The 57,671-nt window shown below is 44.2% G+C and carries 32 protein-coding genes and 1 riboswitch (2 of these 33 only partly in view); of the genes, 9 read left to right on the top strand and 23 right to left on the bottom strand.

Annotation, left to right across the window (positions count from 1 at the left end):
• The 10 genes from MHH65_RS01995 to MHH65_RS01950 form a co-directional block, all read right to left on the bottom strand.
• Positions 1-2,512: the beginning of an amino acid adenylation domain-containing protein gene (locus tag MHH65_RS01995; protein WP_342497888.1), read on the bottom strand. It extends 7,622 nt beyond the left edge of the window; the window shows 2,512 of its 10,134 coding nt (coding positions 1-2,512); the start codon lies at positions 2,510-2,512; the stop codon falls past the left edge of the window.
• 63 nt (positions 2,513-2,575) lie between these two features.
• Complete coding sequence (locus tag MHH65_RS01990) at positions 2,576-6,412, bottom strand: non-ribosomal peptide synthetase (protein WP_098677308.1); 3,837 nt, start codon at positions 6,410-6,412, stop codon at positions 2,576-2,578.
• A gap of 43 nt (positions 6,413-6,455) precedes the next feature.
• A complete protein-coding gene (locus tag MHH65_RS01985; protein WP_342497887.1) occupies positions 6,456-17,156 on the bottom strand; it encodes an amino acid adenylation domain-containing protein in 10,701 nt (3,566 codons plus the stop codon).
• A 22-nt stretch (positions 17,157-17,178) separates the two neighbouring features.
• Positions 17,179-27,885: a non-ribosomal peptide synthetase gene (locus MHH65_RS01980; protein WP_268414327.1), complete on the bottom strand. Its 10,707-nt coding sequence runs from the start codon at positions 27,883-27,885 to the stop codon at positions 17,179-17,181.
• A 145-nt stretch (positions 27,886-28,030) separates the two neighbouring features.
• Positions 28,031-28,124, bottom strand: a riboswitch (cyclic di-GMP riboswitch).
• Positions 28,125-28,492: 368 nt separating this feature from the next.
• Positions 28,493-29,296 (bottom strand): ABC transporter permease, encoded by an 804-nt coding sequence (locus MHH65_RS01975; RefSeq protein ID WP_335351045.1) that lies wholly within the window; start codon positions 29,294-29,296, stop codon positions 28,493-28,495.
• The gene (locus tag MHH65_RS01970) at positions 29,289-30,158 is read right to left on the bottom strand and encodes an ABC transporter permease (RefSeq protein WP_034283317.1); all 870 of its coding nucleotides are present in this window, start codon (positions 30,156-30,158) and stop codon (positions 29,289-29,291) included. The genes MHH65_RS01975 and MHH65_RS01970 overlap by 8 nt, the downstream gene beginning before the upstream one ends.
• Entirely contained in the window at positions 30,158-31,249 is a 1,092-nt protein-coding gene (locus MHH65_RS01965; RefSeq protein WP_098677311.1) for an ABC transporter ATP-binding protein, read from the bottom strand. The genes MHH65_RS01970 and MHH65_RS01965 overlap by 1 nt, the downstream gene beginning before the upstream one ends.
• A gap of 8 nt (positions 31,250-31,257) precedes the next feature.
• Positions 31,258-32,343 (bottom strand): ABC transporter substrate-binding protein, encoded by a 1,086-nt coding sequence (locus tag MHH65_RS01960; protein WP_070326677.1) that lies wholly within the window; start codon positions 32,341-32,343, stop codon positions 31,258-31,260.
• Positions 32,340-34,328 carry a hydantoinase B/oxoprolinase family protein gene (locus MHH65_RS01955; protein WP_098677312.1) on the bottom strand — a complete coding sequence of 663 codons (1,989 nt, stop codon included), beginning with the start codon at positions 34,326-34,328 and terminating at the stop codon, positions 32,340-32,342. Before MHH65_RS01955 ends, MHH65_RS01960 begins: the two co-directional genes overlap by 4 nt.
• The gene (locus MHH65_RS01950) at positions 34,318-36,387 is read right to left on the bottom strand and encodes a hydantoinase/oxoprolinase family protein (protein ID WP_342497886.1); all 2,070 of its coding nucleotides are present in this window, start codon (positions 36,385-36,387) and stop codon (positions 34,318-34,320) included. Before MHH65_RS01950 ends, MHH65_RS01955 begins: the two co-directional genes overlap by 11 nt.
• A gap of 367 nt (positions 36,388-36,754) precedes the next feature.
• Between MHH65_RS01950 and MHH65_RS01945 the strand changes: the two genes are divergently transcribed.
• The 3 genes from MHH65_RS01945 (at position 36,755) to MHH65_RS01935 (ending at position 39,514) form a co-directional block, all read left to right on the top strand.
• Complete coding sequence (locus MHH65_RS01945) at positions 36,755-37,183, top strand: NucA/NucB deoxyribonuclease domain-containing protein (protein ID WP_024424305.1); 429 nt, start codon at positions 36,755-36,757, stop codon at positions 37,181-37,183.
• 127 nt (positions 37,184-37,310) lie between these two features.
• Positions 37,311-39,008, top strand: a complete 1,698-nt coding sequence (locus tag MHH65_RS01940; protein ID WP_268414325.1) for a methyl-accepting chemotaxis protein — start codon at positions 37,311-37,313, stop codon at positions 39,006-39,008.
• A gap of 119 nt (positions 39,009-39,127) precedes the next feature.
• On the top strand, positions 39,128-39,514 hold the full coding sequence (locus MHH65_RS01935) for a competence protein ComJ (protein WP_056765076.1): 387 nt from the start codon (positions 39,128-39,130) through the stop codon (positions 39,512-39,514).
• A gap of 1 nt (position 39,515) precedes the next feature.
• Here MHH65_RS01935 and MHH65_RS01930 read toward each other — a convergent pair whose 3' ends face one another.
• Together MHH65_RS01930 and MHH65_RS01925 are read right to left on the bottom strand one after the other, a co-directional pair.
• Positions 39,516-40,322, bottom strand: a complete 807-nt coding sequence (locus MHH65_RS01930) for an AAC(3) family N-acetyltransferase (RefSeq protein WP_025092812.1) — start codon at positions 40,320-40,322, stop codon at positions 39,516-39,518.
• Positions 40,323-40,350: 28 nt separating this feature from the next.
• Entirely contained in the window at positions 40,351-40,767 is a 417-nt protein-coding gene (locus tag MHH65_RS01925; protein WP_176544459.1) for an Lrp/AsnC family transcriptional regulator, read from the bottom strand.
• A gap of 115 nt (positions 40,768-40,882) precedes the next feature.
• Here MHH65_RS01925 and MHH65_RS01920 point away from each other — a divergent pair, with 115 nt between their 5' ends.
• Positions 40,883-41,647 carry an MBL fold metallo-hydrolase gene (locus tag MHH65_RS01920; protein ID WP_098677316.1) on the top strand — a complete coding sequence of 255 codons (765 nt, stop codon included), beginning with the start codon at positions 40,883-40,885 and terminating at the stop codon, positions 41,645-41,647.
• 43 nt (positions 41,648-41,690) lie between these two features.
• Here MHH65_RS01920 and MHH65_RS01915 read toward each other — a convergent pair whose 3' ends face one another.
• A complete protein-coding gene (locus MHH65_RS01915; protein ID WP_087978414.1) occupies positions 41,691-42,020 on the bottom strand; it encodes a YckD family protein in 330 nt (109 codons plus the stop codon).
• Positions 42,021-42,202: 182 nt separating this feature from the next.
• On the opposite strand from MHH65_RS01915, the gene MHH65_RS01910 reads away from it, so the two are divergent.
• Positions 42,203-43,075 carry a transporter substrate-binding domain-containing protein gene (locus tag MHH65_RS01910; RefSeq protein WP_024424312.1) on the top strand — a complete coding sequence of 291 codons (873 nt, stop codon included), beginning with the start codon at positions 42,203-42,205 and terminating at the stop codon, positions 43,073-43,075.
• 12 nt (positions 43,076-43,087) lie between these two features.
• Positions 43,088-43,765 carry an amino acid ABC transporter permease gene (locus MHH65_RS01905; protein WP_034283291.1) on the top strand — a complete coding sequence of 226 codons (678 nt, stop codon included), beginning with the start codon at positions 43,088-43,090 and terminating at the stop codon, positions 43,763-43,765.
• Positions 43,766-43,806: 41 nt separating this feature from the next.
• On the opposite strand, the gene MHH65_RS01900 is transcribed toward MHH65_RS01905, so the two are convergent.
• The 5 genes from MHH65_RS01900 to MHH65_RS01880 all read right to left on the bottom strand — a co-directional run bounded on the left by MHH65_RS01900 (position 43,807) and on the right by MHH65_RS01880 (position 50,017).
• Positions 43,807-45,105 carry an arsenic transporter gene (locus tag MHH65_RS01900; protein WP_098677317.1) on the bottom strand — a complete coding sequence of 433 codons (1,299 nt, stop codon included), beginning with the start codon at positions 45,103-45,105 and terminating at the stop codon, positions 43,807-43,809.
• Positions 45,106-45,237: 132 nt separating this feature from the next.
• Positions 45,238-46,470, bottom strand: coding sequence for a helix-turn-helix domain-containing protein (locus MHH65_RS01895; protein ID WP_034283288.1), 1,233 nt, complete (start codon positions 46,468-46,470; stop codon positions 45,238-45,240).
• A 126-nt stretch (positions 46,471-46,596) separates the two neighbouring features.
• Complete coding sequence (pruA, locus tag MHH65_RS01890; RefSeq protein WP_135032814.1) at positions 46,597-48,144, bottom strand: L-glutamate gamma-semialdehyde dehydrogenase; 1,548 nt, start codon at positions 48,142-48,144, stop codon at positions 46,597-46,599.
• Positions 48,145-48,167: 23 nt separating this feature from the next.
• Positions 48,168-49,085, bottom strand: coding sequence for a proline dehydrogenase (locus tag MHH65_RS01885; protein WP_268414320.1), 918 nt, complete (start codon positions 49,083-49,085; stop codon positions 48,168-48,170).
• Positions 49,086-49,246: 161 nt separating this feature from the next.
• The gene (locus MHH65_RS01880; protein ID WP_268414318.1) at positions 49,247-50,017 is read right to left on the bottom strand and encodes a nucleotidyltransferase domain-containing protein; all 771 of its coding nucleotides are present in this window, start codon (positions 50,015-50,017) and stop codon (positions 49,247-49,249) included.
• 92 nt (positions 50,018-50,109) lie between these two features.
• On the opposite strand from MHH65_RS01880, the gene MHH65_RS01875 reads away from it, so the two are divergent.
• Positions 50,110-50,424 (top strand): hypothetical protein, encoded by a 315-nt coding sequence (locus tag MHH65_RS01875; protein ID WP_024424319.1) that lies wholly within the window; start codon positions 50,110-50,112, stop codon positions 50,422-50,424.
• 35 nt (positions 50,425-50,459) lie between these two features.
• Here the strand turns inward: MHH65_RS01875 and MHH65_RS01870 are convergent, their stop codons facing one another.
• Positions 50,460-51,416, bottom strand: coding sequence for an acetylxylan esterase (locus MHH65_RS01870; protein ID WP_025092805.1), 957 nt, complete (start codon positions 51,414-51,416; stop codon positions 50,460-50,462).
• 211 nt (positions 51,417-51,627) lie between these two features.
• Between MHH65_RS01870 and MHH65_RS01865 the strand changes: the two genes are divergently transcribed.
• Positions 51,628-52,413 (top strand): carbon-nitrogen family hydrolase, encoded by a 786-nt coding sequence (locus MHH65_RS01865; protein ID WP_056765066.1) that lies wholly within the window; start codon positions 51,628-51,630, stop codon positions 52,411-52,413.
• Positions 52,414-52,668: 255 nt separating this feature from the next.
• Here MHH65_RS01865 and MHH65_RS01860 read toward each other — a convergent pair whose 3' ends face one another.
• Positions 52,669-53,574 (bottom strand): LysR substrate-binding domain-containing protein, encoded by a 906-nt coding sequence (locus tag MHH65_RS01860; protein ID WP_326355681.1) that lies wholly within the window; start codon positions 53,572-53,574, stop codon positions 52,669-52,671.
• A gap of 116 nt (positions 53,575-53,690) precedes the next feature.
• Between MHH65_RS01860 and MHH65_RS01855 the strand changes: the two genes are divergently transcribed.
• Positions 53,691-54,464 (top strand): class I SAM-dependent methyltransferase, encoded by a 774-nt coding sequence (locus MHH65_RS01855; protein WP_024427260.1) that lies wholly within the window; start codon positions 53,691-53,693, stop codon positions 54,462-54,464.
• A gap of 211 nt (positions 54,465-54,675) precedes the next feature.
• Here the strand turns inward: MHH65_RS01855 and MHH65_RS01850 are convergent, their stop codons facing one another.
• The 3 genes from MHH65_RS01850 to MHH65_RS01840 all read right to left on the bottom strand — a co-directional run.
• Positions 54,676-56,052 carry an MFS transporter gene (locus tag MHH65_RS01850; protein WP_268414312.1) on the bottom strand — a complete coding sequence of 459 codons (1,377 nt, stop codon included), beginning with the start codon at positions 56,050-56,052 and terminating at the stop codon, positions 54,676-54,678.
• Positions 56,053-56,173: 121 nt separating this feature from the next.
• Positions 56,174-57,181, bottom strand: coding sequence for a LacI family DNA-binding transcriptional regulator (locus MHH65_RS01845; protein ID WP_041116583.1), 1,008 nt, complete (start codon positions 57,179-57,181; stop codon positions 56,174-56,176).
• 77 nt (positions 57,182-57,258) lie between these two features.
• Positions 57,259-57,671, bottom strand: partial view of a dihydrodipicolinate synthase family protein gene (locus MHH65_RS01840; protein ID WP_176967347.1) — the 3' portion only. Its footprint extends 535 nt past the window's final position; 413 of the gene's 948 nt are visible here — the last part of the coding sequence; its start codon lies off the right edge, out of view; it ends in the stop codon at positions 57,259-57,261.

The raw sequence follows: 57,671 nt of genomic DNA, 5'->3' as shown, positions 1-57,671 counted from the left end.
CATGCTGAACAGCTGTCATCAGTCCTGCTGTCGTTGCTTTCTCCACATCATGTGTTTGATCTTCCGGCAAGTTCATCGCATGAGCAGAGACAAAGGTGATCTCTACCGGCTCCTCATAGGCAGCGATCGCTTTTGTTACATATAAGGCACTCATGCTGCCAGTTTTCTGTGCTTCTTTTGCCAGCGCTGCATGAAGTGTGTCTTCTTGAGTTGTGTAGTTCCAAAGGTGAATGATTTGTTTCACCGAAACGCCATACGAACGGAGTGTCTCAAAGAGTTGTTCGTAGTCAGACGGCCGATTCGGGTGGATGATGAAGTGTGTATGTGTGAGTTGTGTGAATGCTTGACCCGGTTCAACCGTAATATACGTTTGTTCATTGCTTGAAAGGGATTTTAATTGATCTGCCAGCCCTAATGTGTCTGCAAAGATCACCATGTTCCCAGCTGTTTGTTTTTCAGCTTCATGAAGCGGAGCAGGTGTCCACTCCTTTTGTAAACTCCAATCAGGCAAGGTGTGTTCATTTTCAAGTCTAATGTCCAGCTCCTTGATGATTTCATCAAATTCGCCTTCCTGCCATCGCTTCTTAAGCTGTGCCCTTTCTATTTTTCCAGAGCTTGTTTTCGGAAAGGCATGCTTCTGGACAGGAATCACGCGCGATGCAGACAGCCCCATTTTTGTCGCAATATGGGATTTAATATCCTGACTTGCCCTCATGATATAAGAAGGTTCATACAGCTTCGGTGTAAAAAAGAGAATCAACTCGTCGGATGCAGATGCTTCCATCCGGGCGGAACAGGCCGCTACAAAGCTCGTTTCGACGCCGGGTATTTCCTCTGCAATGACTTCTATTTCATAGTTGTGATAATTTTTCCCGTTGATGATGATCATGTCTTTTTCTCTTCCGGTTAATGTCAGCCTTCCTTCGTGCAGAAAACCTAAATCCCCCGTGTGAAACCAGCCGTCTGTTTGAAAGACTTCTTGATTCGCTTCGTCATTCTTGTAATAGCCCTTCATTGTCGTCGGCCCTTTAATTTGCACACTGCCAATATGATCTTCGGGAAGAAGCTCATGCTGATGATTCACGATACGAATCGTGATACCCGGAATCGGTCTTCCCAGCTCTGTAAAGCTGACGGTTCCTGTCTCACGTGTCTCCGCTGGTCTTAGCTGCTCTGTGAGTGATGTTTCCTCAAAGGTTAGAACCCCGCTGCTTTCATCTCCCCGCTCTATCGCAAAAGAGAAGACAACGGCTGAAGAGATTTCAGACATGCCGAATGCCGGTCTAATGACGTCTCCCTTTAAGCCGTGCGGAGCAAGCAAGTGTAAAAATCGGTGAATCGTCTTCGGTACGACCGCTTCTGCCCCATTGATCATACAAGTCATAGCAGAAAGATCCCAAGATCCTGACGAAATGTCTTTCTCATAATCATTGATCATCGCAAATGCGAAGTTAGGCGCCCATGTTTTCGTTGCACGGTAGCGGTCCATCCAGTCAAGCCAGCGCAGCGGCTGAGCGATAAAATCATCTGTTCTTGCCCGAACCTGCTCACAGCCCGTGTACACATTGACTAGGTGAAACATCACAATACCGCCAATATGATCTAAAGGCATCCAGTCTAACGACACATCCTCTTGTGTAAACCCATTGGCTGCCACTGTTCCTTTGACATTCGCCAGCACGCTTCGATGAGAATGTTCTACGCATTTGGGCATCCCTGTACTTCCAGACGTTAAGATAAAAAAGACTGAATCATCCGGTGACGCGGGATAAGCTTCTATATCTCTTGCTAAAGAAAGCATCGGCTCAACGGCTGCAACACGTAACTTGTCTGTATGCCACAATAAAGCTAAGCCTTGCACCTCATCAATCAGCGAGTCATCTGTTAAAATGAGCGGATGCTCCAGCAAGTGCCACGCATGATGAAGTTTCTTCACGGAGGCATTCATTTCCCGATAGGTCGGTGCAGCGGACACTAGTGTTGGAACAAATCCGCCTAACACACACGCCCAAAAGGCTGTTACCATCGCGTGATTGGATGAAAACTGAAAGAACACAGGATCACCCGGTTCAAGTCCTAATGCCCTCAAACCTGTCAGAACCCGCTCAGCGTCCTCCTTTAACTGCGCGTAGGATTGCGTGAGTTCATTCTCACTATTGACGATATAAGTCAGACCATTTGTCGTTTTTGCCGCCTCTGTTAAGGCGTCCTGTAAGGTTTGGGCTCCTGCGTTAACATCTAGATCCCCTCCATAGGAAAGGGCGGGCGGCATGTCCGCTAAAGCAGGGGAAGCCGTTTGCGTCTGTATCGATTCAGCTGCGGCCTCCTGCTCCATGTGATTGTCGAGAAATAAATGAGAGAGGTGATATGGCCGCGGTCGAATGGTTTTTTCACGAGAAAAAACAGCGAAGCGTTCGATTTCGTTGGTTTGTGAAATGGTTCTCTGTACATCTTGTAAAATCGTATCCATTGTTTCATGTACATTTGGTTCGTTCATAATTGATGGTTTCATATGAGTTCCTTTCCTTTTTTGACAGGCAGGGCTGCCAATATGCACCCCTGCCTGAACTAAAGTTTACAAAACGGCTTCTCTATTTTTTTGATTAATTATCTTTTGGATCAGCTGGGCATTTTGAGCTGCACATTCTTTGTTTTTGAACATGTCAGCGTGCTCACCGTAGCCTTGATAATAGCGATAAGCACCGGTGGTCGCTTCTTCCCAATGATCCATCCAATCTGGAATCTCAATTTGCTCTTCTGATTGGATGAAATCAATATCTGCTTGTATCTTTCCTTGATTCACCCCCTTAACAAATGTTTCATAATAGGCCCTCGTTTTTTGAGCAAGCGCTTCTTGAACGAGCTCTCCTTGGGCAAGTTCACTTTGCTTTGATTGATGGACAATCGATGCGATATCGTCATCGATGGATCGTCCTTCTAAATCACTTTCTCCAATTTTCTTATAGGAATCGATCATGATGACCTTTTCCACCGTCCGTCCTGCTTGTTCAAGCGATTGAACGAGCTCAAAGGCCAGATAGCAGCCGCCAGAGTAGCCCATCAAAGTCAGCGGTCCTTCAGGCTGAAGGTGCTGGATATGATGAACGTATTGCGTCATGCGGTGATCAGCTTCAATAAAGTCAAAGGCGATCAAACGAACGCTATCAAGCGTTTTGGCGGCTTCCTGATAGATAAAGCCGTAGCCAGGTAATGGCGGAAGAGCAAAGACTGTTGAAGTTTGAGATTCATTGAATACAAGATAGCCGGCAGCTTCATGATCCTGCTGTTGAATATAACGGCTGATGGCTTCAATTGTCGGCGTCTCAAACAGCAAGTGAATAGGCACCTGAACATCGAATTCCTTCGACACCTTTGATAAAAGCGACATCGCTTTTAAAGAATGTCCGCCAATCTCAAAGAAATGGTCATCTGTACTGATATCATCTCGTTCAAGCACTTCACGCCACATGACAAGCAGCTTTTGTTCTACCTCATTGGCCGGAAGCTTCACATGGCGGTTTCCTTGAGGCGCCTCTGGCTTTGGCAGCTGACGTTTATCAACTTTTCCATTTGGTGTCAGCGGCATTTTCTCAAGTCTGATCAGCTCATGAGGCTGCATGTATGCCGGAAGTTTCTCCTTCAACCCTGACTTGATCACATCCACTTTGTCCTTCCACTCATCCTCACACGTCATATAGGCGAGCAGTCTTGTATGCTGCGACGAGCCATGCTGATCCGTTATAAGGGCAGCTTGCTTTACGCCTGGATGCATGAGAAGGTGGGCTTCAATTTCTGTCAGCTCAATTCGGTGTCCGCGAATTTTCACCTGATCGTCCACTCTGCCTGCATACTCAATCAGACCGTCTGCTCGAAAATAAGCCAAATCACCCGTACGATACAGCCTTTCTCCCGCAGCAAATGGATGTGTGATAAAGGCTTCTTTTGTCAGATCAGGACGGTTCAAATATCCCTTCGCAAGTCCTTTGCCGCTGAGACAAAGTTCTCCGACCATTCCAATCGGCTGAAGCTGTCCTTGCTGGCTCAATATATAAGCACCCGTTTGGTTAATCGGCTTTCCGATTGGAATAGAATAAGCTTCGATCGGCGGAGCTTCATCTACAGGATAATAGGTGGCGAAAACCGTTGATTCAGTTGGGCCGTAGACATTGATTAGTCTGCCTTTCCCCATGACATCAAAGGCTTTTCTCACATGCTGTACAGATGCACGTTCCCCTCCGAACAGCACCTTGCGCACACTGCGCATCCAATCAGTTTCTTCATCAATAAGAAGATTAAATAAAGCAGTTGGAACAAACATGACAGAAATGCTTTCTCTTTTAATCAGCTCCGTCAGTTCGTGCATATCTAAAATGGTGTCTTTTTTCGGCAGGACAAGCTTTGCTCCGTTTAAAAGCGCACCATATACATCAAAGGTAAAGCCATCAAATACGCTGTTGGATAGCGACAGCAGTGTATCTGTTTCTGAAATGGTTAAGTAGTTCGTATTTTTGACCACCCGGGCAATATTGGAATGGGTGGTCATGATGCCTTTTGGCTGACCTGTTGTGCCTGATGTATACATGATATATGCCGTATCGTGTAAACCTGCTTCCAGCGGCAGATTCTCTGAGCTCATTAGTGAAATCTCCTGATCATCTGCAAACAGATACGTGCCATCAAACGCGAGTCCCTTCGCCTGACCAATAAAGGATGAGTGAGTCAGAAGATGCGTTACTCCGCTGTCTTTAAGCATGTATTGAATGCGGCTTTCTGGATAATCAGGATCGATTGGCACATAGGCTGCGCCTGCTTTTAAAACAGCAAGCAGACTGACAATGAGATCAGGCGTTCGATCGGCTAAAATGGCGATGACCGTTTGATGTTCGGCTCCATTTTTTTGCAAATGCCTTGCCAATCGATTGGCCTGTTCATTCAGCTCGGCATATGTCATCGTCTGCTCTTCTGCTGATAGCGCCACTGCATTTGGCTGTTTGCGGACATTATGCTCAAACCATTTCGATAAATACAGCTGGTCATGCTCAAGCTCAGGTGCATTCCATTCCTCAAGAATCAGCTGTTTTTCCTGTTTTGTGACGAGTGGGAGTGTATGAACCGATTGATCGGGATGCTTGACCGCCTCATTGATCAATAGGCTGAGCTGTTCCTTTAACTTATGAACAAATTGAGGATCAAACGCTCTTTGGTTAAAGGCAAGCTTCAATAGTAATTCTTCTCCAGGCGATGCGAGCAGATTGAGATCATAGTTTGATTTTTCATAGACATTCATGTCCTCCACCGTGAACCCTAACCGTGCCTCTTGCTCGTCCTTCTTTGCGGCTGGAACATTTTCAAACACAACAATATGATCAATGAGCTGCTGCTGACCTGTCTTTGCTTGAATATCATAAATCGGAATATATTGGTGCGGCTCGGCTGCAAGAGACTGCTGCTGTGTTTCTGACAGGAGCGCACGAAATGTCATGTGATCTGTCAGCTGAATTCTTCTTGGGATGACATTGATGAACAACCCAACCATCCTGTCAACGCCAGCCAAATCTGCCGGACGTCCTGACACAACTGTTCCAAACAGCACATCATTTGACCGCTGATACCTGCTCAGCAGAACCGACCAGACTGATTGAAGCGCACTGCTTAACGTCGCATTTTGCTGCAGCGCTAACTCTGATAAAGCGGCCGTTTCTTCTTTGCTCATGGACCATTCAATTTCGCCTAATTCATGTTCATTCGTCTGTTTCCGCTGCTCTTTAAAGGTCGATTGTCCATCAAACCCCGCTAATGATTGCTGCCAATATTGAAGTGATGCTTGCTTATCTTGTTTTTCCAGCCACTTTATATATTCTTTATATGGTTTGACCGGCGCTAACTTGTAAGGGATGTCATGTAAAAGTGCATGATAAATCGCAAATAACTCCTGCACCACAAGTCCAAAGCACCAGCCATCCAGAAGGATATGATGATAGCTCCATATCCAGCGATAGCTGGCAGGGCCCGTTTGGAAAACAGACGCCCGCATGAGAGAATCCTTCGAGAGGTCAAATCCTCTCAGCTGATCCTGTTGTTTGAATTTATCTATACGTTCAAGCTGTTCGTCTTCAGAAAGATCTTGCAAGTCCACAACATCAAGTGTAAAAGGACGTTCTTTTAGTACAACTTGGACAGGGCGCTTTACTTTTTCGTGGAGAAACACGGTACGAAAAATATCGTACCGCTCCACGATGATATTCATGCTTTTCTCAAGTAAGTCATAACGCAGTGTGCCCTTAACGTTCATATCCATTTGCTCTACATAAAAGCCCTTTTCTTGATGATGGAGGGTATGAAACAGCATTCCTTCTTGCATCGGTGACAGATAATACATGTCTTGAACTTGATCCCTTTTAAATTGACTCATCTATTTCATCCTCCCTTCCTTTTTTATGATTCATCTCGTGTTGTTAAGTCAATTTCTCCTCAAGCATGTCAAAAATGTCGTCCATTTCATCCATTTCAAGGTCAGCCGCAGAGAAGTCACTTGGCGTAAATTCCCGTTCTTGCTGCGCTAAGCAATGAGTGATGATGGATTGAATTTTCCCCTTCAACAATGCCATGAACTGCTGTATCGTCTGTTCTTCATATTCACTTGCACAATAGGAACAAGATAAAATGAATCGATTTTGTTGAACAAGACCACTAAGGTTCAGCTTATAAACAGCTTCCGAATCAGGGCTTGCTTGTCGTCCCATATCATAAGTCGACGGCCCAAAGAGTTCTGTCGTCACTTCCTGATCAATCTGTCCAAGATAGTTCAAGCTGATTTCAGGATGTACGTGCTGCCCTGACGGTTCAGCGGCTGTCATGTATTTTAAGATCCCATAGCCGATTCCTTTATTTGGCACACGCCGCAGCATTTCTTTCGTTCCTTTAATAGCATCAGCTATGGTCTGATCCGGCTTCGCTTCAAGAACAACTGGATACATACTCGTAAACCAGCCAATTGTGCGAGAGACATCCAGCCCTGATAAAATATCCTCTCTACCATGACCTTCAAGCTGCACATGTACATGGGACTCACCTGTCCACTCTTGAACAGCAAGACCGAGAGCACATAAAAGAATATCGTTCATTTCCGTTGTGTACGGCAGATGAATATCGGTCAAAAGACGCTCAGTTTCTGTTTCTGTCAGCTGCATTTGAACTGATTTGGTTTCGGCAACTTTTCTTTTTGTCACTTTATGATCAACAGGTAATGCGGTTAATGGTTTGCTTTCAATTTCTGCCCAATACTCCTGCTGACTTTTTAAAGGCTGTGACTGTGCATAACGTTCAATGGCATCTGCCCATTCTTTAAAGGAATGAGTTTTCAGCGGCAGGACAAGCTTTTGTCCCTGAGCTGCCTGCTGATATAGAGACATAAAGTCCTCTAGTAAAATCCGGCATGAGACACCGTCAATGACTAAATGGTGTGTCACGATGAGTAAATGATCGCCATCTTCTGCATGGAAACAAATCACTTTCATTAACGGACCTGTTTCGAGGTTCAGCTGACGCTGATACTCATTGGCATATGTGGAAACAGCTTTTTTCACGTCGTGCTCTTTTGAGACATCATGAGAAATAATCTCCAGCGGTTCCGTGAGCTCCCGCTGGTTGTATTGCAGGATGCCTCCATGATCCTGCTTGTATACCATACGCAGTGCATCATGATGTGAAAGCAGTTTTTTCATGACTTGTTCTGTAATGGAAAGGTCAAATCCATTTGGTGCATGAAGCATCATCGAGAGATTCCAATGGTGCTGATCGCTGAATGCTCGTTCAAAGAACCAGCGTTGAATCGGTGTTAAAATGACTTCTCCTTCGACAGGTGATTGGTCGGCTGTGAGAAGATCGGCTTCCTCGATATATGGGCGCAGCTCCGCAATCGTTGGGTACTGGAATAGAAGTTTCATATCGAGTTTCCAGCCCGCTTGCGTGAGTCTGCTTGCCATTTGGATGCCTTTAATGGAATCTCCACCAAGGAAGAAGAAGTGATCGTGGATGCCGACTTGGCTGACGCCAAGGACATCTTCCCAAATGCCGCAAAGCAGGGTTTCCACTTCGTCTCTTGGTGCTTCGTATACCGTTTGATTCGCTTCGATATCAGGAGCTGGCAATGCTTTGAGATCGACCTTTCCATTGGCCGTCATTGGAAATTGGTCTAGTTTTATGATCCATGATGGCACCATGTATTCTGGTAACGTGCGTTTTAGGCTTTCTTTAAAGTTCTCTGTATCTGTATCGTTCTTCGTGATTACGTAAGCGGCAAGGGCGTCGTGATCACCCGCATCTTTGACCGTTGTCACGACGGCTTCTTTGACCGAATCCAGCGTCAGGAGCTGCGCTTCAATTTCTGACAGTTCAATCCGGAAGCCGCGGATATTGACCTGATGGTCTATTCTGCCGAGATAGATCAGCTCGCCGTCCTCTGTCCATTTCACTAAATCGCCTGTGCGGTACATGCGCTCGCCTGGATAAAATGGATCTGGGACAAATCGTTTGTCGGTTTCATTTGGAAGATTCCAGTAGCCTCTTGCCAGTCCTTTTCCTGCAATCACGAGCTCACCTGGTACGCCTGGCGGCGACAGGTCGTATAAAGAACCCATGATGTAAAAACGTGTATTGGCAATGGCTGTTCCTATCGGAATCGTGCCTTGTTCTGGATCGATCATTCCGCTTGTCGCTACGACTGTATTTTCAGTTGGACCGTAGTTATTCACTAGTTTGTATGGGACTGGCTTTACCTGTTTCAGCTTGTCTCCACCTGTCAGTAAGTAGCGCAGAGAATGGTTGTCCATTGACATAAACTGCTCGCATAACTGCGTTGGCAGGAAGGCAATGATGATCCCTTTTTCATTGAAATATGCGTTGAGCTTGATCATATCAAGACGAATCGCTTCGTCGATGATATGCAGTTCTGCGCCAGCGATCCACGTCGGGAACATCTCCCAAATGGAAGCGTCAAAGCCAAAGCCGGCATATTTCGCAGTTCGATCCTCGTGCGTCACTTGGAACGCATCATTGTGCCAGAACGCAAGATTCACAAGAGACTGGTGCTCGACCATGACACCCTTCGGCTGTCCCGTCGTCCCAGACGTGTAAATCATATAAGCGAGATCTGTTGGTTTGATATGAACCTGAATTTCGTGAGCTTCTCCTTCTACCGCATCTTCTATGAACAGCAATTGACCTGTAAAGGAAGATGGTGCAGTAAGTCCTTTTTGCATTAGAAGTACCTCTGCCCCGCAGTCTTCCAGCATGTAGGCAATACGCTGCGCTGGATAATCTGCATCAATCGGAACAAATGCCGCACCTGCCTTGAGGACACCAAGGACAGCGGCTGTCATATCAAGAGATGGGCGGGTGAGAATACCGACGCGGTCTCCTGGTTTTGTGCCGTTTGCGATAAGTCTTGAAGCGACTGTATTCGCCCGATGGTTCAGCTCATCATACGTCCAGCTCGTTCCGCAGAAGGTTGCCGCTTTTTGGTGCGGTGCTTCAAGCGCCTTAGCCTCAATCAGGGCATGAACGGTTTTATCTAACGGGACGTCTAGGTCTGGTCCTGACCATTCATTGATCATCTCTCGTTTTTCCTCTTCAGTTATGAGAGATAGCGCTGAAATTGGCTGATTCAGCTTAGCCAGCATATCGTCTATGATTTTTTCAATATACATGCTCCAGCGCTGAATGGTGCTCTTTTTAAACAGGGCCGCCGCATACTCAAAGCGCAAGCCCACTTGGTCATTTTCTTCAAATACACCAAGCGTTATATCAAATTTTGCATGAACGGTATCTTGCTGCTTTTGCGACAGCTTGAGTCCATTCAAATTCGGTAACGTCAGGTCACGGTCATCTGTTGACAGCATGACACTAAACAATGGATTGCGGCTCGTGTCTTTCGGAAGATCTAACTGAGCCACCAATTCCTCAAACGGGAATTCTTGATGTTCATAGGCTGACAGGCTGCGATCTTTCATTTTTTCAAGCAGCTGCGCTGTCGTTTCTTCTGGCTGCACTTCGTTTCGAAGAGCCAGTGTATTGACAAACATGCCTGGAACCCGCTCGATTGAAGCATGCGTACGTCCTGCGGTCACTGCGCCTATGACGATATCTGTCTGCCCAGTTAACTTGGAAAGGAAAATAGCAAATGCCGTTTGCATCACCATGTTCAAGCTCACACCTTTTTCCGCCATGAGCGTTTTGATGGACTGCACCTTTTCAGCAGGCAACCATCTATCGACTCGCCCTCCTTCAAATGACTGAACTTGAGGACGCGGAAAATCAAGGGGCAGTGATAAGTCTTCCGGCGGCTGTGCATATTGCTCCAACCAATACTGCCGCTGTTTCTCAAGCAGCGCCTGCTGCTTTTCTTCCTGCTGCCATACCGCAAAATCCTTGTAATGCAGCTGAACTGGCGGTAACGTCTTTTTCTCATACAGCTCTGCGAGTTCTTGAATGAGCAGGCTGCGTGTGACACCATCTGCAATGATATGGTGCATATCCATCATGAATACATATTTCTCATCAGAAAGCTTCGCCACTTTTGCCCTCATTAATGGTGCTTGATGTAATGAGAATGGTGTAATGAATGACTCGATGACAGACTGCTCCTGATCGCCCTCTATTTCATCAACCTCTAATGTAAACGGCACTTGGCGATAGACTTTTTGAACGGGTACGCCGTCAATTTCTACAAAGGCTGTCCGAAGTGATTCATGTCTGTCGATCAAGGCTTGAAGCGCTGCTTCCAGCTGCTTCACATCAAGGCTGCCTTCCATCATTAAAACGGCTGGCATATGATAAGTGACTGCTTCTGGATGCAGCTGCTGCAGTACATACATACGCTTTTGAGCAGAAGAAACGGGATAGAAATCTTGCTTTTCCGCTGGCTGAATGGATGTCACCACCGAAGAATCTGTTTCTTCCAAGTAGGCTGCCATTGCCCGTATGGTTGGTTTTTCAAAAAGGACTTTGAGCGGCACATGCTTGTTCAGCTTTGCCTGCACCTTCGAAATGAGCACCATGCCCTTGAGGGAATGACCTCCCAATTCAAAGAAGTGGTCATGAACACCTATTTGTTCAACCCCAAGAACTTCTGACCAAATGTCACACAGCGCCTGCTCAAGTTCCGTTTCTGGTGCCACATGCGCCGTACGGTTCATATGCACCTCATGCGGAAGCGGCAAAGACTTCGCATCCACCTTTCCGTTTTGGGTGAGTGGAATGTGATCGACTTTCACAAAGTACGTTGGAATCATATAATTCGGCAGTGTCTTCGCAAGATTTTCTCTAAACGTCAGTGTTCCAATGTGTTCTGGCGCTGTGTAATAGAGTGCAAGCTCCGGCAACCCAGACAGGTGCAGGACTTTTACATAGACTTCTTGAATAGATGCCAGAGCACGTGCGGCATGCTCAATTTCCTGTTTCTCAATGCGATAGCCGCGGATTTTCACTTGATCATCGACTCTTCCAAGAAACTCAATATCTCCATTTGCATGCTGTCTGACTAAATCCCCTGTGCGATACATTCTCTCTTGAGGATCATATGGATTTTCAAGAAAACGTTCCGCTGTTAATTCAGGCTGATTCAAATATCCTCTCGACACGCCTTCTCCAGATATATAAAGCTCTCCCGGCGCGCCATAAGGGACAAGGCGCTGCTGCTGATTGCATACGAGCGCTCTTGTGTGAGCAATTGGCTGTCCGATCAAAGATCGTTCCTTCAAAGCGTCCAGCTCTTGCGGTGTGATCAGCTTGGTCACTGTACCAATGGTTGTCTCAGTCGGACCGTAATGGTTCATGACTGCCACGCATGGATGCTGCATCATAAATGTTTCAACATCCTCAGGGATCACCGGTTCTCCTCCAAGTACCACCAGGCGTAAAGCATTAAATGAATGTTCCTTAGAATCTGCCATCATATGAAATAAGGATGGTGTCATTTTGATATAAGTCAGCTCTTGTTCATCAATCAACCGCATCAGACGTACAGGGTCTGTATACACGTCTTCACGAGGAACATAGAGTGTCCCCCCTGCTTTTAAAACAGGGAAAATGCTTGTGTAACCAAGATCATATGCATAAGAAGAAAGCAGTGCCGTCCGATCACATTCCTGCAATGTCACCTCATTTATCAGCCAGCTGACATAGTGTGATAGATTACGATGCGTGAGCTGTACACCCTTCGGCTTCCCCGTTGTCCCAGATGTGTAAATGACATAAGCGAGCTGATCAACCGATACTTCCGGCAATTCTAGTGGATGGCTTTGATGCACTGCTTGTTCAACCTGCACCACTTGAATCGACTTATGATTTTGATAGGAATCTGCTAGAGACTCATTTGTCACGATGACTTGTGCACCTGAATCCTCTAATGTGTAGCGGATTCGTTCAGCCGGAAAGGCTGGATCAATCGGAACAAACGCTCCTCCTGCTTTCATCACACCGAGCATGGAGACGATGACATAGACAGAGCGGTCAAGAATCAGTGCCACAGTTTGTTCTTTCTCTACGCCTCGTTTTTTAAGCTCACAGCTAAGTGCATATGACATATCCTCAAGCTCGCGGTAGGTGAGTTTTCTTTGATCATCCATGACGGCGATAGCATCCGGTGTTTCCTTCGCCTGACGTGAAAATTGGACATGGAATGGCTCATGATGATTCGTTTGTCCTTTGGCTTTTTTCTCCAGACGCTCTATTTGTTCTTGCTGATCCAGTATATGGAGCAAGCCGATCTGTTCCTCTGGATGACGAACTGCCTCACGAATAATCGCCAGGAGATGAGTTCCAAAACGTCGGACGGTCTCTTCTTTAAATAACGCCGCTGCATAGTCAAAGCTCAGCTTTAATGCTCCCTCGCGTTCAAATGCTTCTAAAGATAGATCAAATTTGACCGAGTGATGCTGAATGGCATAAGGCGAAATGTGCAGATCGCCGAGCTTTAGCGCCGGTACCTCCATGTTCTGCATGTTAAATGACACGCTAAAAAGCGGGCTCCGAGTTGTATCACGGTCTAATGGAAGATGTGCAATTAACTCTTCGAGCGGATAGCTTTGATGTGCAAAAGCGTCAACACTTGTTTCTTTTATTTCTTCAAGCAGCTGTAAAAATGTTTTGGTTTGTTCTGGTTTTCCGCGCATCGCAATGGTGTTGATAAACATCCCCGGCATGTCCTGGATATCAGGGTGTGTCCGTCCAGCAACAGGCGAACCCACAATGATATCTTCCTGCCCGCTATAGGAGGCAAGAAGCACTTGAAAGGCGGATAACAAGAACATATACATGGTCGTATCGGTTTTCTGAAGCAGCTCATGAATGCGCTGAGTCGTTGCTTGATCACAGCCAAACATGAATCGTTCTCCCGAAAAATCACGTTCCGCTGGACGCGGATAATCAGTTGGTAGCTCTAAAACCGGTAAATCTCCTTCAAATTGCTTCAGCCAATACGCTTCATGCTCCTTCTGTTTCTCCGTTTCTTCTTCACTTAGCTGCCAGACAGCGTAATCTTTATAATGAAGGACTCGTTCAGCAAGAGCTTCTCCATCGTAGGCCTTCGCCAAATCTTGAATGAATGTCTTCATGGAGCTGCCATCTGTAATGAGATGATGTGCTTCCAAGACGAGAAGATGACGATGCTCACTGACTTTCAGCAGCTGAGCTCGCAAAAGGGGTGCTGCTGTTAAATCAAATGGCGATTGACGTTCAGTAAGAAATGCCTCCGCCTCTTCTTCCTTGATGTGATGAACAGGAAGGTCAAATTCAGTCCATTCATGCACCCTTTGGACAATGTCTTCCCCGTTCATATGAAAGCTCGTTCTTAAGATTTCATGTGTTTGGATTAACTGATTAAATGCTGATTTGAGCCGCTGATATTCGAGTGTTCCTTCAAGCGTTAAGACGATCGGAATATGATAATTCGTGCTGTCAGGTTCAAGTGTCTGCAAAATATATAAACGGCGCTGAGCTGGTGATACCGGATATTCGTCCGCCTGCTCTGCTGGCAAAATAGGATGTCCGGCTTCTTCTTGACCATCCTGATCGATGTAAGCCGCTAATGAGCGAATCGTCGGCTTCTCGAAAATCACTTGAATCGGCACTTCCTTTTGAAGCACTTCTTGAACCTTTGCAGACATCATCATCGCTTTAAGCGAGTGCCCGCCAGCCATAAAGAAATGCTCGTCTACCCCAACCGTTTTCCCAAGAAGCTCCTCCCAAATGTCAGCGAGTGCCTTTTCTGTCTCAGTCTCAGGCAGAATGATTTTGATTTCCTCGCGATGCACATCGTCAGGCTTAGGTAAAGCTTTTCGATCTACCTTCCCGTTCGAAGTCAGTGCAAAGGTATCCAGCTTCATCACATGGTGCGGCACCATATAAGCTGGCAGTTTTTGATTGAATACATCTCGTACCTCTTCTTCTGTCAGTGACCCTGTGAAGTAAGCGATGATTTCCTTTTCATCTGAAGAAAGCTGCTGAACAAGTACAACTGCTTCATCTATCCCCGCTTCTTGGTGAAGCACTGATTCAATTTCACCAAGCTCAATACGGAAGCCACGAATTTTCACCTGATCATCGGCACGGCCGAGGAATTCAATCTGACCATCTGCACCATATCTAGCCAAGTCCCCCGTTCGATACATCCGTCCTGACGGCTTAAAAGGATCTGCCATGAATACTTGATCAGTCAAATCTGGACGTTTGATGTACCCTCTTGAAACACCATCCCCGCCCACATACAGCTCTCCTGGGGCTCCAATTGGCTGAAGTCTTTGATAGTCATCTAAAATATAAGCTGACGTATGATTGATCGGCTGACCAATTGGGATCGGGCCCGCTTCATCTCCTCTTACTTCGTAAATGGTCGAGATGGTTGTATTTTCAGTTGGGCCATAGACATTCAGCAAGGTAATTGACGGATGATGCTTTTTCACAAGCTCCGCACTTTTTACATTGATCACATCACCGCCGGTGAATAATGTTTTTAACCCTTTGAACATTTGCGGCCGCTGCTGAGCGAGCTGATTAAATAAACCAGTCGTTAAAAAGAGCGCTGTGATCTGATGTGTTTGGATAAATTGTTCGAATCGGTGAATATCCAATAAAGTATCACGGTCAACAGGATAAAGCGTCGCCCCATTCAGAAGCGTAGTGAAGATTTCAAGGGTAATCGCATCAAAGCTGACAGCTCCTGTATGCGCCATACGATCCGACGTGTTCAAGCCTATTTTTTCCTGAGAGCATGCTAACCTCACAATATGCTGATGCTCAATTTGAACTCCTTTTGGCCGTCCAGTTGATCCCGATGTGAACATGATATATGCCAATTGAGATGGAGACGTCTCGACTGATAACTCTGCTTGTGAGTGATGAGACATGCCGGTCACACAAACAGCTTTGATGCTTTCATCAACTGGCGGCTGGCTGTCAGCATAGAGCAAAATGGATACACCGCTGTCTTCAAGCATCCAATGGATTCTCTCCTCAGGCTGAGCAGGATCAATCGGTACATAAGCAGCCCCTGCATGTAAAATGGCCAAAATAGAGATCACCGCATCTGCTGACCGGTTCATATATACCGCCACAGCATCCCCCGGCTGAACGCCGTTTTTAACAAGACTGCTGGCTAAACGACGGATTTCTTGTCCAAGCTTCTCGTATGTGAATGTTCGCATGCCTTCGACTAATGCCGGATGGTCAGGCTGCGCCTTGATACGTTCATCGAGCAGCTCAGGAATGGACAGATGCTTCGGATAATCTCGCTCCGTCTGGTTCCATGCTTCAATTTGCTGCTTTTCTTCTTCTGTAATACATGTCACTTCATGAAGACGTACGTCAGGATTGTGAATGATTTGCTTCATGAGATTGGTCAGATGTTTGGATATGTTTTCAATGACCTTTTCTTCAAAAGCCATCGCATTGTATTTGAATGTCAATGTCCACGTTTCACCAGGATAGACAAGGACATTGAGATCGAAATTCGTTTGTTCAAATCCGTCCTTTACATCAATGGCAAAACCGAGACGTGCAGACATGGTGTCACCAGACAGCTCCTGATCTAAAGGATAGTTTTCAAACCCAACCAAATGATCAAAGAGCTTTCCTCCAGCAGCTGTTTTCTGCTGAATGTCATAAAGCGGCATAAAATCATAGTTTTCTGCTTCCAGTGCATGCTGCTGAACCGTTTGAAACAGCTGTTTGAAGGTCTGCTCCTGATCCAATGTCACCCGAACTGGTATCGAATTGATAAACAGCCCTGCCATCCGCTCAATCCCAGACACACTTGGAGGTCTGCCTGATACGACTGTTCCGAATGTGACATCATCTGCTGCATGATAGGTGCCTAAAAGAACGGACCAGACAGCCTGAAAAAGGTTCGGTGCTGTCACTTGGCATTGTCTTGCCGCATCTTGAATGGCTTGTACCGTTTGAGCGTCCCATGTAAACGTCCATTCCCGATGATCATATTGTCCGTTCGCTTCTTTTTGCTGCAGCAGCCCTTGGTGCTGAACAGCACCATCCAGCCGCTCCGTCCAATAGTCTTCCGCTTCTTGTTTGTTTTGTTTTCCAAGCCACTGGATATAGTCCGCATAAGGCTTACCTTGTGAGCGATCCGGTGTTCGGCCGTTCCGATAAGATTCATAGTAATGAAACAGTTTTTTCATCAACACACCCATGGACCAACCATCCATAATAATGTGATGGTTGCTCCAAATCAGGTGCCAGTTTTTTTCATTTAATTGAAAAACAGCGACTTTCAACAACAGATCATTCGTTAAGTGAAATCCTTGCTTTCTCACTTGCTTTTTATATTGATCCAATACCTTTTTCTGCTCTTGATGATTCAGATGAGATAGATCTTCTCTATACACATTTAAATGACGTTCAGCCAGTACAACCTGACGAGGCTTTTGTAATTGCTGATAGACAAAGGCTGTACGCAGAATGTCATATGTCCGTACGAGTTCATTGAGACTCTTTTCAAAAAGATCGAGATCAAAATCTCCGCTTATTCCAAGCTCAAGCTGTGTGAAATAAGAGGAGGAATTAGGGTCTAGCATGGCATGATACAGCATGCCCTCTTGCATTGGTGTTAAAGGATATACCTTTTGAATTTTCTGCTTGCTCATAAGTCCACCTCTTCATTTTTGCTTAAAATAGATCCATTAGCTTTTCAAGTTCGTCCATGGTGAGATCCTCATCCCCCACATCACTAGGTGTGATCTGACTCTCATCCTGTGATAGACAATGTGAGATCAGTGCCTTCACATTCTTTTCTAAGAGTTCCTTGAACTGTTCGATCGTACGTTCTTCGAATTCAAGGTGATGATAGGAAATCGTCACATGGAGCATTGCTTGTTCTACGAAACCAACAATATCCAGCGCATGAGGTTTCTCAGATTCAGGGCTCAGCGATTGTCCTGCATGCCATGGAGAACGCCTCAATTCACCGCCGCCGATCTGTTCATCAAACTGACCAAGATAGTTAAAGCTGATATCTGGTGTGACTTGAAAATCGATATCGTCCTTCATCTTGTCAGGTGTTAAGTATTTTAAAACGCCATAGCCGATGCCCTTGTTCGGAATGTGTCTGAGTTCCTCTTTTAAATACTTGATCTGATAAGAAAGATCGTCTGCATGCGACATATCCAATAACACAGGATACATACTAGTAAACCAGCCGATGGTCCGTGATACATTGACTGCAGGAAGGATGTCCTCTCTCCCGTGTCCTTCAAGATGAATAAAGTGCCTGTCTTCACCTGTCCACTCTTTCATGGACAACCCTAATGCCGTCAGCAAAATATCATTGATTTCTGTTTGGTAGGCTTCATGTACATCCGTCAACAGACTGCGTGTTTCCTCTTCAGACAATGTAAAACGAATGGTCTGTGTATGAAGCATTCGTTGATCCTCCGTGACATGATCCTTTTGAAGTGGAGGAACGGAATGCGCAAGCACCTTTTTCCAATAACCTCTTTCCGATAGCAGCTCATCTGACACAGCGTATTCAGTCAGCTTCTGGGCATATTCTTGGAAGGAGTGTGTTTTTTCAGGAAGGGTAAGAGTTTCCCCGCGCTTCGACTGTTCATAAAGAGCCATGAAATCTTCAAGGAAAATGCGCCATGACACACCATCAATGACAAGATGGTGTACAGCCAGCAATAAATGATCCCCTTGATCCGTTCGGAAAATGGCAGGTCTCACTAAAGGCCCGTCTGCTAGCGATATACTCGCCTGCACTTCATTTGCCAGCTTTTCTACCTGCTGGATTTGCTGCGACAGCTCTCCTGTTACTTCCACCACATCAATTGCCACATTATTTTCCTCGATTCCTCGATGACGCTGGATGACGCGCCCTTCTTCGAGCGGATACACCATTCGCAAGGCATCATGATGAATCACGAGCTGTTCCAGTACTTGCTGAACGTTTTTCTCATTTAAACCATTTGGCGCATGAAGCATCATCGATTGGTTCCAATGGTGCTGATTCGTAAAGTTTCGTTCAAAGAACCAGCGCTGAATCGGTGTTAAAATGGCTTCTCCTTCGACAGGTGATTGGTCGGCTGTGAGAAGATCGGCTTCTTCAATATATGGGCGCAGCTCCGCAATCGTTGGGTACTGGAATAGAAGTTTCATATCGAGTTTCCAGCCCGCTTGCGTGAGTCTGCTTGCCATTTGGATGCCTTTAATGGAATCTCCGCCAAGGAAGAAGAAGTGATCGTGAATGCCGACTTGGCTGACGCCAAGGACATCTTCCCAAATGCCGCAAAGCAGTGTTTCCACTTCGTCTCTTGGTGCTTCGTATACCGTTTGATTCGCTTCGATATCAGGTGCTGGCAATGCTTTGAGATCGACTTTTCCATTGGCCGTCATTGGAAATCGGTCTAGCTTTATGATCCATGATGGCACCATGTATTCAGGCAGTGTGCGTTTCAGGCTTTCTTTTAAGTCCTCTGTATCGTTCTCCGTGATCACGTAAGCGGTAAGGGTGTCCTGATCACCCGCATCTTTGACCGTTGTCACGACCGCTTCTTTCACCGAATCCAGCGTCAAAAGCTGCGCTTCAATTTCTGACAGCTCAATACGGAAACCGCGGATATTGACCTGATGGTCTATTCTGCCGAGATAGATCAGCTCGCCGTCCTCTGTCCATTTCACTAAATCGCCTGTGCGGTACATGCGCTCGCCTGGATAAAATGGATCTGGGACAAATCGTTTGTCAGTTTCCTCTGGAAGTTTCCAGTAGCCTCTCGCCAGTCCTTTTCCTGCAATCACGAGCTCACCGGGTACGCCTGGCGGCGACAGGTCGTATAACGAACCCATGATGTAAAAACGTGTATTGGCAATCGCTGTTCCTATCGGAATCGTGCCTTTTTCTGGATCGATCATTCCGCTTGTCGCTACGACTGTATTTTCAGTCGGACCGTAGTTATTCACTAGTTTGTATGGAACCGGCTTTACCTGTTTCAGCTTATCTCCGCCTGTTAGTAAATAACGCAGAGAATGGTTATCCATTGACATAAACTGCTCACATAACTGCGTTGGCAGGAAGGCAATGGTGATGTCTTCTTTATTGAAATACGCATTGAGCTTGATCATATCAAGACGAATCGCTTCGTCGATAATGTGCAGCTCTGCGCCGGCGAGCCACGTCGGGAACATCTCCCAAATGGAGGCGTCAAAGCCAAAGCCAGCATATTTCGCAGTTCGATCGTCTTTCGTCACTTGGAACGCATCATTGTGCCAAAATGCAAGATTCACAAGGGACTGGTGCTCGACCATGACACCCTTCGGCTGTCCTGTCGTCCCGGACGTGTAAATCATATAAGCGAGATCCGTTGGTTTGATATGAACCTGAATCTCGTGAGCTTCTCCTTCTACCGCATCTTCTATGAACAACACATGACCTGTAAATGAAGGTGGTGCAGTGAGCCCTTTTTGCATCAGAAGTACCTCTGCCCCGCAGTCTTCCAGCATGTAGGCAATACGCTGCGCTGGATAGTCTGCATCAATTGGAACGAATGCCGCACCTGCCTTGAGAACGCCAAGAACAGCTGCCGTCATATCAAGGGACGGACGAGTGAGAATGCCGACGCGGTCGCCTGGTTTTGTGCCGTTTGTGATGAGTCTTGAAGCGACTACATTCGCCCGATGGTTCAGCTCATCATACGTCCAGCTCGTTCCGCAGAAGACCGCTGCTTTTTGGTGCGGTGCTTCAAGCGCCTTAGCCTTAATCAGGGCATGAACGGTTTGATCTGACGGGACGTCTAGAACAGGACCTGACCATTCGTTCAGCTGTTTTTGCTGCTGCTGTGGTGACAATAATTGCATTTGATCTAACGATTGATCTGGTGCTGACACCATTTGTTCCAGCAAATGAAGGAAATATTCTTTCCACTTTTCAATTGACGTCTTTTGAAAGATAGAACAATTAAAATCAAACACGAGCTCAATTTGATCTGCGGATTCGTTTCCAGTTAAGGTCAAATCAAATTTGGCGATCTTCTCTTCGAATGGTTCTGGAACAATGTGAAGCCCATCCATTGATAAATCACGAATATCCGCATTTTCCATTGAGAATACAACGTCAAAAATTGGATGGCGGCTTGTATCTCGAACCGTTTGCACCTGATCTACCAATTCTTCAAATGGGTACAGCTGATGCTCGTTTGCCTCTAACACAAGCTGATGAACATTTGACGCAAATTCAGCAGCTGTCTGATGTCCTGCTGGTCTTGTTCTAAGTGCCAGCGTGTTCACAAACATGCCGATCACAGATTGAATATCAGGATGGGTTCTGCCAATAACCGGAGAACCAATGATGATATCCTCTTGTCTTGAAAGCTTGCTTAAAAGAATACTGTAGCCAGCAAGCAGGACTGTATAAGTCGTACTGTTGAGCGCTCTAACGAGTTGGTCCAATTTCGCTTTAAGCGAACCTTCGATTGTAAATGAGACACGATCTCCTGCGAATGTTTGCACTTTTGGCCTTGGCAGGTCTTCCGGCAGTGCCAGTACAGGCAGTTCCCCTTCTAATTGATCCAGCCAGAATGCCTCTTCAGCTGCTTTTTGAGCAGCAGATGCCTCACTTTTTGACCAAACTGCATAATCCTTATATTGAACAGGTAATTCCTCTAGTTTGTCTCCTCGATACAGGGCTGATAGCTCCTCAATTAAAATGCCAACAGACGCACCATCTGAAATGATATGATGCATGTCAATCAGTAAATAATGGACATTTACGGAGACAGAAACCAGCCCTATTCTGAGTAAAGGCGCTTTTTCTACATCAAATGGCCTGATAAAGTCATTCATCAATTCCTGTATGTCTCGGCCGTTCTGTTCAATTTTTTCAATGTCTATAGAGACATTTGTTTCAATCCGTTGAACAGGTTCATTCTCAACAAAATCAAAGCTCGTTCGGAAAGCTTCATGACGTTGGACTAGCTGATCAATTGCCTTTTCAAATCGTTTTTCATCAAAGGCGCCTTCTAGCTTTAAGGCAGCCGGCATATGATAGCTTTGCTCCGCATCAGTCATTTTCTCCAAAACAAACAGTCTTTTCTGAGCAGATGTCACTGGATAATAGGCCGCCTCTTTGGCAACTTCTACTCGCTTGATCTCCGTTTGATCCGCTTGATCAACTGCAAGGGCGAACGCTTCTAATGTTGGGGATTCAAATAAAGACTTCAAAGAGAGCTCCACCTGCATCTCTTCATACAGCCTATTCAGCATTTTCATGCCGCGCAGCGAATGGCCCCCGCATTCAAAGAAATGATCGTGCCTGCCGATTCGCGGCACTTCAAGAACTTCCTCCCAAATGTTCGCCAGCAGACGCTCTGTTTCTGTTTGAGGAGAGGTGTATTCATTTGCCCCCTGCTCACTGAGATCAGGTGCCGGCAGCGCCCGCCTATCGACCTTGCCATTATTCGTCAAAGGAAGCTCGTCTAATTGCATGAAAAATGCCGGCATCATATATACAGGCAGTTCACGTCCTGCTTGCTCGCGCAAATCAGTTAATGAGACAGATCCTTCTGCTGTGAAATACGCACATAACGTGTCATTCGGAGCAGCAATGACGACAGCTTCCTTCACCTGAGGATGCCGCAGCAGCTGGTGTTCAATTTCCCCAAGCTCGATACGCTGTCCGCGAATCTTCACTTGATGATCGATCCGTCCAATGAATTCAATATCTCCATTCGGCAGCCAGCGCGCAAGATCGCCCGTTTTATACATGGTCTCTCCAGGGCGGAAAGGATTGTTGACAAACTTTTCGCTTGTTAGTTCTGGCTGCTTATAATATCCTTTCACCAGTCCATCACCAGCGACACATAGCTCTCCCGCCACACCCGGCGGCTGAACATGTCCAAACTCATCTACAATATAAACAGCCGTTTGACTCACTGGCTTTCCGATTGGGATGGATAACGCCTGCTTCTCAATATGATTCACAGGATAATATGTGGTGAAAATTGTGCTCTCAGAAGGTCCGTACATATGAACAAGCTTGTCTTTCCCAACTGTCTCAAGTGCAGTCACTACATGAGGCACAGAAGCACGTTCTCCGCCAAACAGCACTTTTCTTACGTTTTTCAGGCTGTCTTTTTTCATGTCGATGAGTAAGTGAAAAAGAGCTGTTGTGATCATTAAAATACTGACTTTTTCCTTCTCAATCGCTCCAGAAAGCTTATTCATGTTTAAAATATGATCCTTTGGCAGAACAATGAGTTTCGCTCCGTTTAATAATGCACCAAACACATCAAACATAAAGGCATCAAATACATAGTTTGAGAGGCTCATCACCGTGTCTTCAGGATGAATGGTGAGATAATTCGATTGCTTCACCGTTCTCAAAATGTTCCGGTGTGTCACCATATTTCCTTTAGGCTTACCGGTTGTACCTGATGTATAGGTCAAATTCGCCAAGTCCTCAGGTAAAATATGAGCATCTATAGGGCTGTCTGACTGCTGAGCAATCGCTTGATCTTCTGTTTCTATGATGGTTCCCTCAAATGCAGTGAGCACCGAGCGATGGCGCAGCACTTGATGTGTCAGTAAGAATTGTGCACCGCTGTCTGTTAAAAAGTACTTCACGCGCTCATCAGGGAAATCGGGGTCAATTGGTACATAGACACCGCCAGCCTTAAGCACAGCCAAAACAGAGAGCACCATTTCATTGGAACGTTCAAAGAATAGGGCCGCTTTCATCCCTTTTTCAAAACCAGTTTCACGCAAATAATGAGCCAGCTGATTCACTCGGTCATTCAGCTCTTGATAAGAAAGAACCACATCTTCACATTGCAATGCAGGCTGATGACCATGCTGCTGCACCTGTTTTTCAAACTGCGTCACAATGGTTTCTTCTGCTGGATAAGGCGAAGGTAACGGATTCCACCTATTTAACTGAGCTTCTGCTTCTTGTTCAGACAGTAATCGATAGGATTGAATAGCTTCCTGCGGCGCTTGAACCATTTGCTCCAGCAGATAAACATAATGTTTCATCATCTGCTCTGCCGTACTTCGTTTAAATAGCGCCGTACTGTAATCAAGTACAAAGGATAAACCTTGATCGGACTCCATCGCTTGCAGTGTTAAATCAAATTTCGCAATATGGAAATTGGTTTCTTCAACCTCGACCAGCATGTCTCCAATATGCTGGGCTGCTCCATGATCCGGCGCGAGTGTAAAGACGGTGTCAAACAATGGATGACGGCTAAAATCTCTTGGCACATTCAGCTTTTCAAGCAGCCGTTCAAATGGATATTGCTGATGCTCAAATGCCTGCATTGTCTTTTTCTTTACTTGCTCAATCAGCTGAGACATGCTTCCATTCGGATCTACCTCAGACCGCAAAGCAAGTGTCTGGACAAACATACCGATCATGTCATTCAAATCTGTATGCACACGCCCTGCCGCCGGTGTTCCGACCACAAATTCCTTTTGACCTGTATATTTGGCAAGCAATGTATAGTAAGCAGAAAGCAAGACCGTATACAGTGTCGTGTGATGGTTTGCTGCAAGCTCCTGTAATTGATTCTTTAACGCTTCATCTATTTCTTTGATGACACGATCACCTGCGAAAGACTGGACAGCTGGACGCTGATAATCAGTCAGCAGCTGTAAAGCCGGAATATCACCCGAAAATTCTTGCAGCCAAAATGCCTCTTCTTTTTGAAAGCCTTGGTGCTGTTGCCAAACAGCATAATCTTGATATTGAAGCTTCAATGGTGCTTTAACCGATCCCTCGTAAGCATCTGACAGCTCACGCAGCATCAAATCGATCGAAAGACCATCTGAAATCAAATGATGCATATCGAAAAAGAGCAAATGCTCCTGATCATGCAATGACTGCAAACCAATTCGAAGAAGCGGTGCACACTCAAGATCAAAAGGTCTGACAAATTGCTGCATGTTTTCTTCCACCGTACCGCCTGTCAGCTGTTCTATTTGAAAGGACACTGATGAAACAATCCGCTGACGAGGAACACCTTTTATCGTATGAAAAGAAGTACGCAGCATATCGTGACGTGAGATCAGCCTGTCAAAGGCTTCAGTCAGCTTCTCAAGCTGCAGAGTTCCTTTTAACCTCACAACAGCAGGCATATGATATGCAGTGCTTTGCTCCAATTGACTCACCATATAGACGCGCTGCTGTGGAGGCGACAATGGATAATGATCAGCAGCCGGCGCTTTTGGTATCACCGTTTCAGAAGACCTTTCTGCTTGCTCAATATAAGCAGCTAGAGCAGCAATTGTCTGCTGTTCAAATAAAACGGAGAGCGGCACCTCCACTTCAAAGTCTCGCTGAACCTTGGTAAGTACGGTCATCGCTTTGAGCGAATGCCCGCCTCGATCGAAGAAAGAATCATACACACCGATCTTCTCTTGATCTAGAATGTCTTCCCACAAATGAACAAGCTTCGTTTCTATATCGTTTCTAGGTGCCGTATAAACAGCATGTACCGCTCTATCACCTTTTAATGCAGCAAGTGCACGACGGTCGACTTTGCCGCTGACTGTGAGTGGAAAAGCATCGAGCTGTTTGAAATAAAGAGGCATCATGTACGCTGGAAGCTGATGTTTGATAGCCGCTTGCAGCATGTCAACAGACACACCTTCATGACGAGCTTGATAATAAGCACTTAACGCCTTTTCTCCATCCGCTTCGTCAACCACTAGCACGACAGCCTTATCAACTCCATCTACCTGCTCCATCACAGCTTCAATCTCGCCTGTTTCTATCCGGTAACCCCTTATTTTCACTTGATCGTCCATTCTGCCAAGATAATCAATCGTGCCATCCGGAAGCCATCTGACTAGATCCCCCGTTCGATACATCCGCTCATGCGGAGAAAACGGGTCTGCTGTGAATACCTTCTCCGTCAATTCAGGCTGATTCACATAGCCTCGCCCAACACCTATACCGGCAATGCACAGTTCTCCTGCTGCCCCATGCAGCTGTAATTGATCATATTCATTTAAAATATAAATACGATGATGACCAAGCGGTTTTCCAATCGTCACATAGCGCTGTTCAGTGGATTCGCTCAGCTCACTGAGATCTAGACGATGCACCGCCGCATCCACACACGTCTCAGTTGGACCATACACATTCCACAGAGTAAAATCAGGCTGACTCATACGAACTGCTTCAATGAGTGAACGTGCTGCTTTCGCAGGCAGCGCTTCTCCCCCAATCAACATGTGCGTCAATGACAGCCCGTCCAAATCCGCAGCAAGTAAAAGCTGCACATGCGCCGGTGTTCCATCTGCCGCTTCAATTTGATGTTTTCTGTAATAAGCCGCTAGCTGCATGCCATTTCTCGTCGTTTCTCGCGGGATGATATGAAGCGTATGTCCAAATAAAAGGGCAGCAAAGATTTGTTTGACCGATGCATCGAAATGGAATGGGGCTAGAAGCGCCATTTGTAGCTCATTCGCCCCTTGATAAATCTCATGATGCAAAGCATGGACCAAATGATGAAGCTGAAGATGCTCAATCATGACGCCCTTCGGCTTTCCAGTTGTACCCGATGTATAAATCATGTAGGCTAAATCATCCGGCGCCGTCTGATCTACAAGCTCAGGCAGCCGGCCATCATCTAATAATATTTGCTGCTGCACGATCAATTTTTCCGAAAGGGCTGGGTAATCTTGAATGAACGATTCCTCTGTTAACACAATAGAAGCACCTGAATCCTCCACAATAAATTGAATGCGCTCCTCAGGTAATGCCGGATCAATTGGTACATATGCCCCGCCAGCCTTTAGTATGCCGAAGACTGCTGCCATGGCATCTGTCTTCCGCTCCATCAAAACAGCAACAGGCACATCACGTGAGATACCTTTCATTTGTAAAAAACGTGCCAGCTTTTCTGCCTGTTGTTGCAGCTCTCCATAAGTAATTGTTCCATTTTCTGCTACAACGGCTGTCCGGTCTGCATATTTGTTGGCTGTCTCATCAAACATGTGATGAACCGGTTTTGCTGCTGGCCTTTCAAACGATTCTCCTTCAGATAATTGCAGCAGCTCCTTATGTTCACCTGCTGAAAGTAAAGGCAGTGTCCCGATCAGCTGATCAGGCTGAGAGACGGCCGCTTCTAGTAATATCAAGAATCGATCAAACATCTTACTCATTTCTTCTTCTGTGAATACATCTGTACGGTAATCCAAATCAATGGTCAATGTATCAGTATCCCAGCGGTCTTTCACATGTATTGAAATATCATTCATTCCGCTCCCGCTAAAAATCGGTTCAGTAATGAACGACAGATTCTCTTTTTTCTGCCACTGCATCACCTGATACTCTAAAGAAATATCAAAAAGGCGTCCTGTAAACCCTTCTCTTTCCCGCAAATCATTCATGAGCAAATTGTAAGGGTACTTTTGGTGTCGCAAGATCTTCATTTGATCTGCCATGACCTTCTTTACGAAATCAAGAAACGATTGCGATCCTTGAACAGATGCACGCATTGGAATCGTGGATACAAACATCCCAATCATCTTTTTTTCTTTGGCATTCGTCCGGTTGCCCATAAAGGTTCCAAGAACGACATCCTCCATACCGCTAAAGCGATGTAAGTAAATATAGACAGTGGACATAAACATCGAAAGCATACTGACTTTCTGTTCTTCACAAAAAACACGAAGCTTCTCCTTTAAAGAATCTGGAACATCCCCTGAAAATCGCTCCGCATGCAAACTCATCTCGTATCCCTTATGCGGTTTTAAAGATGCGAAGTCTGAAATATGAGCAAATTGCTCATTCCAAAAAGCTTGGTCTTTTTGAAAACGTTTAGAAGATTCATAGGTCTGCTCACTCATGATGTGATCAACGAAGGAAATCTCCTCAACTGGCGAGATGTCTACTCCTTGCAGCATGTCATGATATAAGTCAATAATGCGATTTCCCATTAAAATGATGGAAATACCATCCGCGACAATATGATGTGCTTTACAGAACAGCCAGCACTCTTGATCACTGATTTGAAACACCGTAAATTCAATCAAAGGGCTGTCAATCAATGGCATCGGCTCACGAATCTGCTCGTTTGCCCAAACCCTTACTTCCTCTTCACTCCAGCCCTTTTCCATGCTAATCGGCTGTTTTTCATAAGGTTTGATATATTGAACAGGCTCCTCCTTTTCATCTCGATACACGAGCCTCAGCCGAAGAGAGTCAGTTTGTCGAATGTACGCTTGAAGCACATCGACGACCAAAGAAGGATCGAGACCAGATGCTGATCTCAACCTGGCGAATCCACCCAAATTAGAAATACTTGTACCTGGATAAAATCTTTCCGTGTAGAATACTCGCTTTTGCGCATGTGTTAAGGGGTAATAAACTGTATTCATTCTCATCCTCCGCCTCTTCTATGTTTTCTCCACCAATTTCACCCTGCACCCTCTATATCAAAAGAACCAAGTCTATTTCATTAAAATAGACGGTTAAACCGAAAAGGAGCCCACCCCGAATAAAACGGAGGGACTCCCATTTTCATTCGGTAGCCTGCCGACCTTAGCAAAAAAAGAATCATTTACCTTAGGACATGGCTTTGCGTCTCTATGTTTCCATAGATTTGCCTTTTTCTTCTTTTCTTTTAGATATTTTCTATTTACGTCCACTTTATATGAAAATATTGTTTTTTTCACCGAAAAATGGGTGTAAAGATTCATGCGTTATACCGAAGGGATCCTGTGAGAATTGACGATATTTACCGAAAATAACTAATAATAGTTGCGTTCAACCGAAAATAATCGACTAAATACCGCAAAAATTTCATATTTTCCCTTAAATTTTGAAAATATGACCGAAAATGTAGGATAGAGGTCTCCTTGCGTTCCCCGCAAATTCTTAAATCTTAAGAACTATATTCCCTAAAAAAATGAATTTTTTTACTGTAAAAACAACAAAAAAAAGAGCTGTCATTTCAAATGACAACTCCTTGTTTCTTCATTATATTTACATCACCTTAGACAGACCAATCGTTTTTTCAATAATGAGCAGCGCAATGATAGAAATGATAATAAATATGACAGATATCGCATTGACACTTGGATCAAAGGTCTGCTCAATGTAATTAAAGGTCCTGACAGGGATTGTAATGGTTTTAGGAGAGGAAACGAACAAACTGATCGATATTTCCCCAAATGACGTCACAGCTGAAAACACCCCTCCTGCAATGATTCCCGGCTTAATCAAAGGCAATGTGACTCGAAAAAACGTGCGAATGGGTCCTGCGCCAAGATTCATTGAAGCCAGCTCAAGCCGCGGATCTAAATTCGAAACACTCACGCCTACCGTTCGAACCACATAGGGAAAACCAATGATGACGTGACCAATGACGAGCGCCCACAAAGACCCTGTAAAACCCATAGCCGTAAACAAGTAAAGCATTGCAATCCCTAACACCACCTGAGGAATCATGAGAGGTGACAGAATGAAAGCTTGGACAGCCTCCTTTCCCTTAAAGGAAAGCCTTGCTAAAGCATACGAAGCCATTGTCCCTAAAAGAACCGTGAGAGGCGTCACGATGAACAGCAGAATCACACTGATCCGAAGAGATTCCATCCATTCTGGATTTGACACGACCTCATGAAACCAGCGAACGGAGAACGAAGTCGGTGGAAATTCAGGAAAGGCATTTGGACTAAAAGCAGATAGGACGATCACAAGAACAGGTATGGTTAAAAAAAGATAAACCAATGACCCAGCAGTCCAAATCAGGATGGAAAGCAAGCGGTCACCTATTGACTTTTTACGCATGCATCCTCGCCTCCCAACGCTTCAATAAATAGCTTAATAGACTGACTACCACAAGCACACAAACCAATAATGTAAAGGACATAGCGGCAGCAAGAGGCAGATTATACACCTGCATGACCTGCTGATAAATTGACAGCGGCAGCAGCGGCTGCATCCGTCCGCCGACTAACAGCGGGGTGATATAACTTCCTGCTGCCAGTGAGAAGACGATGATCGCGCCAGTCACCATGCCTGGGATGGTAAGTGGTAAGGTGACATGAAAAAAGGTTCGAATCCGGCCAGCTCCAAGACTCATAGAAGCCGGTCTTAAGTGACGATCCATATCGGTTAAGCTTGTTGCGATCGGCAGTACTGCAAATGGCAGCATAACTTGGACATAGGCAATAATGACCGCATTCATATTCCACAGCATCGAGAGCGGCTTCTCAATTACATGTAAATCTAGTAACATGCCATTGATCAGACCATTTTGCGAAAGAAGAACAATCCATGCAAATGTCCGAATCACAACACTTGTCAAAAGCGGCGACACAAGTAGGATATAGAAAAATGCACGCAGACGCGGATTAGGTGCTTTGACGAGCACGTATGCTGCGGGGTATGCCATCAATAAACAAATCACCGTTGTCTGCAAAGCCACCCACACAGTACTTCCAATCGCCTTTACATATGCATCTGTCGTGAACACATGAATATATTGAGAAAAGCTATACGTTTGTAATGTATTCATCATCGAATCGACATCGCGAAAACTGAGAACGAGCATCATCACCAGAGGAGCTAGTAAAAATACTATAAGAAACAAACAGGCTGGCAGCAGCATAAACCAATGAAATCGTTGATTCTTTTTCTTGATTCGCATCACGTATGCACCTTCGAATCTAAGAAAACGATATCTTCAGGCTGCCAATGGATATGGACGGTTTCTCCAACTTCAGGCAGCTCGGGAAATGCCGCATCAGAAGCATGGACAATAATTTCACCATGATCAAGTCCCACAACCAAACGTAATGAATGCCCAATATAACTCACATCTGACAGCACGCCTGATACATGGTTCGGCTTTACTTCCTCCCGCTCAGAAGAGATGCTGATTCTTTCAGGACGCAGCATAAGCAGTTGCTTCTCCCTCTTCTCTTGATGTTCCGCAGCCTGCAGCTGAAGATGCTGACCGTTTGAATGGGTTACATGCGGAACTGTAAATGCCGCATCAGCTTCATTGTACACAGCCTCAAAGATGTTCACCTGTCCGATGAATTCAGCTACAAATCGATTGTTTGGCTGGCGGTACACCTCTAAAGGCGTCCCAATCTGCTGAATTCTTCCCTCTCCTAAAATTCCAACCCGATCAGAAAGACTTAAGGCTTCCTCTTGATCATGTGTCACAAGAATGGTTGTAATCCCGACATTCCTTTGAATATTTCGCAGCTCTGTCTGCATGTTTTTTCTTAGTTTGGCATCTAGGTTGCTGAGCGGTTCATCAAGAAGGAGAACAGATGGCTGAATCGCCAGCGCTCTTGCAATCGCTACCCGCTGCTGTTGACCACCGCTTAATTGGTGGGGCATCCGTTTCGCAAATGCCTCTAATTGAACAAGAGACAAGCTTTCCATCACCTTCTCTTTGATTTCCGCCTTCTTTTTCTTTTGAACCTTTAGCCCGTACGCCACATTATCAAATACAGTCAGATGCGGAAAAAGTGCATAGCTTTGAAAGACCATACCTGTTTTTCTTTGGTAAGGCGGCAAAGCTGTCACATCCTGATCACCAATATAGACGACACCTTTTGTTGGTTCTAAAAAACCGCCAATGATGTTTAATAACGTTGATTTTCCGCAGCCGCTAGGACCAAGAAGGGAGAAAAACTCTCCCTCATTCACCGTAAGACTGACATCGTTGAGAGCAATTTGCTCACCGAAGTGCTGACTGATGTGTTCTAAATGAATTCCACTCATGCGATCACCTATTTTCCTCCGCCTAATACTTCGTTCCATCGATTTGTCCAATTGCCAAGCTCAGAGGTCGCTGTTTCATAATCTACCCAAGTCAGCTTGCTGTAATAATTTTCTCCAACTTTCACTTTCCCCTTAATCTTGTCATTGTATTTCACATCAGAATTCGACATGCCATAATAAGATTTTTCCGAGAATGCCTCCTGAGCTTCTTTTCCGCTCAAGTAGTTTAATAGTTTGTACGCCGCTTCTTCGTGCTGATTTCCCTTCGTTAAAGCCCAGCTCGCAACAGCTGCAACAGCGCCTTCTTTCGGATATGAGAAACCAATATCCATTCCTTCTTCTTCAAGTGCAAATACTCGCCCGTCCCAATATGGAACAGCCGCGACATCCCCACGTTCTAACAAAGTTTGAATCGATCCTGGGTTATCTGGAAAAGCAGCTACATGACCTTTTAACTGCGCGAGACTTTTAAATGCTTTATCAATATCCTTAGGATTTGATTCTGTCCCCCCTTGCGCATGAACAAGTGCAGAGAAAAATTGCAAACCGGCTGAATAAGTCGGAGATGAAATGGCTACCTTCCCTTTCAGCTGACTGCTCCATAGGTCAGTCCAGCTGTTTGGTTCCTGCTTGACGAGGTCTTTTCTATAAGCAATTCCAAGCTGCCCCATACTAAAGCCTGCTGCATATTGTTTTCCATTAACAGTAAGCTTCTTTTGGACAGAACGGTAAAGCTTTTTGACATTCGGCGCTTGATCTTCATCGATAGGCGCAAGAACGTTTGCTGCGATACCTCTTTGAATCGTATCGGGCTGTAAGATTAGTAAGTCATATGGTGGATTTTTTCCATTTGACGCTTTTAATTTTGTAAACCATTCAGAATCCGCCCCAGAGACGGTTTGCACTTTAATTCCTGTATCTTTTTCAAACTTTTCGAGGATTGGTTTGATATTCTTTTCCCAATCGCCTCCATATACGCCAACAATCACAGTCTGCTGCTGTTTGCCTTGATCCTTTCCATTTCCACCACAAGCAGCCAGCAGTACAACGATTGATAGGATACCTGCAAAAATAGCAATTAATCTTCTATTCATGATTTATTTCCCCCTTTTTGTCCATTCAATTGACAAAGTGCTTGAGTAATATCTTCCTTTGTTAACGGCTCATTTCTATGACTGAAATGTTGATGAACTGCATGTTTATAGTGCGTACGTTCATTAGCCGGATAGGAACGAAGCTGAACGGCCAGCGCACTGCTGGCTTCGTCCGTCCATACTTTCTCATAAGCTGCTCTTTGTTCTCCGAAATCCCACACGTCAGTAGATGCAGAAACATCAACCTTTTCTCGCACCCTGCTCGTCTGCTCCTCATCAATCTTCCATTTATTTTGGTCTAAATACACTCTCACACCATATTGCTGCAGCGCTCTCTCTTCACTTAATAGACCTGCTTCCACTTCCTGAAGGACTTTTTCTTTCTTTCGGGCAAATGGATTCCCCCAGCCGCCTCCACTTGGTGAAATCAATTGAACGATATCGCCTTTTTCAAGTCGCAGAACATCTATTTTGGGCTGGTCTTGTTTCTCACCATTAGTCTTGATCAGCTTGACCTCACCAACCGATCCTGCTCGGCCGCCCATTAATCCCCAAGGCTGAAACTTCATCCGTTCCATTCCTCGTGCTGTCACCATTGATTCAGGCTTTATCATTTCAAATTCCAAACCAATCGCATGTCCGCCTCGATTTTCACCAGCTCCACCTGTATTCGGCAGAAGTTCATATCGGTGAACATGAATATCAATATGCTGTTCCAAACTCTCAATTGGGGTATTCTTCAAAAAGCCTGACGAATGGTCAATACCGTCCACTCCATCAGTACCATTTTGAGCACCACCGCCTCCGCCTAATGGTTCGACAACGGACATTTTCCTGCCACCCGTTTGATCATCAGGTACTGAGAGAACCACAATGGCAGATTGACCTGCACCTGCTGCCGGCACCGCTTCAGGTAACAGCTTACCAATGGCGCCTAGCACGACATTGTACAGCCTCATCGTAATCGAATGACGAATCCCGACAGAAGCCGGGTATTCTGGATGCACCAGCGTTCCTTTAGGAGAGATCACGTCAATTGGATACGTTATTCCACCATTAATCGGTATAAAAGGATCCTTACTAATGATGTAATTAATCAATCCTTGATAAAGAAAGGAATGCTTCTGACCATTGGTAACGAGGTTAAAGGCTGTTTTCACTTGCGGGTCACACTCAGAAAAATCGAGCGTCAGCCGTTTCCCTTTGATCGTTAGCTTGATTTTCAACCGAATAGGGACGTCTGAGATCATATCATCATCTAAATAATCAGCAAATTCACTCGTCCCATCCGGTATAGCTTCAATGACCTTTCCAGCACGATCCTCGGCTTGCTTCAGCAAGTCTATCATTCCTTGTTTCACTTCGTATTTTCCAAATTTCTCAATCATTTCTTTTAACCGAATATCTGCTGTATTAACTGCTGCAATCATCGCATTAATATCACCATCATTTAGATGACTAGCGCGGCTGTTCGCTCTTAAAAAGGTACGTACGACCTGATTCTCTTTCCCGCCTTCATAAATTTTCACTGGCGGAATTCTTAATCCTTCTTGATGAACATCCGTTGCTGTCGGTGAAATACTCGAAGGCACAAGCCCACCCACATCACTGACATGAACAAAAGACCAAGCATAGCTTACGATTTCACCATCTACAAAAATCGGCTTAATGATATGGACATCTGGAAGGTGAGTCGCCAAACCGTCTGTCGTATAAGGATCATTAGTGATGATAATGTCTCCTGGCTGCATCGGCCCGCTTTCTTCAATCGCTTTTTTTAGACTCAGCCCTAAAAAGATCGTCACACCTACTGTCTTCGGATAAACAAAGAAATCTCCAGATGGCGTGGCTAATGCTGTCGCAAAGTCAGCAGATTCTTTAACGAAGGTCGTAAATGACGTCCGTTCAATAACATGCCCCATACCTGATGCAATCGCATTAAAATAACTGCGCATCATCTCAAGCTTTGCTGGGTCAGTTCTCATGTAAAGCCGCCTCCTTTGAAATCACTAAGTTACCTGATGGACCAATGCTGCCTGCCCAGTTTGGCAAAATTAATGTTGTTGTATCATCCTGCTCAATAACGGCAGGCCCATTTACAATAGAACCTACTGACAGAGTATCCCGGTTATAAACCGATGCTTCGTATTCTTTTTCTTCAATAAAAATTCGTCTATATTCATATGGTTTCAAAGACTGTCCGCTGCTTTCATGAACAGGTGAAAAAGGCAGCGGAGGCGTCTCGCCTATGACTCGAACGCGTAAATGAGTAAATTCGATTTTTGCCTGATCATCCCTATGACCATATTGACGCTGATGCAATTTGTGAAAGGCTTCAATGAGTTGGTGGATATTTTGTTCCTGCTTTAGCCAATCAATCGATAATGGCAGTTCAATCTCAAATGCCTGTCCCTGATAACGTGCGTCTGCTAATAATAGAATGGATGTCTGATTGATATGCTGAATATTTTGCTGGCTGACCCAATCAGTCGCTTTTCGCGACAGCTTCTCATAATCTTGTTTTAGTTGGTTGATCGAATAGTCTTGTAAGCATATTTTCTTCGACAGCACCGCATCATGAATAAAGTCAGCAGTCAGAGCACCTAACGCACATAATGTACCCGGACTTGGAGGAACAACCACATTTTTCGCATGAATTTCTCTCGCAAGGAAATTCGCCACAACCGGCCCTGCTCCGCCAAACGCCAGCAAACTAAAATCTCTAGGGTCAAACCCTTGCTGCTCCATCACATTGCTTAATTCTGTGTACATATTGACTACGGCTACTTGAATGAGCTGGTCAGCCGCTTCTTCAACCGTTTTGTTGAGCTGATCAGCAATTGGCTGAAAAGCCTTTTTCGCCGCAGACAACTGTAATTGTAAATGTCCTCCGGCAAAACGTTCTTGGTTGAGGTAACCGCATATGAGAAACGCATCAGTTAAAGCTGCTTTTTCTCCCTTTCCATACGAAGCTGGTCCCGGGTTTGAGCCAACTGATTCTGGCCCCGCTTTTAGAAGTCCGCCCTGATCAATCCATGCTACCGAACCTCCTCCTGCTCCTATTGAATACATCGCAACAGATGGAAGAATAATTGGGAAGCCTGAAAGCTGATTCGATTGCGCCATTGTAGGCTTTCCATTTTGAATAATCGAGATATCTGCACTCGTCCCCCCAACATCAAAAGTGATCAGGTTGGGTTCACTAGATGATGCTGCAATTCTAGCCGCACCGATGACACCGGCTGCCGGACCAGAAAAGAGAGTCTTCACAGGCGAGGTTGCCGCACTTTCTGCATCCATTAAACCACCATTTGATTGTGTAATGTATGGAGAAATTGGTACACCTTCTTCCTTCAAACGACTTTTCAGTGTTTGCAAATACTGTTTCACCTTTGGTTGAATGTACAAATTAACAACAGACATCACTGTACGCTCGTATTCCCTCATTTGAGGCCATAATTCAGATGAGGTAAGGACTTCTAACTGTGGATAATGATGATTGATATAGGCTTTTGCCTGTAATTCATGAACTGGGTTTTGATAACTATGTAAAAAAGAAATGACGATACCTGCTAGCTTTTTAGATATAGCATGCTGGACTGCATCATCTAACTGCTGCAGATGGAGAGGTTTTTTGATCGTACCATCGTGTATCAACCTTTCAGAGATTGGATATACATGCTTCCGTGGTATCAATGGTTCTGGCAAACGAAAATTGAAGTCATAAGGAATGGGTAGTCGTAAACGTTGAAGTGACAATATATCTTGAAATCCTTCTGTCACAAAAAGGGCTAAATCTGCTCCTTTTCGCTGCAATAATGTATTAAGACCAATTGTCATTCCGTGAACGAGGTATTGAATGTTGGATAGATCAACACCTCTTTTTTTTAGAAGATTTAACCCATTGATAATACCTTGGGCTGGGTCATCAGTCACTGTGGGTGTCTTGAGTTCAGTCAGCTCCCCTGTTGCTTCATTTATCAACGATAAATCAGTAAATGTTCCGCCTATGTCTATTCCGAGCCGGTATGAGACATCCGCCATTTGTACTTCCCTCCTACAATGTAATTAGAATCATATTTTGATAAATTACGACATTTTTTGATATTTGACTCCATATTATTAAAGCAGATCGGTCTAGTCAATTTTATTTTTTTGAAATTTCTGTGTGTTAAATTCTTGAAATTAGCTCAAAAAGCAGTGATAAAGCCATTTTGGATGAGCATAATCGTTTTATGATCTACAAAATTAAAATTTTTATGAATTTCTACAAAAATGAAAAACAAGAAATCAAGTAAAATCTGTTTTTTGAATTTTAAAAGGCGTTTTTTCAAAACCAGGAGAAATTGGTAAGTAATTCTGCTATACTTCTGTTTACAAAATACGCAAACAAGAAAGAGAGCCAGCACCTATGAAACTTCTTAAAATGATTCTCTTGCTTTTATTGATTGTTATTGGTGTAGCAACAGGCTATATCCAGCTGGAGCAAGGGAAACAAGAGACAGCGAATTCATCTTATGACAAAACGATTCATTTTCCATCAGACCGCTATCCCGAAACAGCCAAGCACATAGAAGAAGCCATTGATGAAGGTCATTCATCCATTTGTACAATTGACCGTAAACATAGTGATGAGCAAAGGGATCGATCATTACATGGCGTTCCAACAAAGCGCGGGTATGATCGTGACGAATGGCCAATGGCAATGTGCAAAGAAGGAGGCACAGGAGCTTCTGTCAAATATGTACGCCCTTCTGATAATAGAGGCGCAGGCTCGTGGGTAAGTCATCAATTATCGGATGATCCTGACGGCACAAGAATTCAATTTATCATCGATTAGCAGCCTTTCCCTTTTCTATATTAAAAAAATTTTCACATGACTGCATGCAGGTATTTTAAACACTTTTTTCATGCCGATAATCCTTAAGGAGGGATATCCTACCTTATACCTAAAGGAGTTAAAAAGCATGAAGAAAAAGGGAAAACTGAGGCTTGGCGCCAAAATTTTGCTGATCTTTTTAAGTGTCCTCATCATCTTTTCCGCAGTTGTTGGTTATGTGGTGAATCGCGAGATGACAGAAAACATCAAGCAAATGGCAACTGAAAAAGCAAAAGGTGATTTAAAACTAGGCTACGCCTACCTGAATGAAAAAGTAGAAGGCTCATGGCAGATTAAAGAGAACAAGCTATTCAAAGGAAATACGCAAATGAATGATCATGACACATTGGTTGACCAATTAGCCGAATATACCGGTGATACCATCACGATTTTTCAAGGAAATACCCGCGTTGCTACGAATGTCATGTTAAATGGGAAACGAGCTGTAGGTACAGAAGTCTCTCCTGAAGTGAAGACCACTGTTTTAGATAAAGGAGAAAACTATTACGGCACTGCAAATGTTGCCGGGAAAGACTATCAAACGGCTTATATGCCGATCAAAAATGAAGCAGGCGAAACAATTGGTATTTTTTATACTGGCGCCAATCAAAGCATGATTTCACAAATGCTTCAGTCATTCTATATACAATTTGTCATCGTCCTTTTGTTAAGTCTGATCGTTTCGGTCATCATTATTTCTATTTTCACTAAACGGATTCAGGCACGTCTCAAGCATATGGCTTCTGCCATTAAGAGTGCAGGCGAAGGTGATTTAACCATCAATGTGACGGATACTGCTGGTGATGAATTGTCTGATCTGGCTGGCCATTTCAATAAGATGCGTGAAAAATTAAATCAAACCATTCTAAATGTCATGAACACGTCTGAATTAGTGGCCACATCCTCTGAGCAGCTGTCAGCTAGCGCAGAAGAAACGAGTGCAGCGTCAGAAAAAATCACCCACACGATCCAAGAAGTAGCACAATCATCAGAAGAACAATCAGCTCAAATGACAGCCAGTGAGCACACAATGATTCAAGTATCAAACGAGCTGGCAAACATCACTGAAAATGCAGGAAAAATGGCTTCAAGAAGTCACTCCGCACAAGAAGTGGCCCAAAAAGGTGTACACAATATCAGTGAAGTTCATTCACAAATGACGTCTATTGCAAAATCAATTGAAGAAAACGGTACAGCGATTCAAGCGTTGGAAACACGTTCAGCTGAAATTGATCATATTTCCAAAGTCATTACAGATATCGCCAGCCAGACAAACCTGCTAGCTCTTAATGCAGCAATTGAAGCAGCACGGGCAGGTGAGCACGGAAAAGGATTTGCTGTTGTCGCAGACGAAGTGAGAAAGCTTGCAGAAGAATCTCAAGCATCATCAAACATGATTTCCCATCTCATTTCTGAAATACAAAAAGAGATGACTCATTCGACGAATGCCATCAAACGAGTAAGAGAGGAAGCGGCTCAAGGGGCTGTACTTATCTCTCATACAGAGGAATCATTTCATGATATCCAGCAGTCGATGAGAGAAATGGCGAATGGCATTAAGCATTTATCAAGTGCATCACAAAAAATCGCAGCTTATACAAACGATGCGAAACAGTCTTTTGCGTCTATTACAGAAGGCGTGAAACGAACGAGTGAACATTCACAGCAAGTAGCCGGTTTAACAGAAGAACAATTTGCTGCAATGGAAGAAGTAACAGCTTCATCAGAAGCGCTTGCCCATTTAGCAGGAGATTTAAAAGCAATGGTCTCGCAATTTCACATCTAGATCCCACACCAAATAGCGCAAGACGGCGACAATCGTCTTGCTGCCTAACTTTCTCCTCAAGAATCACTCTTTAACCATTCACGTTCCAACAAAAATCCATAAATAAAGGAGTTTTTTATATGAATCACTTAAATCAAGCCTATTCCCTATCTATCTCCTACCACCAAATCACGGTATACACCGGAAGCGAAACACCACCTGTTATTGATTGGACAGATGAGGACATTCTTCAAGGATTTGCAACAGGAGATCAAGGAGTTTCCTTTGAAGGAATCAATAATGGAAAGGCGTCTATTATTGTGACATTAAATAGCGATGAGCCCCAAGTCTCGGTTGATAGAGCCATAACAGTTCCCTTTACGCTTACAAATGATCAAGTTTATATCACAAGCGTCATGGCCAATGTGCTGTCTTTCTCCATTCCAAAAGGAAACTATCAGCTTACCTGCTACACCTCACAGCAGCCTGATCAAGACGTTTATTATGTAAATTTCCAAACAGTGTAGATTACGACTGATCGTATAGATCAAGCCACTGTTCCGCATAGTCTACCGATTCTCTCATGGGCAGTAAATATGAACTGGCAAGTCCAATTTGATTGTGCTGATGGATGCCTCCTGATTGCAGAAAATCACGGCCAATCTGTTCAAATAGTTCTTCTCTTGTGATGATATCTTGGTACTCTTTCCATACCCTCCACCCATTCTCTAAAATAGGGGCCCCTCTTGTCATGAGGTCCTGCTGAGGGATTCGGTATTCAGCTAGATGAAAAGCTGTCATGCTCTCAAATGATGCACCAAGCAGCAGCACTTGAGCATGAAGATCATACATGCGGCCAAGAGGTGACTGCTCTCCTAATCCAAAGGAAAGTGCATGGTGTTGCAGAATTTCATGTTTTCTTTTCCCCCAGGCGGTGAATGAAAAATGGGGATGATTGCTTCTCGCCACGCCTGGGTATTTCCAAAATGTTTCCGCCACCTTTCCCATTGCTGCTGGTGTCGTGTAAGCTGGGTCAAATGCGGGCATTGTTTCTTTGATCGATTTCCACCATGAATAAGGAACAGGCGGATCGATCCAATCGGCGGGATCAGAAAGCTCTAACGTTTGTGCCGGCATAATCAGTGTCCCTTCTTCTGTTAAGGTTTCCATCAATGCTTGTATGACGGCTACAGCGCCTCCGTTTACCCAGCCGATTGATGATAAAGATGAATGAACACATAAAATCATGCCCTTTTTTACACCAAGTTGAACCAAGTCTGCTTTGATTCTTTCCTTTGTCATCGGTTCAGCTTGATTTTCGATTAATTTTTGCATCGTTCCTTTTCCTCCTGCGTCTCTTCTATTACTGATGAATGAGACGTTTAACCGCAATAGACAGTTTGTAATTTGCGTAATTCGTCAGCTCCGTTAAAAACTGATCAAGTTCATCATGACTGGAGAAATGTCCTTCAGCCATATAACAGCCTTCACCACTTATTTTGAACAAATTCTTGATTTCTTCCTTTTTATAAAGAAACGACAGAAGTGGTTCATGATGATGACTACGGGTATATAGCTGCAAAAAGGTTTGAATCGACTTTTGTGTCTGCCAATCAATTGAAATGGTATATGCTTCAATCACACCTTCTTCTTCTAGCTTTAACACCCGATTTGCAACAGCTTGGCCGGTTAAATGAACTTTTTCACCTAGAGCTTTCATCGTTAATCGGCTGTTCTTTGATAGTTCTTTTAAAATATTCATATCTGTTTGGTCTAGCATTGGCCCACCTCTTTCAAAAATCAAGCCCTTCTGCCAAAAGACTTTCATAATCCTCTGTCACGTAGAACTCTTTTAATATACTGTAAACTTAATCAGAAAAAAAGGAGGCCTTTTTATGAAAATTACACTCATTCGCAATGCGACTTTATACCTTCACTATGGTCATTCAACTTTTTTAATCGATCCCTTTTTAGCAGCAAAAGGAACATATCCACCGTTCCCTCATACAGCCAATCAACATTTGAACAATCCTATTGTGGAGCTTCCTGTAAATATAGATTTAGACAGTCTGTTACACCCAGATGCTGTCTTACTCTCTCATTTACATGTGGACCACTTTGACGACGAAGCCAAAAGGAAATTAGCTCAGGATCAACCAATTTATACTCAATCGGAGAAGGATCGAAAAGAAGTTGAAGAAGCTGGATTTCAGCATGTCACGTGCATTGAAGATGAAATGGACATTTGCGGCGTTCATATTAAACGTACAGACGGACAGCATGGGACGGGAGAAACGGCGAAGCGGATGGGGCAGGTGAGCGGTTTTGTTTTCTCTCACCCTGATGAACCTACCCTTTATATTGCAGGTGATACCATTTGGTGTGATGAACCGAAAGAGGTTGTGAATACAAGCAAGCCAGACGTCATTGTGGTCAATAGCGGGGCTGCTCAATTTTTAGAAGGCGATCCCATTACAATGACCAAGGAAGAGATTCTAGACATTCACCGTTCTCAGCCAAAAGCTCAAATTGTCGTCTGTCATCTTGAAGCAGTGAATCATTGCCTGTTAACAAGAGCTGCTTTAGAAGCTTACGTTCAAGAACATCATGCAGATCAAGCCATTTTTGTCCCTCAAGATGGGGAAAGTCTCACCTTCTGATCGACAATAAAAAACCGGCACTTCGCTGCCGGTTTCATCATTATCATGGGCGATGGTGCTGTGGTTTTTTCAGCAATGGAACAAATCCGTTCTTTTTCAAATGAGTGTAATGCTCATCCATTCGTTTCGTGATGTGTGTGCCTTGTTCCTTTGTTAACACGCCGTACTGTACATATTTCTTAATGACTTCTTTTCGCTTAGAAAGAATTTGCTGCTCAAGGATTTCAATTTGTTTTTGTTGTTCTGCTGTTAATTTCACTTGATGTGTCACCGGGCGCTTTTCCATTTGAGGTGTTTCTCCATGAGCCGTTTCTATATGAAAACCAAATAACAGCATCATCGACAAGATGATCAAACTACTTATTTTTTTCATCATTGTTGTTCCCTCCTTTATTCGCCTTTATTTTGCGCTCGCTTTCCTTTTTTATACATTATTTCTAACACGCAAATTGCTTATAATATTTTTACTTTTTCACTTTTCTTCTGAAAACGTTGTCCTTATAGAGAAAGCGTGCTATGTTTTGTTTTGTATAAAAAATAGAGGAGGATTCTTAAATGAGTCGTTTTTATCATAAAAAACCTATATGGATCATGCTTGTTGTATCTGCTTTCATCCTTATCATGTCTGCTTGCAGTCAATCAGGCTCATCTCAATCTGAAGACACAAAGTGGGATCAGATTAAAAAGAAAGGGAAAATCGTGGTTGCAACTTCAGGCACCCTTTATCCAACTTCTTATCATGATACTTCTAATGGCAAGGATCAATTAACTGGCTATGAAGTAGAAGTCGTCAAAGAAGCGTTTAAACGTCTTGATGTGAAAGTAGAATTTAAAGAAATGGGCTATGATGGGATGCTGAGCGCCATTAATTCTGGTCAAGTGGATGCCGCTGCAAATGATATCGACATCACAGATGACAGAAAAGACAAGTTTGCCTTTTCAACCCCTTATAAATATTCCTACGGAACGGCTATCGTTCGGAAAGATGATTTATCTGGCATTAAAACTTTAAAAGATTTAAAAGGAAAGAAAGCAGCAGGGGCTGCCACAACGATTTATATGGATGTTGCTCGTAAGTACGGTGCAAAGGAAGTCATTTATGATAATGCGACAAACGAGCAATACCTAAAGGATGTTGCAAACGGCCGTACAGATGTCATTCTAAATGATTATTACTTGCAGACACTGGCTCTTGCTGCATTTCCTAAACTAAATATTACGATTCACCCTGACTTGAAGTACATGCCGAATGAACAAGGTTTTGTTATGAAGAAGGACAACAAAGAGCTTCAAAAAGAATTAAATCGTGTATTAGGCGACATGAAAAAAGACGGAACAATGAAAAAGATTTCTGAGAAATTCTTTAATCATGCAGACGTCTCTAAGAAAATTGATGCTGATGTCGAAGATGTCGACATTTCCAAATAAGGAGCCGCAATCGTGGGAGATATTCATTTAGAATATATATTTAATCCTGCACTGGCAAAGGCGTCATTTCCGTTTGTTATGAAAGGCATCTGGCTGACGCTGCTCATTTCCTTTGTGAGCATGTTTTTTGGTACCATTCTTGGCTTTTTTATCGCTCTTGCCAGAATGGCGAATTCTTGGATTCTTCGGCTGCCTGCACGGCTGTATATCTCATTCATGCGAGGCGTGCCCATTCTTGTGATTTTGTTTATTCTCTATTTTGGGTTCCCCTATATCGGCATAGAGTTCACAGCGGTCACTGCCGCCATTATTGGGTTCAGCTTTAATAGTGCTGCCTATATTGCAGAAATTAACCGGGCAGCCCTCTCCTCTGTTCCAAGTGGACAGGTGGAAGCCGCTAAATCATTAGGTCTCAGCTATTGGCAAACGATGCGTGGTGTCATTTTGCCCCAATCCGTCCGCATCGCCCTGCCGCCATTGACCAATGTCATGCTCGATTTAATCAAAGCTTCCTCACTGGCAGCGATGATTACTGTACCAGAGCTCTTCCAGCAAGCAAAAATTGTAGGCGGACGAGAATTCGATTATATGACCATGTATATTTTGGTCGCACTCATTTACTGGGGCATTTGCAGTGTCGTCTCATTGCTTCAGGACTTTTTAGAAAAACGCTATGCGAAATATCTGTAGCAAAAAAAGAGCAGATCCATGAGATCTGCTCTTTTTTCTTTTTAATGAATGAGCCATAACCATACATATAACCCGAGTAAAGTGAGAATCAAGGTTGGGATGGTCAGGAGGATTCCGGCTTTCATGTACGCTCCCCAAGAGATATGGACGCCTTTTTTCTTTAAGACATGAAGCCACAGCAATGTCGCCAATGAGCCGATTGGGGTCATTTTCGGTCCAAGGTTGGAGCCGATGACATTGGCATAAATCAGTCCGTCTCTCATGACACCTGCTGTATCTGTATGTCCAATGGCAATCGCATCAATTAAAACGGTCGGCAGATTGTTCATCACAGAGGACAGCACTGCGGCAAGCACGCCCATAAACATCGTTCCTGCAAGCAAGCCATGTGAAGCCCCTTGCTGGATCCATGCCGCCAATATTTCTGTAAGACCGACATTTTTCAGTCCATATACGACAACATACATGCCGATCGAGAAAAACACAATGGACCACGGCGCTTCTTTGATCACTCGCTTTGTCGCCACTTGCGGACTTCTTCTCGCCAGCCACAAGAAAGCAAGGGCAATCCCGCCTACGATGATGGACACTGGAATACCGATCAGCTCCCCCGCAAAATAACCCACAAGCAGACAGCCGAGCACATACCAAGACAAACGGAACATACGGATATCTCGAATAGCTGATGCCGGTTCCTTTGCCTGAGACAGATCGTAGGTTTTTGGAATAAGCTTTCGGTAAAATACATACAGAACCAGCATGCTCGCTCCAAGCGACACAAGGTTTGGCACGAACATATTCGCTGTATATTCTAGAAAACCAATATGAAAATAGTCGGCTGATACGATATTGACCAGGTTACTAATGACAAATGGCAAGGAGGTTGTGTCTGCAATAAAACCGCTTGCCATCACAAAAGGCAGCACCATGCGCTCATCCAGCTTCAACGCTCTCACCACAGATAAAACGATTGGGGTCAAGATCAGTGCCGCTCCATCGTTGGCAAAAAAAGCAGCCACAACAGCGCCTAGCAATGTTAAATAAATAAACATGCGGACACCGTTGCCTCTTGCGGCTTTTGCCATATGCAGTGCAGCCCATTCAAAAAAGCCGATCTCATCTAAAATTAACGATATGATAATAATGCCAATAAAGGCAAATGTGGCGTTCCATACAATTTGCGTGACTTCCCACACATCGCCCAGATGAACGACACCAAAGGCAAGTGCAAGAATGGCGCCTCCACACGCTGACCATCCTATGGTGACACGTCCTGGCTGCCAAATGACAAGGACGAGGGTCATGATGAAAATCAAAATGGCTAAGGTGACTGATCCCAAAGGTGGCCCCCCTTTCACTTTTCTCATAAAATCTTTATCTATCATACAACGAAATGCATCCGTTGTATGCCATTTTCGCATGTCACATGAAAATCCGCAGGTGATCCCGTGCACCTGCGGATTCCATCATCATTATTGATCTTTTTTCATCAGCATCAATTCAATAAATAACTCACACCGCTGGCTAAAATGACTTAAGTCGATCGAGGTCATGTCAAAAATTTGTTTCATTCGATAGTTTAATGTATTTTGATGAATAAACAACTGCTCCGCTGCTGGCTTTAGCTTGCAGTTATTCAATAAGTAGACTTCCAGCGTTTTTAAAAACGAGGTTTGACTCTCGCGGTCTTTTTCCTTCAAGCGTAACAAATCTGGATTGAAGTCGTTTTTCTTTTTTTGATGGCTGTAAATGGAATCTAAAAACCGGAAGACCCCTAAATTCTCATAATCATATGGAATCAGTTCTTGTCCTCCGACAATTTTCACTGCCTTCACGACCTCTATCGCTTCAAATCGACTTGTACTCATTTTCATGACATCACGATACTCTCTTCCCATCCCGATATACAAAGGGGAAGGATGGGCATGCGTTTTTGATTGCAGATGTGCGATGACATCAGCGGCAGTCGCTTTCGGTGAGTGCCGGTCTGACAGGCTGCCTAATATAACGACAATATCTGCTTGAACTGAATAGACGTGATTCACTTTATCCTCTAGCTGCAAATACGTTCGAATGACATCCTTCACATCTTCTGCCGTCTCACTTTTGTTATCGGCAGCGTGCACGACCATGACGGTAAATACGGCTGGCAGTGGAATGCTTAAGTTCTCAGCCTCCCATTTCAGCTCTTCTTCTGTATAAAAATGATCATCCATGACCTTTTTGAAAAACTCTTCAATCTTCCCTTCCTTTTTCTCAAGCTGTTTCTTATTCTTATAAATCACTTTTCCAACCTGAAAGGACGCTTCGTGTAAAAATTGCAGCTCCTCCTGAGAGAGGGAGTCCTCAATGTCCTGCACCCAAATAAAGCCTACTACCTCTTGTTTATGCTTGGCGCTCACAGCCACCCGCCGATTAAATCCGAGCTCGTCATGGCCGCTCACATAAAAAGGCTTTGACTCCTTGTGAAGCCGCTCAATTACCCCTGTTTTCTTTAACCAATCGACCACAGACCCCGGACATTCCTTGGAGAAAATCGTTTGCTGATTGACTGGGTCAAACTGCTGAATGCTGTAAGAATTATAAGCAAGGAGCTGACACTCTGTGCTTTCTAAAATGACTGGTTTTTTTAAATATCCGCTAATAAATGCAATTAATTTATCGACATCAAAAAATGTATGAAGCTTTTCTAATATCTCTTCCATCCCGATTGCTCCCTGATTAAGTGATACATTTATCATACTTCTTTCCAGTCAGATTTGTATAGAAACAAGTCGCAAGCAGGCAAAAAAAGCATGAACCCATCAGTGCAGGTTCATGCTTTTTCCATATTAAAACATTTCACTAATCGTTTTTGCCTGCATGTGCAGAGCTAGGTAATCTGGACCGCCTGCTTTTGAATCCGTTCCTGACATTTTGAAGCCGCCGAATGGGTGGTAACCAACGATGGCACCTGTGCAGTTCCGGTTAAAGTAAAGGTTCCCTACATGGAACTCCTGCTTCGCACGGTTGATGTGATCACGATTATTCGTAATGACAGCACCTGTTAAACCGTATTCTGTGTTGTTGGCTACCTCAAGTGCCTCATCAAAGCTAGAGACTTTCGAGAAAGCCAAGACTGGTCCAAAGATTTCTTCTTGCATTAAACGGGAAGTTGGCTCAAGATCTGCAAAAATGGTCGGGTGGATAAAGTATCCTTCCGAATCATCACTCGTTCCGCCAGTGACTAAGCGGCCTTCCTGTTTGCCAACCTCGATATAATCCGTGATCTTGTCAAAGGACGCTTGATCAATGACAGGTCCCATGTAAACATCCGCAGAAAGTGGATTGGCTGTTGTTTTCGTTTCTGTGATTTCCTTCACTCGCTCAACGACTTGGTCATACAGCTTCTCATGGACGACAGCCCGAGATCCAGCTGAACATTTCTGACCTGAAAATCCGAAGGCTGATGTAAAAATGGCATTAGCTGCTAATTCAACATCTGCATCCTCATCGACAACCACTGTATCCTTACCGCCCATTTCAGCAATGACACGTTTTAAATGCTGCTGGCCTGGCTGCACCTTTGCTGCGCGTTCAAAGATACGTGTCCCTACTTCTCTTGATCCAGTGAATGTAATCAGGCTTGTTTTCGGATGATCTACTAAGTAATCCCCGACCTCTGCTCCGCTTCCTGGTACAAAGTTGACAACACCCTTTGGAAGACCAGCTTGCTCAAGCTCTTCCACAAAACGGGCTGCAATGACAGGCGTCGCACTTGCGGGTTTTAAAACAACTGTATTCCCAGTGACGATTGGCGCTACTGTTGTTCCTGCCATGATCGCAAACAAGAAGTTCCACGGCGGAATCACGAGCGTCACGCCAGTTGGTGTGTAAACATATTGATTGCGTTCGCCTTCGCGGCTGTTCACTGGTTTGCCTTTCGCCAGCTCCAGCATTTGACGGGCATAATATTCTAGGAAGTCAATCGCTTCTGCTGTATCTGCATCTGCTTCATTCCACGGCTTACCTGCTTCTTTGACAAGAAGGGCTGAATACTCATGCTTTTTACGGCGAATGTTTGCCGCAGCTCGGAATAATACGCCAGCTCTTTCTTCTGGAGACGTGTAGCGCCATGTTTCGAATGCTTTCGCTGCTGCTTGAACCGCCTGCTCTGCCTCTTCCTTCCCGGCCTTTGATACGGTTCCAACCACTTCATCCTTTTTCGCTGGATTGATCGAAACAATCTTGTCTTTCGTTTCAATTCTTTCTCCATTAATTACGAGCGGATAGGTTTGACCAAGTGATTCTGTTACTTTAGCTAATGCTTGTTCAAACGCTTTGCGGTTTTCTTCCTGGCTAAAATCCGTGAATGGTTCATGCTTGTAAGGTGTTGTCATTTTTGTCACGCTCCCGTTTCAATTTATTTTCTCGTCATCCCTTTTAGAGCAAAGGCAATGTTTGCCGGCCGTTCTGCAAGACGTCTCATGTAGTAGCCATACCACTCTCGTCCATACGGAGTATAGACCCTCATTTGATAGCCTTCTTTCACAAGTGCCTGCTGCGTTTCTGATCTCATGCCGTACAGCATTTGAAATTCGAACTGACTTGTCTGTATATTGTGTTTTTTCACAATATTTTTCGTGAACTCAATCATTTGATCGTCATGTGTCGCAATGGCTGTATAGTTTCCTGAGAGCAATTGCTTTTCGATCAGCTTTTGATAATTCAGATCGACATCTTTTTTGTTTGGATACGCCACTTCGGCGGATTCCTTATAGGCACCCTTTACAAGTCTTAAAAATGGCTGCAGCTTATTTAGGTCATCAAGATCCTTTTCTGTTCTATACAAATACGCCTGCAAGACCGTACTGACATACTCATATTGAGATTTCATCTCTTTAAAAATGTCCAGCGTTTTTTGACAGCGCTGTTCATCCTCCATATCGATTGTCACCATGATACGGTGCTTCTCTGCCGTATCTAAAATACGTTTCATATTGCGATACACAAGGTCATCGTCAATATCCAGGCCAAGGGATGTCATTTTGAGTGACACATGGGAATTGAGTCCCGCCTCAGCAATCCGCTGAATGGTTTGAATACACTCAGTCGTCCGTTCATTGGCAATCTCTGCCTTTGTGACAAACTCACCAAGGTGATCAACTGTCACAGCCATTCCTTGGTCATTTAATCGCTTGATAACAGGGATGGCACTCTCAAAGTCCTTCCCTCCGATGATTTTCTTAGATGCAACAGCACTTCCCCAATTACGAGCAATATGGTTCAAGAGACTGCTCTTTGACAAAAACAAGAAGAAATTTCTTGTGACCGACTCCATAAAGGGCACCTCCCACTCTTTGTAAGCTATGTCTTTATTGTAAAGCTCATAAGCTGTCCGCTACAATATTTGAAGATGACAAAAATTCTGACTTTTTTTGTGGTTTTATCACAATAAGAGATAAAAAAGAGCCTGCCGTGATCCGGCTGGCTCTTCCCTGCTTACGCCCACACCTCATCAAGGGTAGACTGCAGCAGCTCATTTAATTCTTGCAACAGGTTGTCTTTCGGCTGATTGTAGCTTTTCACCAATTCATCAAATCGCGCGAGCTCTTTGTCGATAAATGGATGGACATAAGCGAGACGGTTTTCTACATCCATTTCTTCTCCGTCCATTTTACGTTTGAGCAGCTCATGGATTTCCGCTAAAAGCGGACCTTCCTCCACTAGTTCTTCGAGCAGTTCATGAAAGTCCATCGGCGGAACCGTCCTGTATCGTTCAATCCACTGACAGGCAAGCAGCGGACGAAGTACATAGAAATACTTCTTGATTCGCACCTGCTCTCCTCGTAAATGCCGGCTTTCATTCCGCTTCGCCATATTGAGGTAATGATACATCAATGCTGGAGGAAAAAACGCTCGATCCTTTAATTCTCTTAGCCGCTTTGCCAAAGAGAAAGATTCAGCATAGATGATGTCAGACGACAGCCATTCCATGATGGACGGATTCGATTTATTGAATAAGCGAAGTGCCTTTCTAAGCTCCCAGCCGCTGATATCAAGCACATCATCAATCGGCCGTTCAAGGACATCACGATGTTCTTCCATTGCCCAATACCATTCTTTTCGAGGAACATATAAAAAACGAACATCGTAATCACTATCAGTCGAGGGGAATCCCCAAGCCCTGCTGCCTGATTCAACCGCGAGGCAAATTTTTACGTCATACGTTTCTTCGATGATTTTCAGCTCTTCCTTGATTCTCTCTCTCATCATCCATCAACTCTTTCTATAGAAATCTGCATGACTTCTTCACGTTTTGGTAAAATACGAATAAGACATATATGAAAAAGGAGTTGGATCTCATGTCTATATCTCGCATCATGAAATGGATCACCGGGATTTTTGAAGCCTGTCTTGCCATCCCTGTCATCGGAGGACTATTTATTATTAGCAATGGCTATTCACCGCTCATGGTCATGCTTATTCTGCATATTATCACACTCGTCTTATCGAAGCGAGACCAAGGACCAATGATTGGCAGCATCATTGGGATTATCACATCCTGCCTCGCCTGGATTCCGATACTTGGATTCATCCTTCATATCATCACAGCTCTTGCCCTTATTATCACCGCGTTAGTACCTGATGAAAAAACGAGACAAAATACGAGTTATTAAAAAAGAGGCCCTCCTAGAGCGGCCTCTTTGTTCTTTTATTTGAGCAAATGCTTTTGTAAGAAGGAGAGCTTCTCTGTTTGAAAAGCCGGGATAAACTCGTGTCCAAAATAGCGATATACCTTAAGGTCTTTATCTGTTTCTAAATGGTTGTATGCCGCAAACACAGTAGATGGCGGGGTAATTTTGTCAATCAGACCAATCGCCATCAATGTTGGCTGTTTGACCCATCCAGCTAAATTGATTAAGTCAAAATAGCTTAATGTCTCAAATGCCTTTTCTTCCACTTCCGGGTCACTATTTCTCCGAAAGTACGAATTGATTTCTAAATAAGGCTGCTCCAATGCCACATCCACTGCACGCTCAAAGTTTGATAAATAAGGGTAATCTGCCGCGACGACCTTCGGAATATCTGAAAGGGCTGCAGCTGCTACCGCTAATGCGCCTCCCTGGCTTCCACCAATTACGCCGATCCGGTGTTTATCCACTTCAGGGAAGGACTGAATGACTTCGAGTGCACGAACCGCATCTAAATAAACACCGCGATAATAGTAGGTCTCTTTTGATAAAATGCCTTTTGTCATCCACCCCAAAGCGTGACCGCCTGGTGTCACTGTCTGATCTTCACTGCCGCCTTGACCGCGGACGAGCATACCAAATGTGGCATAGCCGTGGAGCGCCCAGTTGACGATGTCGTGAATGCCGCCGTCATAGCTGGCATTATAGCCATGATAACGAACGAGCGCTGGATGCGGGCCAGATTGATCAGGTACAGCATAAAAGCCTTCAATTTTAGAATGTCCAAAGCTTTGATACGTCAGGCGGTACACCTTAACGCCTTTCACTGGATAGTCATACGGTTCAAGTGTTGGCTTTGCCTCCACTTGGCGCAGTTCTTCGAGCGATTTCTTCCAAAAGTCTGAGAAATCAGGACGTGCAGTTTTCTTTGGTTTATATTTTTTTAGATCTTCTAGTGATAAATCGAACAATTGCATATCATACTATTCCCCTTTGTTTTATTAGTTATAGGTATCATACCACTCATTTCTTGATTGAGAAAGTCATTTAACAAAACCTTCTGACATTTCTATTGGCAAAGATGATGGAAACCTTTATGATAAAGAAACTGGCCTTGAAGACTAGAATAAACCATTACATACATTCATGATTTTCACATGACATATAGCGAATAAAGGAGGAACCCATATGAAAATCGCCCTTGTCCAAATGGACGTACAAATTGGAGAACCTGAAGTGAATTTTAAAAAAGCAGAAGCGTTTTTAGAAGAAGCAGTCCGCGAGCAGCCTGATCTGATTATTTTACCCGAAATGTGGAATACCGGCTACGCCCTTGAACAAGCCGAGCAGCTTGCAGATATAAACGGTGAACGCACAAAGCAGCTCTTCTCCTCCTTTGCCCGCAAGCACCAAGTGTATCTCATCGCAGGCAGTGTGTTAAATAAGCGGACAGAGAATGAAAACATCACCAACACAATGTATGTTTTTAACCGCCAAGGTGAGCTTTTGTTAGATTATGATAAAATTCATTTATTCCGCTTAATGGATGAGCACAACTATTTAACCGCTGGTGATCAGCTTGGTTTATTTGACTATGGTGAAGATGTGACGATTGGTGCGATGATCTGCTATGACCTCCGCTTCCCGCAGCTTTCCAGAACACTTGTGAACAAAGGAGCGAAGGTGCTCGTCAATACGGCACAATGGCCGTCAGCAAGAGTGGACCATTGGCGCAGCCTGCTCATCGCAAGAGCGATTGAAAACCAGTCATTTATGATTGCTGTTAACAGAACAGGCACAAGCAGAGACACGGCATTCCCTGGACACTCTATGGTGATTGATCCACTCGGCCGCATCCTGCTTGAAACAAAAGATGACGAAGATATTTATTATGCGGAAATTGATCTTCAGCTAGTGGATGAAGTCAGACAGCAAATTCCGGTTATGACGGATCAGCGTCTGGACTTATATTAAAAAGCAGAGTGCTCCCCTGCTTTCAGCGTGTAGACAAACCCTCGCATTCGGTGTCAGGTCTGCGCTCCGGTGCTCACGAATGTCAAATTCGCTCCGCTCCGCTGCTCGCCCGTTCTAAACTGCAAAGGTTTTCTATCACGCTGAAAAGAAGACAAAGGGCTAAAACCAAGATCATTTTAGCCCTTTGTCACCAATCTTAAAGCAGGGTGCTCCCCTGCTGTTTGCGTTTAATTAAACGTTTGTTTAAGCTTTCCCTTAGTTCTGATAAAGGTCCATGAAGGCTTGAGCGGCTTTCGTTAAATACCTTTCTTCAACATATGCAAATACAAGTGTTCGGGTTGGGCATGAATCAATGTTTAAATAAATGACCCCGTTCCTATCCTCTTGTGCCACCATTTTCGGCACAACGGTCACACCTAGTTCGTTTTTGACCAATGCCTGTGCTGTTTGAATATGGCTTGTTTCAAAAGCCGCTTTTGGCTGAAAACCGTGATGACGGCACAGTTCCATGACCACTTGCCGAAAACCGTATCCCTCTTTCAGCATAATAAATGGGATACCTTCAAGAAGTTGAAAGGGAACGATTTCGTGACCGGACTCTTTTTGCCCTGCTTGCTTGATAATCTCGTTCAATTCCTCTGATAACCATGGCTGAGCAGCTTGTGGAACTGCAAGAAGGAGCGGCTCTGTCAGCATTTGTTTCGTTTTCAATGATTCATGCTCGACAGGCATAGATAAAATAGCCAAATCAAGTTTTCCAGCCAATAGACGTTTTTCAAGCTCACGAGGAGACTCTTCTATCAGTTGAACGTGAACATGAGGATACGTTTGACAAAAGGTTTTTAATAAACCGGGCAAGACATATCCCCCAGTCACTGCTGGCGCTCCAATGTTCAGCTCTTTCCCGATTTCATAAGCTGCTTCTCCCATTTCACGCAGCATATCATCTCTTTCCTTCAAAATATTCTCAGCCCTTTTTATGAATCGTCTCCCTTGAGGTGTGGGCGTTACTTGTCCATACTTTCGAATAAATAGCGGTGTGTCTAATTCCTCTTCCAGCTTCTTCATTTGCTGGCTTAAAGAAGGCTGTGCAATATGAAGTTGATCCGCTGCTTTTGTAAAACTTTGCTGCCGGTACACTTCAATGACATATTCCATCATTCGTATATCCACTTTCATCACCTCATAGGTTTTAACTATCCATGTCATATCTTTTATGTCTTAGACAAATAACAGAAGGAATTCTACGATAAAGAGACCACAAAGGGGGAAAAGAAATGAATCCATATGCTAAAGCCGAGAACCAATTTTCACAAAATGCCGAGAACTATCGAGATTCACCTATATTTGCAGCCGGAGAAGAGCTGGAATGGATGAAAACAACAGCAAATGCGAAGGGACATGAGCATTTACTTGATATTGGCTGCGCGGCAGGACATACCGTTTTTTCCTTTTCAGACGTTATCTCTAAAGGGGTCGGCATTGATGTCACGCAAAAAATGATCGAGATTGCAGCAGCACTTGCGGAAGAACGCCACCTGAACCACATTACTTTTGAGCAGGCAGCCGCAGAAGCATTGCCCTTCTCTGATGAATCATTTGATTTAGTGACGTGCCGATTTGCTGCTCACCACTTTCCAAACCTTCCGGCAGCCATGTCGGAAATCAGCCGAGTCTTAAAAAAAGGCGGCCAATTTCTGCTCGTCGACCATTATGCACCTGACAACCCTGCACAGGATTCATTTATTAATCACTTAAATAGACTGAGAGACCCTTCTCATGTGCGGGAAAGCTCGTTATCAGAATGGAAAGAGCTTTTCGATGATAACCAATTGACTCAGAAAGAGATTCGTTACTGGGATCTGCATATTGATTATCAGGACTGGATTATACGCGGACGCACGCCAGAGAATGTTCAAAAGGAGATCGTTTCCCACCTTCAAGCCGCAGACTCTGACACAAAGCAGCTGTTTCAGCTTCAATTCGATGCGCAGCATCAGCCCATTTCCTTCTGTTTAAAAGCTGCACTGCTTCAGGGAATCAAGCATTAAACTGATAGAAAAAGTCTACCATCGCCGGTAGACTTTTTTAATCTTCACTTTTTCACAGGTGGCTTTTCTTGTTCGTGACACGTCTCTCTTCACGACTAGATTATGTTTCTATTATATGATAATTGAACGAAGATAGGTGATGCATTTTAGATCCTCTGAATAAAAAAAGAACCTACCCTCTTTGGAATAAGTTCTTCCCTGCATGCGTAACTTACGGTGCAATATCCTCTAATACTTTCTCGCGCGTTTCGATCATTTTAAAAGCAAGAATTGCTCCCACTACCGTCACACTTGCAAAAAGAATAAAAATAGTTGAAACACCGCTTACCTCTAAAATAAAACCTATCATAATAGGAGCGATCGCTGAGGCTAGTCTAAGCCACGCTGTAGCAAATGCCGTTCCAATCACCCTCATACGTGTCGGATAAATTTCAGGTGTATATAGATAGAGGAGAACTGTAATTGTCCCCATCATTCCGTAAGCAGCAGACCCTAAATAGATGACGCTTTCTGGTGAAGTCGCTCCGCTGATCCATAAAGCCGTTAATAAAACACCTGTTAATACAAATGCAATGGTTGCCCAGCGCTTCCGTCCCACTTTATCAATTAAAAATGCACAAGCAAATACCCCTATGGTCTGTAAAATATTTGTGAGAGATGCTGCCCTTAATGAATCTCCGACTGGCAAATGGTAAACAGTATTATAAAGACTCGGTAACCAGTTATTTAAACCATTCGATACAAAGTAGGCAGAAAACCATAGTCCCCATACGACCAATGTTCTTTTACGGTAAAAAGTTGAAAATAGCTCTTTCCAGTCGCCTTTTTCAGTACTGCTGGATACTTGATTTGCGACAAGCATTCGTTTGTCAGTACTAGCTTCAATTTCTTCAATAATTCTTTCGGCTTCATCTAACCTGCCTTTCGAAATAAGCCACCTTGGCGATTCACGCAGCATGAAAAAGAATACAAAGACGATTAAACCTCCAATGCCTCCAATCAAGAACATCCATTTCCACCCAAAGCTAGGTACAACGAATGCGCCAATTTGAGCTGAGATCATTAATCCTAATGGAAAAATCATCTCATAAAGCATAAAAAATCTCCCTCTTCCTTGGGCTCGGGACAACTCATTAATATATGAGGCTGCTACCGGCACCTCTCCTCCGACTCCAATCCCTTGTATAAAACGGAAAATAAAAAGGGCCATAAAATTACCTGAAAATACACATGCGATACTCATAATAGACATGAGGAACACCGTCCACTTTGCACTAAATACACGGCCGCGCCTTTCTGCTAACCATCCAAAGAAAATAGCACCAATCGCTTGTCCTATATAACCAGACCCAATAAGAAGACCAATCTGTGCAGGTGATAAATTCCACATGCCGATGAGGACCGGGAGAACAAACGCTAAAGATAGTGCATCAAAAGCATCAAAAAAGGTAGCAGATCCCATAATGATCCGAGGTTTTAAATGCCACCTCGAAAAAGGTACACTTTCCATCCTGGTCAATAGTTGTGAAGCTCTATCAACAACTTGCCCACCTTGAGAATTTGAATTTCCGCTGAGTTCTAACGTCATGGTATCTCCTCCTTATTGGAGGAAATGATGCAAAAGTACATGCCGAAGAGCGCTGAAGAAATCGCTTACATTTTAAAACAAGCTGAAATTCTGCAGCGTTCATACGAGTTTTCAGCATCTATCACATCTTTTTTGGCGTTCCCGTGGTGCCCCGATCTATATAATACATAGGGAAGATATGTTCCATCGCCTCTAACTGTTCTCCTTCCAATAACTGTGTTAGTAAAGAAACAGCTTTTCTTCCCATTCCAACTAAATCAACATGAACAGAAGATAAAGAAGGGGTTAAAAAACTTGCAATGGGCACATCATCGGCACCAACGACAGACAAATCATGAGGTATTGACACATTTGCGTTTTCTGCCGCTTTCATGACCCCTATCGCCAAAAAATCTGAAGAGCAAACAACTCCAGTCATGTGCTGGTTTCCTTGGAGAAATTGAGAAACCACTTCTACTACTTTTCCCCCATCAAATTCATCTAACTCAAACACAAGCTCTTTGTTCATCGTTAATCCTAAACGTTTCAGTGTGCGCTCATACCCCTTGTAATACCTCACACTATGCATCGAACTCATTGGACCATTGACCAGCCCAATGGTTCGATGACCTTTATCAAATAAGGCCGTTACAGATTGACAAACACCTTCTTCATCATCTGGCCTGACACATGGAAATGGTGAATCCTCTAAGTAACTTCCGACAACGATAATGGGAATAGCCAAACTTTTTAGCCAATCCATGCTCAATTCTTCATTTCTTGGAGAAAATAAAATGGCACCATCTACAGCCTGCGTCTCAAGTAACCGCTGCTGCTGAACAGATGTAAATGACATCAGCATATTGAATTCGGTCTCATCTAATTCCTTCGCTATTCCATCTAAAATCGTTGAAAAAAATGGATTATTCAAAATATATGAACCGCGGGGAACCACTACAGCAATATTCCCAGTCTTTCTTTTCACGAGCCCTCTCGCTCCTAAATTAGGGCGGTAGCCTAACTCATCAATCACTTGTTTGATTCTTTCAGCCGTTTGAGCACCTACTCCTGGTTTACCACTTAATACTCGGGAAACAGAGGCTATAGACACTCCTGCTTTCAATGCTACATCTTTAATACTTACTGACACATTTCATACCTCCGGGAGTCTGTTGTTTTATACCCTATTATAACCTGACTCACCTTCATCATGAAATCAATGGTCTGTTATCTACTGACGTTTTCCTTAAGCAAACCAACACTTTGAAGGCCCTGGCGAATCTCTTCTTTTTCCTTTTGAGTTAAAGGTAATACCGGCTTTCTAGCAAGCGAACTGCTGATCAAGCCTCTCTGGAACATCGCTTCCTTCATTCGCAGATGAGAGGTAGATGAAGGTTCATCCATTTTATATACAGCATGCTTTAATTCAAAGATTCTATCGTACACTTTATTAGCTGCTGCAAGGTCTTGTTCTTCCACACATTTCACAAGTTCAGCGATCAAATCCGGCACAAAACAGCCGAAACCGACAAGCGCCCCATCAATCCCTTGAACTAATGTTGGCAATAAATATTCATCGTGACATGTGAGCAGCGATACATCTGGTGCATGCTTTTTCAGTGCGCGCACATCGACTTCAT

Origin of the sequence: Bacillus sp. FSL L8-0654 (assembly GCF_038629965.1) — a bacterium.
Lineage (GTDB): Bacteria > Bacillota > Bacilli > Bacillales > Bacillaceae > Bacillus > Bacillus safensis.
The sequence above is the reverse complement of the archived record's forward strand: the minus strand, read 5'-3'. Positions and strand labels throughout refer to the sequence as shown.

Excerpts from the sequence above, each read along its gene's own strand:
- MHH65_RS01990 (WP_098677308.1), bottom strand. The coding sequence starts at position 6,412 with ATGAGTCAATTTAAAAGGGATCAAGTTCAAGACATGTATTATCTGTCA.
- MHH65_RS01985 (WP_342497887.1), bottom strand. The coding sequence starts at position 17,156 with ATGAGCAAGCAGAAAATTCAAAAGGTATATCCTTTAACACCAATGCAA.
- MHH65_RS01980 (WP_268414327.1), bottom strand. The coding sequence starts at position 27,885 with ATGAATACAGTTTATTACCCCTTAACACATGCGCAAAAGCGAGTATTC.
- MHH65_RS01975 (WP_335351045.1), bottom strand. The coding sequence starts at position 29,296 with ATGCGTAAAAAGTCAATAGGTGACCGCTTGCTTTCCATCCTGATTTGG.
- MHH65_RS01970 (WP_034283317.1), bottom strand. The coding sequence starts at position 30,158 with ATGCGAATCAAGAAAAAGAATCAACGATTTCATTGGTTTATGCTGCTG.
- MHH65_RS01965 (WP_098677311.1), bottom strand. The coding sequence starts at position 31,249 with ATGAGTGGAATTCATTTAGAACACATCAGTCAGCACTTCGGTGAGCAA.
- MHH65_RS01960 (WP_070326677.1), bottom strand. The coding sequence starts at position 32,343 with ATGAATAGAAGATTAATTGCTATTTTTGCAGGTATCCTATCAATCGTT.
- MHH65_RS01955 (WP_098677312.1), bottom strand. The coding sequence starts at position 34,328 with ATGAGAACTGACCCAGCAAAGCTTGAGATGATGCGCAGTTATTTTAAT.
- MHH65_RS01950 (WP_342497886.1), bottom strand. The coding sequence starts at position 36,387 with ATGGCGGATGTCTCATACCGGCTCGGAATAGACATAGGCGGAACATTT.
- MHH65_RS01945 (WP_024424305.1), top strand. The coding sequence starts at position 36,755 with ATGAAACTTCTTAAAATGATTCTCTTGCTTTTATTGATTGTTATTGGT.
- MHH65_RS01940 (WP_268414325.1), top strand. The coding sequence starts at position 37,311 with ATGAAGAAAAAGGGAAAACTGAGGCTTGGCGCCAAAATTTTGCTGATC.
- MHH65_RS01935 (WP_056765076.1), top strand. The coding sequence starts at position 39,128 with ATGAATCACTTAAATCAAGCCTATTCCCTATCTATCTCCTACCACCAA.
- MHH65_RS01930 (WP_025092812.1), bottom strand. The coding sequence starts at position 40,322 with ATGCAAAAATTAATCGAAAATCAAGCTGAACCGATGACAAAGGAAAGA.
- MHH65_RS01925 (WP_176544459.1), bottom strand. The coding sequence starts at position 40,767 with ATGCTAGACCAAACAGATATGAATATTTTAAAAGAACTATCAAAGAAC.
- MHH65_RS01920 (WP_098677316.1), top strand. The coding sequence starts at position 40,883 with ATGAAAATTACACTCATTCGCAATGCGACTTTATACCTTCACTATGGT.
- MHH65_RS01915 (WP_087978414.1), bottom strand. The coding sequence starts at position 42,020 with ATGAAAAAAATAAGTAGTTTGATCATCTTGTCGATGATGCTGTTATTT.
- MHH65_RS01910 (WP_024424312.1), top strand. The coding sequence starts at position 42,203 with ATGAGTCGTTTTTATCATAAAAAACCTATATGGATCATGCTTGTTGTA.
- MHH65_RS01895 (WP_034283288.1), bottom strand. The coding sequence starts at position 46,470 with ATGGAAGAGATATTAGAAAAGCTTCATACATTTTTTGATGTCGATAAA.
- pruA (WP_135032814.1), bottom strand. The coding sequence starts at position 48,144 with ATGACAACACCTTACAAGCATGAACCATTCACGGATTTTAGCCAGGAA.
- MHH65_RS01885 (WP_268414320.1), bottom strand. The coding sequence starts at position 49,085 with ATGGAGTCGGTCACAAGAAATTTCTTCTTGTTTTTGTCAAAGAGCAGT.
- MHH65_RS01880 (WP_268414318.1), bottom strand. The coding sequence starts at position 50,017 with ATGAGAGAGAGAATCAAGGAAGAGCTGAAAATCATCGAAGAAACGTAT.
- MHH65_RS01875 (WP_024424319.1), top strand. The coding sequence starts at position 50,110 with ATGTCTATATCTCGCATCATGAAATGGATCACCGGGATTTTTGAAGCC.
- MHH65_RS01870 (WP_025092805.1), bottom strand. The coding sequence starts at position 51,416 with ATGCAATTGTTCGATTTATCACTAGAAGATCTAAAAAAATATAAACCA.
- MHH65_RS01865 (WP_056765066.1), top strand. The coding sequence starts at position 51,628 with ATGAAAATCGCCCTTGTCCAAATGGACGTACAAATTGGAGAACCTGAA.
- MHH65_RS01860 (WP_326355681.1), bottom strand. The coding sequence starts at position 53,574 with ATGATGGAATATGTCATTGAAGTGTACCGGCAGCAAAGTTTTACAAAA.
- MHH65_RS01855 (WP_024427260.1), top strand. The coding sequence starts at position 53,691 with ATGAATCCATATGCTAAAGCCGAGAACCAATTTTCACAAAATGCCGAG.
- MHH65_RS01850 (WP_268414312.1), bottom strand. The coding sequence starts at position 56,052 with ATGACGTTAGAACTCAGCGGAAATTCAAATTCTCAAGGTGGGCAAGTT.